Source organism: Pedobacter ghigonis (assembly GCF_903166585.1).
GTDB classification, from domain to species: domain Bacteria; phylum Bacteroidota; class Bacteroidia; order Sphingobacteriales; family Sphingobacteriaceae; genus Pedobacter; species Pedobacter ghigonis.
The window spans coordinates 1-57,671 of the sequence record NZ_CAESCM010000007.1 but is presented as its reverse complement, the minus strand read 5'-3'; the positions used below and the strand labels follow the sequence as shown (position 1 = coordinate 57,671).

The 57,671-nt window shown below is 42.4% G+C and carries 39 protein-coding genes and 1 tRNA gene (1 of these 40 running past the window's edge); 34 read left to right on the top strand and 6 right to left on the bottom strand.

Features of this window, described 5'->3' with window-relative positions; all coding sequences use genetic code 11:
- The 18 genes from HWV58_RS11815 to HWV58_RS11730 form a co-directional block, all read left to right on the top strand.
- On the top strand, positions 1-706 hold the final stretch of the coding sequence (locus tag HWV58_RS11815; RefSeq protein WP_175634296.1) for a RagB/SusD family nutrient uptake outer membrane protein. The gene continues 1,007 nt to the left of window position 1, outside the view; the window shows 706 of its 1,713 coding nt (coding positions 1,008-1,713); the start codon falls outside the window, past its left edge; it ends in the stop codon at positions 704-706.
- Positions 707-742: 36 nt separating this feature from the next.
- Positions 743-3,823: a SusC/RagA family TonB-linked outer membrane protein gene (locus HWV58_RS11810; RefSeq protein ID WP_175634295.1), complete on the top strand. Its 3,081-nt coding sequence runs from the start codon at positions 743-745 to the stop codon at positions 3,821-3,823.
- 67 nt (positions 3,824-3,890) lie between these two features.
- A complete protein-coding gene (locus tag HWV58_RS11805; RefSeq protein WP_175634294.1) occupies positions 3,891-5,609 on the top strand; it encodes a RagB/SusD family nutrient uptake outer membrane protein in 1,719 nt (572 codons plus the stop codon).
- A 102-nt stretch (positions 5,610-5,711) separates the two neighbouring features.
- Positions 5,712-7,541, top strand: coding sequence for a glycoside hydrolase family 2 protein (locus tag HWV58_RS11800; RefSeq protein ID WP_175634293.1), 1,830 nt, complete (start codon positions 5,712-5,714; stop codon positions 7,539-7,541).
- A 4-nt stretch (positions 7,542-7,545) separates the two neighbouring features.
- A complete protein-coding gene (locus tag HWV58_RS11795; protein WP_235972718.1) occupies positions 7,546-8,619 on the top strand; it encodes an endo-1,4-beta-xylanase in 1,074 nt (357 codons plus the stop codon).
- 12 nt (positions 8,620-8,631) lie between these two features.
- Entirely contained in the window at positions 8,632-10,854 is a 2,223-nt protein-coding gene (locus HWV58_RS11790; RefSeq protein ID WP_175634292.1) for a glycoside hydrolase family 3 N-terminal domain-containing protein, read from the top strand.
- 285 nt (positions 10,855-11,139) lie between these two features.
- Positions 11,140-11,394: a hypothetical protein gene (locus HWV58_RS11785; protein WP_175634291.1), complete on the top strand. Its 255-nt coding sequence runs from the start codon at positions 11,140-11,142 to the stop codon at positions 11,392-11,394.
- A gap of 190 nt (positions 11,395-11,584) precedes the next feature.
- The gene (locus HWV58_RS11780) at positions 11,585-14,227 is read left to right on the top strand and encodes a glycoside hydrolase family 2 TIM barrel-domain containing protein (RefSeq protein WP_175634290.1); all 2,643 of its coding nucleotides are present in this window, start codon (positions 11,585-11,587) and stop codon (positions 14,225-14,227) included.
- 12 nt (positions 14,228-14,239) lie between these two features.
- The gene (locus HWV58_RS11775; protein WP_175634289.1) at positions 14,240-15,415 is read left to right on the top strand and encodes a DUF5009 domain-containing protein; all 1,176 of its coding nucleotides are present in this window, start codon (positions 14,240-14,242) and stop codon (positions 15,413-15,415) included.
- Between the two features lie 12 nt (positions 15,416-15,427).
- Positions 15,428-17,887, top strand: a complete 2,460-nt coding sequence (locus HWV58_RS11770) for a glycoside hydrolase family 2 TIM barrel-domain containing protein (RefSeq protein ID WP_175634288.1) — start codon at positions 15,428-15,430, stop codon at positions 17,885-17,887.
- Between the two features lie 6 nt (positions 17,888-17,893).
- The gene (locus tag HWV58_RS11765; RefSeq protein ID WP_175634287.1) at positions 17,894-19,087 is read left to right on the top strand and encodes an alginate lyase family protein; all 1,194 of its coding nucleotides are present in this window, start codon (positions 17,894-17,896) and stop codon (positions 19,085-19,087) included.
- 7 nt (positions 19,088-19,094) lie between these two features.
- The gene (locus tag HWV58_RS11760; RefSeq protein ID WP_175634286.1) at positions 19,095-20,261 is read left to right on the top strand and encodes a glycoside hydrolase family 88 protein; all 1,167 of its coding nucleotides are present in this window, start codon (positions 19,095-19,097) and stop codon (positions 20,259-20,261) included.
- 4 nt (positions 20,262-20,265) lie between these two features.
- Positions 20,266-21,387, top strand: a complete 1,122-nt coding sequence (locus HWV58_RS11755) for a glycoside hydrolase family 18 protein (protein ID WP_175634285.1) — start codon at positions 20,266-20,268, stop codon at positions 21,385-21,387.
- A gap of 54 nt (positions 21,388-21,441) precedes the next feature.
- Positions 21,442-22,908, top strand: coding sequence for a glycoside hydrolase family 30 protein (locus HWV58_RS11750; RefSeq protein ID WP_175634284.1), 1,467 nt, complete (start codon positions 21,442-21,444; stop codon positions 22,906-22,908).
- A 17-nt stretch (positions 22,909-22,925) separates the two neighbouring features.
- A complete protein-coding gene (locus HWV58_RS11745) occupies positions 22,926-23,750 on the top strand; it encodes an SDR family oxidoreductase (protein WP_175634283.1) in 825 nt (274 codons plus the stop codon).
- Between the two features lie 46 nt (positions 23,751-23,796).
- Entirely contained in the window at positions 23,797-24,960 is a 1,164-nt protein-coding gene (uxuA, locus tag HWV58_RS11740; RefSeq protein WP_175634282.1) for a mannonate dehydratase, read from the top strand.
- A 271-nt stretch (positions 24,961-25,231) separates the two neighbouring features.
- Entirely contained in the window at positions 25,232-25,456 is a 225-nt protein-coding gene (locus tag HWV58_RS11735; RefSeq protein WP_175634281.1) for a hypothetical protein, read from the top strand.
- 199 nt (positions 25,457-25,655) lie between these two features.
- A tRNA-Arg gene (locus HWV58_RS11730) sits at positions 25,656-25,729 on the top strand.
- Between the two features lie 168 nt (positions 25,730-25,897).
- Here HWV58_RS11730 and HWV58_RS11725 read toward each other — a convergent pair.
- Positions 25,898-26,443 carry a hypothetical protein gene (locus HWV58_RS11725; RefSeq protein WP_175634280.1) on the bottom strand — a complete coding sequence of 182 codons (546 nt, stop codon included), beginning with the start codon at positions 26,441-26,443 and terminating at the stop codon, positions 25,898-25,900.
- A 258-nt stretch (positions 26,444-26,701) separates the two neighbouring features.
- A complete protein-coding gene (locus HWV58_RS11720) occupies positions 26,702-28,255 on the bottom strand; it encodes a thioredoxin-like domain-containing protein (RefSeq protein WP_175634279.1) in 1,554 nt (517 codons plus the stop codon).
- Positions 28,256-28,643: 388 nt separating this feature from the next.
- Between HWV58_RS11720 and HWV58_RS11715 the strand changes: the two genes are divergently transcribed.
- A complete protein-coding gene (locus tag HWV58_RS11715; RefSeq protein WP_217706985.1) occupies positions 28,644-29,339 on the top strand; it encodes a DUF92 domain-containing protein in 696 nt (231 codons plus the stop codon).
- A 136-nt stretch (positions 29,340-29,475) separates the two neighbouring features.
- Entirely contained in the window at positions 29,476-30,084 is a 609-nt protein-coding gene (locus tag HWV58_RS11710; protein WP_175634277.1) for a class I SAM-dependent methyltransferase, read from the top strand.
- An 87-nt stretch (positions 30,085-30,171) separates the two neighbouring features.
- On the opposite strand, the gene HWV58_RS11705 is transcribed toward HWV58_RS11710, so the two are convergent.
- On the bottom strand, positions 30,172-30,372 hold the full coding sequence (locus HWV58_RS11705; protein WP_175634276.1) for a hypothetical protein: 201 nt from the start codon (positions 30,370-30,372) through the stop codon (positions 30,172-30,174).
- A gap of 41 nt (positions 30,373-30,413) precedes the next feature.
- On the opposite strand from HWV58_RS11705, the gene HWV58_RS24505 reads away from it, so the two are divergent.
- The 11 genes from HWV58_RS24505 (at position 30,414) to HWV58_RS11650 (ending at position 48,859) form a co-directional block, all read left to right on the top strand.
- Positions 30,414-30,683: a RagB/SusD family nutrient uptake outer membrane protein gene (locus tag HWV58_RS24505; protein WP_175634275.1), complete on the top strand. Its 270-nt coding sequence runs from the start codon at positions 30,414-30,416 to the stop codon at positions 30,681-30,683.
- A 56-nt stretch (positions 30,684-30,739) separates the two neighbouring features.
- The gene (locus HWV58_RS11695) at positions 30,740-31,138 is read left to right on the top strand and encodes a RagB/SusD family nutrient uptake outer membrane protein (protein WP_394354240.1); all 399 of its coding nucleotides are present in this window, start codon (positions 30,740-30,742) and stop codon (positions 31,136-31,138) included.
- Positions 31,139-31,516: 378 nt separating this feature from the next.
- Positions 31,517-33,808 (top strand): hypothetical protein, encoded by a 2,292-nt coding sequence (locus tag HWV58_RS11690; RefSeq protein ID WP_175634274.1) that lies wholly within the window; start codon positions 31,517-31,519, stop codon positions 33,806-33,808.
- 68 nt (positions 33,809-33,876) lie between these two features.
- Entirely contained in the window at positions 33,877-36,567 is a 2,691-nt protein-coding gene (locus tag HWV58_RS11685; protein WP_175634273.1) for a glycoside hydrolase family 38 N-terminal domain-containing protein, read from the top strand.
- A 431-nt stretch (positions 36,568-36,998) separates the two neighbouring features.
- A complete protein-coding gene (locus HWV58_RS11680; protein WP_175634272.1) occupies positions 36,999-40,187 on the top strand; it encodes a SusC/RagA family TonB-linked outer membrane protein in 3,189 nt (1,062 codons plus the stop codon).
- A 27-nt stretch (positions 40,188-40,214) separates the two neighbouring features.
- A complete protein-coding gene (locus tag HWV58_RS11675) occupies positions 40,215-42,062 on the top strand; it encodes a RagB/SusD family nutrient uptake outer membrane protein (protein WP_175634271.1) in 1,848 nt (615 codons plus the stop codon).
- 185 nt (positions 42,063-42,247) lie between these two features.
- Complete coding sequence (locus HWV58_RS11670) at positions 42,248-44,599, top strand: hypothetical protein (RefSeq protein WP_175634270.1); 2,352 nt, start codon at positions 42,248-42,250, stop codon at positions 44,597-44,599.
- Positions 44,600-44,732: 133 nt separating this feature from the next.
- Entirely contained in the window at positions 44,733-45,626 is an 894-nt protein-coding gene (locus tag HWV58_RS11665) for an aldo/keto reductase (protein ID WP_175634269.1), read from the top strand.
- Positions 45,623-46,795: an enolase C-terminal domain-like protein gene (locus HWV58_RS11660; protein WP_175634268.1), complete on the top strand. Its 1,173-nt coding sequence runs from the start codon at positions 45,623-45,625 to the stop codon at positions 46,793-46,795. The genes HWV58_RS11665 and HWV58_RS11660 overlap by 4 nt, the downstream gene beginning before the upstream one ends.
- 14 nt (positions 46,796-46,809) lie before the next feature.
- Positions 46,810-48,369 (top strand): sodium:solute symporter family transporter, encoded by a 1,560-nt coding sequence (locus HWV58_RS11655; RefSeq protein WP_175634267.1) that lies wholly within the window; start codon positions 46,810-46,812, stop codon positions 48,367-48,369.
- Between the two features lie 10 nt (positions 48,370-48,379).
- Positions 48,380-48,859 (top strand): L-rhamnose mutarotase, encoded by a 480-nt coding sequence (locus tag HWV58_RS11650; protein WP_175634266.1) that lies wholly within the window; start codon positions 48,380-48,382, stop codon positions 48,857-48,859.
- Positions 48,860-48,879: 20 nt separating this feature from the next.
- On the opposite strand, the gene HWV58_RS11645 is transcribed toward HWV58_RS11650, so the two are convergent.
- A complete protein-coding gene (locus tag HWV58_RS11645; protein ID WP_175634265.1) occupies positions 48,880-49,740 on the bottom strand; it encodes an AraC family transcriptional regulator in 861 nt (286 codons plus the stop codon).
- 216 nt (positions 49,741-49,956) lie between these two features.
- Between HWV58_RS11645 and HWV58_RS11640 the strand changes: the two genes are divergently transcribed.
- The 3 genes from HWV58_RS11640 to HWV58_RS11630 all read left to right on the top strand — a co-directional run bounded on the left by HWV58_RS11640 (position 49,957) and on the right by HWV58_RS11630 (position 55,163).
- Positions 49,957-51,870 (top strand): glycoside hydrolase family 97 protein, encoded by a 1,914-nt coding sequence (locus HWV58_RS11640; protein ID WP_175634264.1) that lies wholly within the window; start codon positions 49,957-49,959, stop codon positions 51,868-51,870.
- Between the two features lie 398 nt (positions 51,871-52,268).
- Complete coding sequence (locus HWV58_RS11635; RefSeq protein WP_175634263.1) at positions 52,269-54,626, top strand: hypothetical protein; 2,358 nt, start codon at positions 52,269-52,271, stop codon at positions 54,624-54,626.
- A 243-nt stretch (positions 54,627-54,869) separates the two neighbouring features.
- Positions 54,870-55,163 carry a hypothetical protein gene (locus tag HWV58_RS11630; protein WP_175634262.1) on the top strand — a complete coding sequence of 98 codons (294 nt, stop codon included), beginning with the start codon at positions 54,870-54,872 and terminating at the stop codon, positions 55,161-55,163.
- A gap of 349 nt (positions 55,164-55,512) precedes the next feature.
- Here the strand turns inward: HWV58_RS11630 and HWV58_RS11625 are convergent, their stop codons facing one another.
- Positions 55,513-55,836 carry a hypothetical protein gene (locus HWV58_RS11625; protein ID WP_175634261.1) on the bottom strand — a complete coding sequence of 108 codons (324 nt, stop codon included), beginning with the start codon at positions 55,834-55,836 and terminating at the stop codon, positions 55,513-55,515.
- Positions 55,833-56,252 carry a hypothetical protein gene (locus tag HWV58_RS11620; RefSeq protein ID WP_175634260.1) on the bottom strand — a complete coding sequence of 140 codons (420 nt, stop codon included), beginning with the start codon at positions 56,250-56,252 and terminating at the stop codon, positions 55,833-55,835. Before HWV58_RS11620 ends, HWV58_RS11625 begins: the two co-directional genes overlap by 4 nt.
- Positions 56,253-57,671 lie beyond the last annotated feature (1,419 nt).

Below are 57,671 nucleotides of genomic sequence, written 5' to 3'. Positions count from 1 at the left end.
TACCGATCCAACTTCAGGTTACGATCCGCAGAAACCTTACGCCAACCGCGAGCCTCGTTTTTACGACAACATTATTTACAACGATCGCCCATGGCAGGGAAGGGCCATACAAATGTGGTCATCACCCGCAGGTGCACTCGATTACAGCACCACCATTACCTATACCGCTACGCGCTATTATTGCAAAAAATACTGGCCAGAGGTTTATCGTACCGTTGGTGGTAGCACAACCTTGCTTAACTACATTTATTTCCGTTATGCGGAAGTGTTGCTAAACTATGCCGAAGCACAAAATGAGGCGGAAGGCCCGGGCGATATCAACGGTTCGGTTTACGCACAGTTAATTGCCATCCGCAAACGTGGCGGAATACTGCCCGGAGCCGATAATCTTTACGGCCTAAAAGCCAACATGACCCAGGATGAAATGCGTACAGTGATCAGACACGAGCGTGCAATAGAACTGGCTTTCGAAGATCACCGCTGGTACGATATTATGCGCTGGAAAATTGGTGCTACCACCATTGGCGTTCCAATGAAAGGCATGGATGTGGTTAAACAAGCCAACGGAACTTTCACTTATACCCCATTTGTGCTGAGCCAGACTTTCCAAAAAACGTGGACTGAGAAACAAAATCTATATCCGATTCCAAGGGCAGAAATTTATAAAAGCAAAGGTGTATTAACACAAAATCCAGGTTGGGAATAGTGAGTTAATCAATGTAACGCTAAAAGATTATTGAAAATGAAATTATTAAGATCAAAATATAAATATATAGCCTGCCTGCTCTTTTTATGGGCCTGCGTGCTAAACGTTTACAGCCAAACGCCTGATGAACAGCTTACGGTTTCGGGGAGGGTAGTAGATCAGGATAAAAAGCCAATGGCCGGGGTAGCTATCTCTATCCAGGAAGATAAAACCAATAAATCGGTTATTACTGGTACCGACGGAAGTTTTACCCTTTCTACCTCTACCAGCGATGTAATTGTTTTTAAGTACGTAGGTTACCTGATGGTGCTTAAACCTGCTTCGGAGGTAAGCAAGGGCGATATAGTTTTAACCAAAGCACTTATCGATGCCGGCGATAACGACAATGTGTACATTCCGTTTGGTGTGAGGAAGAAAAGAGAGGTTACGGCCACCATTAGTACCATTACTACCGATGATCTGCCTCAGATTCCATCTTCATCATTAACCAATGTATTTACCGGCAGGCTACCGGGATTGGCCATTTATCCAAGTGGTTCGCAACAGCCTGGTTACGATGTATCGAGCTTTTTAATCCGTGGCCGCTCATCTTACAACAGCAACCAGGAACCTTTGGTACTGGTAGATGGTATTGAGCGCGATTTCAGATCGATGGATTTGGCCGAAATTGAAAGTGTAAGCGTATTAAAAGATGCCGCAACACTGGCCTGGTACGGTATGTACTCTGCCAATGGCGTAATTTATGTAAAAACAAAAAGAGGCAGCGCAACCTCTACCAGCGTTACTTTCGATGCGCAGGCAGGCTTACAGGCACCTTTACAAATTGCAGCGCCCTTAGATGCTTACAATTATGCGAGTTTATACAACGAAGCTTCCATTAACAGTGGCGGAGCAGCGGTTTACAGTCCTGCAGCTTTACAGGCTTATCAGGATGGCTCAGATCCCATTAAATATCCAAACAACAACTTTGTACGCGATTTCACTAAGCGTGTAGCGCCTACCCAGCGTTATGTAGCTACGGTTACCGGTGGTAATGCTTTTATTAAATATTATACTTTATTAAGTGCTTACCAGCAGGGAGGTTTTTACAAAGGTGGCCATAACGATACTTACGATGCCAATACCGATTTTAACCGCTATAATTTAAGGACCAACATCGATTTACACGTAAACAAGAACCTGGATGTAGCTTTAGATATCGGCGGACGGATTACCAACCTTACTTTCCCGAATGCAGGTACAGCAACCTTTTTTTCAACGGTTTACTCAACGCCAGCCAATGCTTTTCCGGTTATTAATACTAACGGATCGTATGGCGGAACTTCTATATTTTCTCAAAATAACCCTCAGGCCATGCTCGAGGCCAGGGGAGCCAGTACCGATCTGGTGCGCAATATGATGGCTACTTTAAGTGCCCGCCAAAAAATGGATGGCATATTAAAAGGCTTAACTGGTGAAGTTTTTTATGCTTATGATATCGCCGGATTATACCGCTCGGGTTTTAGCCAGCAGTATGCCACTTCTGAATTAAAAGCCGATGGAACCTATACTACTTATGGCACACCTGCCAAGGTAGATTATCAGCCCAATGCATTTTCGGGCAACATACGCAAAAGCGAATTTTGGGCAGGTTTCGATTATAACAGGACCTTCGGAAAGCACGATATTAAATTCAGTACCCGTGTTTCGAGGGCCAATTATGCCTCATTTGGCAGTTTGGATGTACGCCGCGAAGGATGGTCAAACCGCTTATCATACAATTATATCCAGCGCTATTTTATTGATTTAACCGCTTCTTACGCCGGTTCAGAAAATTTTGCGCCGGATTCGCGGTATGGGTTTTTCCCGGCCGCATCGGCGGGATGGATCATTTCTGACGAGGATTTTATGAAAAGCTCAACAAGTTTTCTCGATTTCTTAAAGATCAGGGGATCTTACGGATTGGTGGGTAACGATGCTATCGGATCGGCCAGAAGATTTGCTTATAACGATTTCTTTACCAGAAGTGCTGCAGGTTATACCTTTGGTACAGGTTTCGCCGGAGTAAGTGGTTCGGGTCAGCTGGCTTTGGCCAACCCTTTCTTAACCTGGGAGAAAGCCTATAAAACCAGTGTAGGTTTTGATGCCAAATTGTTTAAACAGGCTTTATCTATCAGTGCCGATTACTTTTACGAAGACCGGAAAGATTTAACCACGGCATCACTATTACCAAGTTTGCTGGGGCAATCGCTAATTTATGTTAACGAAGGCGAGGCATCGTACAAAGGTTTTGAAACCGGCATAAACTACAATAAAAAACTGGGTGGCGTAAACCTGAATGTGTTCGGCAATTTTACCTACAACACGAGTAAAATTCTGGCCATTAACGAAGGAGCAGGCTTGCCCGACTATCAGAAACAATTGGGACACCCCATTTCGAGCGTAATTTCTCCGGCGGCTACTGCCAACACGGGTGCAGGTTATGTAAGCATGATGCTCATTTCGGATGGTATCTTCCAAAACCAGGCACAGATTGATGCTTCCGCCAAACAGATTTTATCAAAAGATGTGAAACCCGGCGATATTAAATATGTAGATCAGAATGGTGATGGCGTAATTAACGACCTCGACCGTGTGAGAACCGATTTCAACTTCGTACCTAAAGCTTATTTTGGCTTTGGTGCCTCAGTTTCTTATGCCAATTTTGATGCAAACTTCTTGTTTCAGGGTACCAGTGGCCGTTCAATTACCATACAACAACTGGTAAATGCGGGTAATACTAATAATGGCTTTTTAAACCAGTTCAGTGTAGACCGCTGGACACCCGATAATCCGGGCGCTCCTTATCCGAGGTTACTGCTAACCGATCGTGGCAACAATACCGCTACTTCCGATTTCTGGATCAGATCAGGCGATTACATCAGGTTAAAAAATGTGGAGATCGGCTATTCGCTTTCGCCTTCATTTATCAAAAAGTTAAAAATCAGGCAGCTGCGTTTTTATGCAAGTGGTTTAAACCTGCTAACTTTCGATAAACTGGGCGATCTGCCAATCGATCCTGAATTGCCTGAATCGGGTTACAATTCATCTTATCCATACATGAAAATATATTCGTTCGGTGTGAATTTGAAATTTTAAACGATAAGACCGTGAAGTTTACCGGGATGTAAATACCGTTAAGCCTCACCTTTAAAAACTAAAAGAGATGAAAAAAAATATATTTTATTCAATCCTGATCCTTGCGGTAATCTGCGTGGCGGGATGTAAAAAAAGCGGGTTTCTTCAGGATGGCGAATTTAGTGGTGGTAACGACATTACACAGGCGCAGTTGTGGGCCAATCCCGATTATGCCCGTAATTTCCTGAACAATGTTTATGCATCACTTTCCGATCGTTACGATCTGGATGATGGAGCGTTACTGGCTTCGGCATCTGATGAGGCCGTTAACTCTAACCTAAACTCATCCGTAAACATTTTGAATAATGGTACCTGGAGTCCGGTTAAAACTTTCGATGATGTGTATTTTGCCATGTATTCGGGTATTCGCAAGGCCAATATGTTTCTCGAAAATATTGATGGGGCAGTAATCGTACCGGCCGACGAAACTTTTCCGTTAAACAATGCGGCAAACCAGGGAATGGCACCACAAATTGCCCGCTTAAAAGGTCAGGCTTATTTTTTACGTGCATTTTTCCAGTTCGAATTGCTTAAACGTTATGGCAGTTTTGCCATCGTAACGCGTACACTTACGGTAACCGACGATCTGGATTTACCGCGAAACTCTTTTGACGATTGTGTGAAACAGATTTCTGCCGATTGCGAAGAAGCCATTACGCGCCTGCCGCTATCTCCAACAGAATGGAATACACCTTTGCGCGGCAGGGCTACCCAAACCGCTGCAATGGCACTTAAAGCCAGGTTACTGCTGTATGCAGCTAGTCCCTTGTACAATCCGGGTGGCGATGTAGCCAAATGGCAGGCTGCTGCCGATGCTGCAAAGCGGATTATAGATACCGGTAAACATGGTATTTATACTTCTTACCCAAATATCTGGTTATGGAACAATGGTGCTTTCAATATCGAAACCATTTTTGCAACAGCAACCTTAAACACCAATACCATCGAACAGAATAATGCGCCGGTGAGCTACGATGCTGCCAATGGCCGTACAAATCCGACACAGGAATTGGTAGATGCCTTTGAAATGAAAACCACAGGCCGGATGATTACCGATGCGGCTTCCGGCTATTCGGCAACTGCGCCTTATACCAACCGCGATCCACGTTTAAATTTTGCCATTATGTACAATGGCTCAACTTTTAAAAGTAAAACAGTCGAAACCTTTGTAGGTGGTAAAGATGGTTTGGGCTTAAATGTAAATGCAACCAAAACCGGTTATTACCTGCGTAAATATTTAAGCGAAAGTGCATCATGGGCTGGAAACAGCGCTACAGTACGTCGCCCGTGGATTTTCTTCAGGTACGCAGAAGTGCTATTGAATTATGCCGAAGCGTTAAATGAGGCGCAGGGTACTGGTGCATTAACGCAGATTTTAACAAGCTTAAATGCAATCAGAAGCAGAACTGGTGTGGCTATGCCTGCTTTGCAAACGACCAATCCCGCTGCAAACGGTTATGTGGCACCAACCAAAGAAGAGTTGCGTAAACGTATCCGTAACGAGCGTAGGGTAGAGCTTTGTTTCGAAGAACAACGTTTTTACGACGTGCGGAGGTGGAAAGAAGGCGAGACCACATTTAACAAAGCTGTTACAGGAATGCGGATTACCCAGGTAGGACCAACCACCTTTACCTACACGCCATTTACGGTAGAAAACAGGGTTTTTACGGCTAAAAACTACTTATATCCGCTTTCACAAAACGAATTAAACAAGGCACCAAAGCTGGGACAGAACCCCGGTTATTAAAAAAAACTAGATTTTGCTCAAATTTAGGCGGACGGTGGAAACACCGTCCGTTAATTAATTGTTAGTTTTGGAACAATCAATTAATTAATAAAAACTTAAGTTATGCTAAAAAGAACCTATAGCGTATTTTTAATCTGCTTTTCGCTTCTTTCATCAGTTAGTTACGGTCAGGTTACCGCTATACAGAATATTCAGGCGCGTAAAATCCAGAGCCTGAATGGTAAATGGAACTATATTGTAGATCCTTATGAAAACGGTTACTACGATTACCGTCACGAACCGTTCGATCAGTCTAAGACCGGAACCGGAGGCTATTTTGATGATAAAGTGCAGAAAGATAAGTCAGAATTGATTGAGTATGATTTCGACCATTCGCCACAAATGAATGTTCCTGGCGACTGGAATTCGCAATCAGAAAAATTAGAGCTTTATGAGGGCAATGTTTGGTTACGCAAAAAGTTTGATGCAAAACCCGAAAAAGGAAAAAGATATTTTGTGTATTTCGGTGCGGTTAACTACGAGGCGCATGTGTACCTGAACGGTAAAAAGCTGGGCGTGCACAAAGGTGGTTTTACACCTTTTCAGTTCGATGTAACCAGCAATTTAAAAGCGGGCGAAAATTCTATCGTACTTAAAGTAGATAATATCCGCAAGCAAGACGAAATCCCAACCGTAAATACCGACTGGTGGAATTATGGGGGCATTACCCGCGATGTTTTCCTTGCCGAGTTTCCGGAGCATTTTATCAGCGATTATAAATTGCAGCTTGTTAAAGGCAATAATAACCTGTTAAATTTTACGGTGAAACTTGCCGATGCGACTTCAGGGCAGGAAGTTACATTGTCTATTCCGGAGCTTAAGTTAGAGAAGAAATACAAAACTGATGGTGAAGGGAAAATTGCCGATGAGTTTATCTGGAATAACCTGAACCTTTGGTCGCCCGAAACCCCTAAGGTTTACGCGGTAAACATTAAAACCGATAAAGAAGATATTAACGATAAAATTGGTTTCAGAACCATACAGGCGGATGGCGACAGCATTTTGTTAAACGGCAAATCTGTTTTCTTGAGAGGGATTTCGCTGCACGATGAAAACCCACTTCTGGCCGGCCGTTTACGTTCGGAAGGCGATATGCGCATGATGTTGCAGTGGGCAAAAGATATGAATTGCAACTATGTGCGTTTGGCACATTATCCGCATAACGAAGAAATGATTCGTTTGGCTGACGAGATGGGCTTATTGGTTTGGGCCGAGGTTCCGGTTTACTGGACCATCAGCTGGACTAACCCTGCCACTTATGCCAATGCCAAGCAACAATTAACCGATTTAATTGTACGCGATAAAAACCGCGCCAGTGTAATTGTTTGGTCGATAGGGAATGAAACACCGCTGAGTAGCGCCCGTTTGAGCTTTATGAGCAACCTGGCCGAAACTGCCCGCAATTTAGACGATACGCGTTTAGTTGCTGCAGCTTTGGAGGTACACCGCGAAGGAAACAACATTATTTTAAACGATCCGCTTGGCGAAAAAATAGACCTGGTAAGTTTTAACGAGTACGCCGGCTGGTACTGGGGAGGCAATCCTTCCGAAATTACCAAATACAATTTCGATATCAAGTACAAAAAACCGGTGGTGATTACCGAGTTTGGCGGCGATGCCTTAGGTGGTTTCCACGCCGATGAAAATACACGCTGGAGTGAAGAATACCAGGAAGCTTTATACAAAAACCAGATTACCCTGTTGAGCAAAATTGGCGCACTGCGTGGCATGACTCCCTGGATTTTAACCGACTTCCGCTCACCCAGAAGACAACACCCGATTTACCAGAATTTCTGGAACCGCAAAGGCTTAATTAGTGAAACCGGTAAGAAGAAGAAAGCCTTTTATGTACTAAAAGATTTTTACGGCCAAATGCAGGTCAAATACAAATAAAAAGATGAACAGATTTACGACAATTGGTTTTGCTACTAAAATGATGCTTTCGGCATCATTGTTAACCATTTCTTGTGCCAAGGGTACCAGTATCGATACTCCGGTGATCAAGGCAGAAGAAAGCTTGCAAAAAAAGATGCCCTTCCCGATAGGTGCAGCTTTGAATGTAAGTTTGTTAAAGAGCAATGCCAGTTATCGTAATCTGGTAATAAAAGAATTTAACAGCGTTACCGCCGAAAACGCAATGAAATTTGCTTCGGTTCATCCCGCTAAAGATACCTACACCTGGAGTGATGCCGATTACCTGGTTGATTTTGCCAGGGCCAATGGCAAGCGCGTACATGGCCATACCTTAAACTGGTACCAGTCTTTACCCGATTGGCTAAAGAATTTTCAGGGCAGCACAGCCGATTGGGAAAATATACTGAAAACCCATATCCAAACCGTTGTGGGGCATTTTAAAGGTAAGGTAGTTTCGTGGGATGTGGTGAACGAAGCGGTTAACGAAGATGGTACTTTGCGCAACACGATCTGGCTACAGAAACTGGGCGCAGATTATATCAGCAGGGCATTTCAGTATGCACATGAGGCAGATCCCGATGCCCTGCTATTTTACAATGATTACGGGCATGAGTACAGTTCAACTAAACGTACCGCCATATTAAATCTGGTTAACGGGTTAAAAAGCAAAGGCATTCCAATTGATGGAATTGGCTTGCAAATGCACACCAACGTAACCCAAACCGATGCTAATTTAACTGCCGCAATTGCAACTGCTGCGGCAACCGGGCTAAAAGTCCACATCTCTGAAGTTGATATCTCCCTAAATGCTGCCAATACACCTGGCGCAACTTATACTGTCGCCTTAGGTGAGCAACAGGCAGCCAAATATAAAACCATTGTTAAAGCTTATAATGCCATACCCAAAAATCAGCAGTTTGGCATTACCCAATGGAATGTTACTGATGGCGATAGCTGGATTCCACTGTTTTATAAACATGCCGACTGGCCCTTGCCCTTCGATGCACAATACCAGCGGAAAGCAGCTTACCAGGGGATTTTAGACGGCGTTAAATAGCAAATTACATCCATGAGAAAATATCTTTCACTGGCCTTAATTTTAGGCCTTTCTGTAACCACTGCGGGCGCACAGGATAAAAAAATAGAAAAGAAAATCGATTCGGTTTTAAAACTGATGACCTTAGAAGAGAAAATCGGGCAGTTGAACCAGTACACCGGCGATCGCGATGCTACCGGCCCGATTACCAATAATCCAAATAAATTAAAAGATATCCGCGATGGTAAACTGGGTTCCATGTTAAACGTACGTGGTGCCAAAGAAACCCGCGAAGTACAGGAAGTGGCGATGCAATCGCGCCTGAAGATCCCCTTGATTTTTGGTTTAGATGTGATTCATGGTTACCGCGTAACCTTTCCCATTCCCCTGGCCGAAGCCGCAAGCTGGGATTTAGCCGAAATGGAAAATGCTGCACGTGTTGCCGCCCGCGAAACCGCTGCCTCGGGAGTACACTGGACATTTGCACCCATGGTTGATATTGCACGCGATCCACGTTGGGGCAGGGTGATGGAAGGTGCCGGCGAAGATACTTACCTCGGCTCTAAAATTGCTTTTGCACGTGTAAAGGGCTTTCAGGGTAAAGGCTTAGGTCAACTGGATGCCATTATGGCCTGCGCCAAACATTTTGCCGCTTATGGTGCTGCCATTGCCGGTAGGGATTATAACACAGTCGACATGAGCGAACATACTTTATGGGAAACCTATCTGCCGCCATTTAAGGCTGCGGTTGATGCTGGTGCGGCTACTTTTATGAATGCTTTTAACACCCTGAACGGCATCCCGGCTACCGGAAACAGTTATTTACAGCGCGACATTTTGAAAGGCCAGTGGAAATACAATGGTTTTGTGGTGAGCGACTGGGGATCAATCGGCGAGATGATTGCCCATGGTTACGCCAAAGATAAAGAACAGGCAGCCGAACTGGCCATTAAAGCGGGTAGCGATATGGACATGGAAAGCAGGAGCTATTTGCCCAGTTTAGCCAAATTAGTGTCCGATAAAAAAGTTCCGCTCGCCTTGGTTGATGATGCCGTTAGGAGGATTTTGCGCAAGAAATTTGAACTCGGTTTGTTCGATGATCCTTATCGTTTTAGTAACGAGAGCCGTCAGGAAAAGGAATTAAACTCAGCAGAGAACAGAAAAGCTGCTTTAACCATGGCTCAAAAAAGCATGGTGCTGCTAAAAAACGATAACCAACTATTGCCCTTATCCAAAAGCTTAAAAAAGATTGCTGTAATTGGTCCGCTGGGCAAATCAGAAAAAGATATGCAGGGCTTTTGGTCAATTGCATGGGAAAAAGATAACCTGGTTTCCTTATACCAGGGTTTAAAAAATAAGGTGGGTAACCAAACCGAACTTTTGTACGCCAAAGGTTGCGAAGTGGCCGATTCGTCGAAAGCAGATTTTGCTGGGGCGGTTGAAGTGGCCAGGCAGGCTGATGTGGTAATTATGGCCGTTGGCGAAACTTTAGATATGAGCGGCGAGGCCAAAAGCAGGGCCAATATCCGTATTCCGGGCGTACAGGAAGATTTAATTAAAGCAGTTCAGGCTACCGGTAAGCCTGTAGTTGTACTGGTAATGGCCGGTCGCCCGCTAATTTTCAACTGGACAGCCGATCATGCTCCGGCTATTCTGTATACCTGGTGGCTGGGTAGCGAGGCCGGTAATGCCATGGCCAATGTGTTGTATGGCGATTACAATCCTTCGGGTAAATTACCGATGACTTTCCCACGTGACGAAGGCCAGATTCCATTGTATTATAATTATTTAAGCACAGGCAGGCCCGCTAAGAACGACAAAGATACGCGTTACCGCTCGGCTTATTTAGATATGCCTAACAGTCCGAAATTTGCATTTGGTTATGGCTTAAGCTATACCACTTTCGATTACAATGCTTTGGTACTGAATAAAACCCAGATGGGCATGAACGATAAAATCACCGTGAATTTTACTTTAAAAAATACAGGTAAGTACGCTGGCGAAGAAGTAGTTCAGCTGTATTTGCAGGATAAGTTTGCTTCAGTAGCGCGCCCTGTTAAAGAACTGAAAGATTTTCGGAAAGTGATGCTCAATGCAGGAGAAAGTAAAACCATCAGCTTTACGATTGATAAAGAGAAATTGTCTTTTTACAACCAGCAGTTAAAATGGGGTGCCGAGCCCGGCGATTTTAAACTGATGATTGGGACGGCTTCGAACAATATTAAGCTGGAGAAAGACTTTACGTTGACGGATTAGGGAGCGTTGATGTTACCAGCCACGGATGCACGGAGAAACGCGGAAAAGGTTGTGTGGATGGGATGGGACTTAGCTGGTCGGTGAAGACACCAACCAGTAGGGAAAAATACTTGGTGTGTCTTGTGCCTTTGTGGTTAAATGAAAATGGTTCGTGCGGACACGAACCATGGCATTCGAAAAAAGTATGGCCACGGATGCACGGAGAAACACGGAAGGGTTGTTTGGATAGGATGGACTCGGCTGGTTGGTGAGGACACCAACCAGTAGGGGAAGAAAATGGTTCGTGTGGACACAAACCATGGCGTTTGGAACAGTAACGGTTGCAGTTTTAACAATAACGGAGGCAGTTTGAATACTAACGGAAGCAATTTGAACAGTAACGGTGGTAGTTTTAACAGTAACGGTGACAGTTTTAACGCTAACGGTGGCATTTTGAACAGTAACGGAGGCATTTTGAACAGTAACGACGACAGTTTTAAGGCTAACGGCGGTGTTTTGAAGAGTAACGACGGTGTTTGGAACAGTAAGAATGGAACTTAGCTGGTCGGTGAGGACACCAACCAGTAGGGAAGATGTATACGGGGATCGTCATCTCGACTGTAGCGCAGCGAAATGGAGAGATCTATAAACAGATTTCTCGACTGCGTTGCACTTCGCTCGAAATGACGGATGCTATTAAAACGATGGCAAGGTTAAAAGCCTATCAATTAAATTATTGAAAATTAAACAAATGTTAAAAGCGAAATCACTTTTATTACTTATAGCCCTTATAACTGGCTTTCAGTGCCTGGCGCAGGATGCTGGCCGTAAAATTATTAGCCTGAACGATCAATGGGAATTCCATAAAGAAAACGGGCCAGCTGAAGCCATTACGCTTCCGCATACCTGGAACGATAAAGACGTTTTAGATGATGCTCCCGGTTATTACCGTGGTGTTGGCATTTACAAACGCAAGTTAAAACTCGATGAAAGTGCCAAAAATAAAGCAGTATATCTTGTTTTTAATGGTGTAGCGCAAGAAGCCGAAGTATTGGTTAACGGACAATCTGCAGCTAAACACATTGGTAGCTATACCCGTTTCATTGTGCCCATAAGCAGATTTTTAAACTATAAAGATGATGCAATCGAAGTGCGTGCTACTAACCGCTTCAACGAAGATATTCCACCATTAACTGCAGATTTTACCTTTTTCGGAGGTTTATACCGCAATGTTAACCTGTTAATTACCAATCCGGTTCATTTTTCACAAAAGGAAAATGGAAGTGCCGGGGTTTTTATTACCACGCCGCAGGTTTCGGCAGCTACAGCAAGTGTGCAGGTTAAAAGTTTTATCGATAACGGATCAGTGGCAACACAAAAAGTGCAGGTCATCAATACCATATTTGATGCAAACGGAAAGGTTGTGGTTAACCAAACGAGTACCATCAGTCTCAATAAAGGTGAAAACAAATGGCTTATACAAGATATTAAAGGCATTCAGAAGCCCGAGTTATGGTCGCCTGAAAACCCTTACCTGTACCGTGTAATCACAAAAATTATCGATACCAAAACGAAAGCTGTTATCGACCAGGTATCCAATCCGCTGGGTTTCCGCTGGTTTAAGTTCGATGCCGAGAAAGGATTTTTCTTAAACGATAAACCGGTTAAAATTATTGGTGCAAGCCGTCACCAGGATTACGAAAACAGGGGCAATGCCACGCCAGATGCTTTGCAGATCAGGGATATTGAATTACTGAAAGCCATGGGCGGTAACTTTTTGCGTGTAGCCCACTATCCGCAAGATCCACAGATTTTAGAAGCTTGCGATAGGTTGGGCATATTGGCTTCGGTCGAAATCCCCGTTGTAAATACCATCACCGAAAGCGAAGCTTTTACCCAGAACTGTTTGAACATGCAGACCGAAATGATTAAACAGAATTTTAATCATCCAAGCATTATCATTTGGGCTTATATGAATGAGATTTTGCTGCGTTTAAAGTTCTCAAACGATAAGCCCCGCCAGCAGGTTTATTTCGATCATGTGCGCGAGCTGGCACAAAAACTGGATAGCCTAACCCGTAAACTGGATCCATCGCGCCATACCATGCTGGTTAACCACGGGGCCTGGGATATTTACAATAAGGTTGGCCTGACTAAAATCCCAATGATTGTAGGCTGGAACCTGTATTCGGGCTGGTATTCTGGCGTTCCCGAAGATTTTGGTAAATTTTTAGACCGCCACCACAAAGAGCTACCCAATACGCCTTTTATGGTTACCGAATATGGGGCTGATGCCGATCCGAGAATCCGCTCATTTTCGCCCATCCGCTTCGATAAAAGTGTAGAATATGCAGTTAAGTTTAATCAGGTTTACCTCAATGCAATGCTAAGCCGTCCATTTGTAGCGGGTGGAATGGCCTGGAACCTGGCCGATTTTAATTCTGAAACCCGCGAGGAAACCATGCCGCACATCAATAATAAAGGTTTGCTTACCATTGGTCGAGAGGCAAAAGATACCTATTTGCTATACCAGGCTTATTTATCGGACAAACCCTATCTGAAAATTACTGCTGCACATTGGAAGGAAAGGACGGGTATGGCCGATTCGGCTACCTTAACCACCAGTACGCAGCCTGTACAGGTGGCTACAAACCTTAAATCGGCCGAACTTTTTTTAAACGACAAAAGCTTAGGCTTAAAAGAAGCAGCCGATCACATTATCGATTGGCAGGTGCCTTTTGTTAACGGTATTAACCAATTGCGGGTGGTTTCTGCTGAGCAGAGCGATCAGGCAGAAATATATTTCCAACTGCAACCTTTTAAATTTAATGCAGCCAATATTCCATTTAAAAATATCAATGTGCTGTTGGGATCCAAACGTTTTTACATCGATGAGAAGGAACATCAGCTTTGGATGCCCGATCAGCCTTATCAAGCCGGCGCATGGGGTTATGTAGGTGGCGAACCTTATAAAGGAACCAATAATCGCATTACTTATGGCAGCGACAAAAATATTTTAGGCAGCGATAACGACCCTGTTTACCAAACGCAACAGGTGGGTATCAGGCAGTTTAAGTTCGATGTTCCTGACGGTGAATACGAAGTAGCACTGCATTTTGCCGAACTGGTGGGCGGAGAAGCCAAAGAAGCCCTGGCTTATAACCTGGATAACAACCACAAAAAAGAAATAGAAGAGCAACGCATTTTCGGGGTTTCCATCAACGGTACACCTTTTATGCCGAAATTAAATCTGGCGCTCGATTTTGGTTACACCACTGCCGTAAAGAAAACCACCAGAATTACCGTGCAAAATGGTAAGGGAATCTCGGTTGATTTCAATGCCATTCAGGGTAAGCCGGTTTTAAATGCCATACAGCTTAGAAAAATATATTAATCGCTATATAAAATGAATCAGCTACCGCTCCGTATTTTATCGATCGACGTTTTAAGGGCCATCACCATGTTGCTGATGATCTTTGTAAACGATGTGGCCGGTGTATCGCACATTCCCGAATGGATAAAACATACTGATGCCAATGTGGATGGCATGGGCTTTTCTGACCTGATTTTTCCTGCCTTTCTGTTTATTGTAGGGCTCTCGTTGCCTTTTGCTTTGGCAAATCGCAAGAAAAAGGGTGATAACGCCTGGCAATTGATTGGTTACATTGCATTAAGATCGCTCGCGCTAATTGTAATGGGATTTTTCCATGTTAACCTGGAGAATTACGATCAGGCATCGGCCTTGTTGCCTTATCCGGTATATACATTATTGGTAACCTTAGCCTTTTTTCTTATCTGGTTAGATTATCCGGCCAATGTTTCAAAACCAAAAAAGTACAGCTTTATTGCTTTAGGCATTGTTTTGCTGGTAGTTATGGCCTGGCTTTACAAAGGAGGTAATGCCGAAGAACCACAAGGCTTAAAACCACATTGGTGGGGTATTTTGGGGATTATTGGCTGGGCTTACCTGGTTTCGGCCCTGGTGTTTTTATGGTGCGGCTCCAGCTTATTGGTTTTACTTTTCGCCTTCACCGTTTTTGCGGGCATTAATTTAACTACCCATTTGGGCCTGATGCACCTGCATATTCCAATCGTGGGCGATGCTTCTTCCATAACCTTAATGCTTGCTGGTGCTTTAGTATCGGCACTGTACAAGAAAACGACCAGCAAGGATAAACCATCCGATTTTTGGTTTTTAACCGCATTCTATGGCCTGTTAGCCTTCTGTTTCGGTATGTTTATCAGGCCTTACGCCGGTGGTATTTCTAAAATTTATGCTACTCCGGCCTGGGTATTCGTATGCATGGGGATCTCTATCCTCGTTTTTGAGCTGTTAATTTTTCTGGTTGATGTGAAAGGGAAGAAGGATTGGTTTAAATGGATTAAGCCCGCCGGAACCAGCACTTTAACCTGTTACCTCATTCCTTATGTATTGTATGCGGTGATGGGAATCATGCATTTCCACTATCCTCATTTCTTAAATGCTGGTGTTGGTGGCCTCATCAGGTCGGTTTTGATTTCCTTTTTGGTAATCGGTATCGTTGCATTTTTAGAAAAGAAAAAGTTGCGTTTAAAAGTTTAATTTTTAAAATAGATGTTAAAACAAATTAAGTATATAAGCCTGTTCATCCTCTTGTTATCCAGTAACTTATTGTTTGCACAGCAATCGGTTAGGTTAAACAATAACTGGGAGTTTTTAAAGCAAGATTTAGGTGGCGTTTGGGAAGCTGTGCGCCCGGTGGGTGCGGGTAACCCTGAGTCGGTTCCCTTGTGGCAGAAAGTAAGCCTGCCACATTGTGTAAATGCTGAGGATGCAGTAGATCCTGATGTGAATTATTATCAGGGACCTGCCTGGTACCGCACCAACCTGAAGATCGAAAACCCTTACCAAAACGGAAGGACCATATTGCATTTCGAAGGTGCCGGACAGAAAACCGAAGTATATGTGTACACTACAAAAGTAGCAGCGCATGTGGGTGGCTATGACGAATGGACGGTTGATATTACCGATGCAGTTGCGGCTTTCCAAAAAACAGAAGTATACCAAAAGCAGTTTAAAGGTAAAGTACCGGTTTCGGTACGGACCGATAATTCGAGAGATCTGGAAATGATTCCTTCCAATTTGTCTGACTTTAACGTTTACGGCGGCATTTATCGCTACCTTAATCTGGTTTACACGCCACCCTTATCGGTTGATAAAATGTTTGCCAAAGCCGAGGTTGATGCGGAGGGCAAATTGGGGAAATTGAGTGTTAAAGCGAGGTTTTATAATCCTGCTCATGTAGGAGGTGCAAGTATAAAATTTAGATTGGTTGCCCCGAATGGAAAAATTGTAACTGAAACGTATAAAAAGATCGAAATTTCGGATGATCTAAGACTTTGGGATGTAGAAATTAAAAAACCTTTTTTATGGAATACGGATAAACCCGCACAATATACCCTGCAATACGAAGTCGTTTCAACTACCGGAAATTACAAGGGCGAAGAGAAAATCGGATTCCGCAATATCGAATTTGTAGAAAAAGGCCCCTTCAAGCTAAACGGGCAACGTTTGCTGTTACGCGGTACCCACCGTCACGAAGATCATGCTGGTGTAGCTGCCGCCATGACAGAGGGTATGATCCGTGAGGAAATGCAAATGATGAAAGATATGGGCGTTAATTTTATTCGCCTGGGGCATTACCAGCAGTCGCGCATTGTTTTAAACCTCTGCGATAGTTTGGGCATCATGGTTTGGGAAGAAATTCCCTGGTGCCGTGGTGGCTTAGGTGGTGAAATTTACCAGCAGCAAGCCAAAAGAATGCTCACCAATATGGTAGAGCAGCATTATAACCATCCGGCTATTATTATCTGGGGCATGGGTAACGAAAACGATTGGCCCGGCGATTTCCCTGAGTTTGACAAAGAAAAAATCAGGACTTTTATGAAAGAACTGAATGACTTATCGCACAAACTGGATAAATCGCGCTATACCGCCATTCGCCGTTGCGATTTCTGTAGCGACATTGTGGATGTATATTCGCCTTCTATCTGGGCTGGCTGGTATCGTGGTGCCTATACCGATTATAAAAAAGCTTCGGAAGATGAATTTGCCAAAGTAAAGCGCTTTTTACATGTTGAATGGGGTGGCGATAGCCATGCATTACGCCATTCGGAAAACCCCGATAAAGCTTTAAGTAAAATTAAAACAGGAGGTGCAACCGATGAAAGGGCAGGCGATGCCTCGTTGTATGGTGGTGCAGCCCGTATTTCTAAAGATGGCGACTGGAGCGAATCGTACATCACCAATTTAATTGACTGGCATTTAAAAGAGCAGGAAAATATGCCCTGGTTAAGTGGTACCGCTTACTGGCCTTTTAAAGATTTTTCTACACCGGTTCGTCCCGATAATCCGGTGCCTTACATGAACCAGAAAGGGGTGGTAGAACGCGATTTTACTAAAAAAGAAGCTTACTATGTTTTTCAATCTTATTGGACAAGCCAGCCCATGGCACACATTTACGGACATAGCTGGCCGGTACGCTGGGGCGATGCAGGCGAAGAAAAAATGGTTAAAGTGTATTCGAACTGCGCCGAAGCCGAGATTTTCCTGAATGGCAAAAGCTTTGGAACCAAAAAGCGCAATAGTCAGGATTACCCTGCAGCCGGTCTGCGCTGGAACCTGCCATTTGTAAAAGGCGAGAACACCGTTAAAGTGATTGCCAAAAAAGGAAAGGAAACGGTAACTGACGAAATTAAGTTTAACTATCAAACCGAAAAGTGGACAAAGCCTGCTCAGCTCGAACTGAAAAAAATCGATCAGCAGGGCGATACCGCTACGGTAGAAGTGAAGCTTTTAGATAGCCAGAACATACTTTGTTTAGATGCCATAAACTGGATTAGTTTTGGTTTAACCGGAGATGGTAAATTGATTGACAATCAAGGCACTTCATCAGGTTCGCGTAAGGTGCAGGCCTACAATGGCAGGGCCATCATTAAGGTAAAGCTAAACAAAGGACAAAGCGTTGTTTCTGTTGCAGCTGAAGGTTTAAAAACAGTATTCACTACATTATAATTTACCATGAAAAGAATTATTTCCACTGTATTGCTGGCGGTTTGTTGCCTGGTGGTAACAGCTGCTAATCCGGCTGTTTGGCCAGTCCCACCAAAGGCCGGTAATTTAGAAAAAGAAGCTACGGTTTTATTAAAGAAGCAGATTCTGGCCGAAGCAGCCTGGGCGATGAAACAAGCCCCGGTTACCATTACCGACTCCTCATCGCCACGAAGTGCGGGCGGTAAGCACGATTTTTTCTCCGAAGCCGATTATTTCTGGCCCGACCCGAAAAACCCGGATGGACCATATATTAACCGGGATGGAATGACCAATCCTGATAATTTTGTGGCACACCGTAAGGCCATGATTCGCTTTAGCAAAGTAATTGGTGCACTGGCCTCGGCCTATAAAATTACCGGCAACGAAAAGTATGTGCAGCAAGCTGTTAAACATTTTCAGGCCTGGTTTATCAATTCAGCCACGCTGATGAATCCAAACCTGCTTTTTGCACAGGCTATAAAAGGCCGGTTTACCGGACGTAACTACGGCATTATCGATACCATTCATTTAATGGAAGTGGCGCAGGGTGCCCTGGTAATGGAAAAAGCCAAAGCATTTGATAAAGAAACCGCAAAGGGAGTGAAAAAATGGTTTAGCGCGTATACGTTGTGGCTAAACACCAGTAAGCCCGGTATTCAGGAGAAAACAGTAAAAAATAACCATGCCACTTGCTGGGCCATGCAGGTAGCTTCATTTGCAAAGCTTTGCGGTGATGAAAATATGCTCGATTCGTTGCGCAACAGCTACAAAACCATACTATTGCCAAACCAAATGGGAAACGATGGCAGCTTTCCACTCGAAACCGTGCGCACCAAACCTTATGGTTATTCTATCTTTAACCTCGATGCCATGACCATGCTTTGCCAGATCTTATCAACTCCGAAAGATAATCTCTGGAATTTTGAAACAGCAGATGGCAAATCCATTAAGAAAGGGATAACTTATTTATACCCGTTTATTGCCGATAAAAGCAAATGGACGCTAACGCCGGATGTAATGTACTGGGAGAACTGGCCTGTAGCACAACCCTTTCTGTTATTTGGCGCAGTGCAGTACAAACAGGCAAACTGGTATGCAGCCTGGGCAAAATTAGACCACCAACCTCAAGTAGAAGAAGTAATTAGAAATTTACCTATCCGTAACCCTTTAATCTGGTTATAATATGAACATGAAAATAACACTAACGGCATTGAGTATGCTGTTTATCACCGCAGTAAAGGCACAAAAAACTGATGTGAAAAAAGCATTTGCAGCGGCAGCAAAACAAACCGATGTACTGGTAAAAAACGTAGATTCGGCACGAAAAATAAAGCCGAATCTGGTTTCGCCGCGTACGGTAGAAAACGGTCAGTTTAAAATGGTGATTTCAAAAGACTGGACCAGTGGTTTCTTTCCGGCAGAGTTATGGTATTTTTATCAGTACACCAATGATAAGAAATGGCTCGATCTGGCCCGAAAATATACTGCAGACATTAAAAAAGAACAGTTTAATACAAGTACGCACGATTTGGGTTTCATGGTGTATTGTCCCTTTGGCAATGGCTACCGTTTAACCAACGATACAGCCTACCGTTCAGTAATTATCCAGGCGGCAAAATCGCTTTCTACCCGCTTTAATGTTAAATCGGGAGTATTAAAGTCATGGGATCATAGCGGTAGTAAATGGAAATTTCCGGTAATTATCGATAACATGATGAACCTGGAACTGTTGTTTGAAACCACCAGGTTAACCGGCGATTCGTCTTTCTATAAAATTGCGGTTTCGCATGCCAATACTACGATCAAAAACCATTTTCGCCCCGATTTTAGCTCTTACCACGTAATCGATTACGATACCTTAACGGGTAATGTACGCCAAAAAGTAACTGCACAAGGCTACGCAAACGAATCGGCCTGGGCCCGTGGGCAGGCCTGGGCATTGTACGGCTATACCATGTGTTACCGCGAAACTAAAAATAAGGCATATTTGGCTCAGGCTGATGGTGTTGCTGGATTTATCTTAAACAGTAAAATTACCCCAGCTGATGGCATTCCTTACTGGGATTATAACGATCCTAAAATTCCGGAGGTATCCAGAGATGCTTCTGCTGCGGCGATTACGGCTTCGGCACTTTACGAGCTGGCCAAATACAGTAAAAATGGTAAAAAATACAAAGCTGCTGCCGATAAAATTTTATACTCCTTAAGTACAAAATACACCAGTAAGATTGGCGATAACTATGGCTTTATTTTAGAGCACAGCACAGGCCACCGTCCGGCTAAATCAGAAATAGATGTGCCGATTAACTACGCCGATTATTATTACCTGGAAGCTTTATTAAGAAGTAAAAACTAAAAAGATGAGAACCTTAAAGCTATTCGTTTTTGCAATTGCGGTAACAGGCATATTATTGTCCATGCGTACCGATCGCGCACCTAAAAATAAGGTAGTTATTGGTTACGTTGGTGGCTATAAGGGCCTGGTCGATGTCAGTAAAATATCGGCAGAGAAACTCACGCACATTAATTATGCTTTTGTTGATGTAAAAAATAACCGCGCTTACTTGCACCGCGAAGCAACCGACACCACCAATCTGCAACAACTTAACCTGCTTAAACGTAGAAATCCGGCGCTTAAAATCCTGATTTCGATTGGAGGTTGGGCCTGGAGCGAAAATTTTTCGGATGCTGCCCTTAGCGATACTTCGCGCAAGGCTTTTGCAGCCAGTGCAGTTAAAATTATCGAAAAATATAAACTGGATGGGGTAGATGTTGATTGGGAATATCCGGCAATTGCAGGCGAAGAAGGGAATGTTTTCAGGCCGGAAGACAAACAGAATTTTACCTTATTGCTTAAAGAGTTGCGTTTAGAGCTGGATACCTTAGAAAAACAGGAACGTACCAAAAAGCTTTTAACCATAGCCGTTGGTGGCTTTACCAATTTCATCAACCATACCGAAATGGATAAAGCACAGCAATATCTTGATTTTGTGAACCTGATGACTTACGATTTTTACCACGGTCAATTAGCTGGTCACCATACCAATCTCTACAACTCTAAAACCCATCCGGCCGATAATTATGCAGATAAAACCTTTCGCGAATTTGTGGCAGCAGGAGTTCCGCCGGCAAAGCTGGTGATGGGTGTGGCGTTTTACAGTCGGGCATTTACACTTAAAAACAGCGCTACAAAAGGTTTAGGTGATAGTGTGTTAAGCGGCAGATATGGAAAGGGTTATACTTTTATTAAAGATAGTCTCATTAACCAGAAAGGTTTTACCAGATATTACGATAAAGAAGCTAAAGCGCCTTACCTCTATAATGCAGCTACACAAGAATACATGACCTATGATGATGAGCAATCGGTTAAGGAGAAGTGTGCCTATGTGCTAAAAAATGGTATGGGCGGCGTAATGTTCTGGGAGTATGATTCAGATTTGAATGGCTATTTGCTAAACCAGATCAATAAAACTTTAAAATAAAAAGAGGATTTAGGGCTATTTGGTATAACCTAAAATCACTAAATAACGATGAAGATGAAACAAAATTTAAGCATCCTGTTAATTTTGGCCACTGCATTTAATGTTGCAGCCCAAAACAAAAAAACAGTTAAACCGGCTGCCGTTTACAGTGTTGCAAATAAAAAAGTAACGGTTTACACCACTGCCGAAAAATCTGAATACCGGATCAGTAAAACTGAAACTTTAAGTTTTACCATCAATAAGCAACCCTTTGAAACAGAGCCATGTATTTTTGTCGATCCAACGGTGAAATATCAGTCGCTGGTAGGCATTGGCGGTGCCCTAACCGATGCATCAGCCGAAACATTTGCCAGGCTCTCTAAAAAGAATCAACAGGAACTGCTTACGGCCTATTATAATCCCGAGAAAGGGATTGGCTATACTTTGGCGCGTACCAATATTGCCAGTTGCGATTTTTCGAGCGGAAGCTATACTTATGTACAGGATAACGATAAAGACCTGAAAACCTTTAGTGTAGCGCACGATCAGGATTATAAAATTCCATTGATTAAACAGGCTATCGCTGCCTCAGGTGGTAAACTGCCTTTGTTTGTAAGTCCATGGTCGCCACCAGCCTGGATGAAAGACAATAACAGCTTAATTCAGGGCGGGCATTTACTGCCGGCTTACCGCCAAAGCTGGGCCAATCACTATGTAAAGTTTATAAAAACCTACGAGTCAATGGGTATTCCGATTTGGGGTTTAAGCGTGCAAAACGAGCCTATGGCCAAACAGCGCTGGGAATCGTGTGTGTTTACCGCCGAAGAAGAACGCGATTTTATCAAGAATTTTTTAGGTCCAACGCTTCAAAAATCCGGTTTGGCTTCAAAAAAACTTATTGCCTGGGATCATAACCGCGATCAGATTTTTCAACGTGCCAGCACCATTTTAAACGATAAAGATGCCGCCAAATATGTGTGGGGCATAGGGTTTCACTGGTACGAAACCTGGACAGGTAGTGGCATGCAGTTTGGCAATGTAAAACAAACCCATGATGCCTATCCCGATAAAGCCTTGATTTTTACCGAGGGTTGCAAAGAAAAATACGATGTAAACAAATTAGACGACTGGACCTTGGGCGAACGTTACGGTTACTCCATGATTAACGATTTTAATGCCGGAACAGCCGCCTGGACGGATTGGAATATCCTTTTAGACGAAAAGGGAGGGCCAAATCATGTGGGCAACTTCTGTTTTGCCCCGGTACACGCCGATACCAAAAATGATAAATTGATTTACACAAATGCCTACTATTATATGGGACATTTTTCTAAATTTATCCGCCCGGGAGCTAAACGAATTGGATCGGTATCAAGCCGCGATAAACTGCAAACCACTGCTTTCTTAAATACCGACGGAAAGCTGGTTGTAGTGGTTATGAATCAAACGGACGACAAATTAAAATACAGTTTATGGATTAAAGGCGAGGCTGCAACCACAACAAGTCTGCCGCACTCCATAACCACATTGGTAGTAGAATAAACTAAAAAACTAAACAAATGATGAAAGAAGTGGAAAGCCCCTTTTCCCTAAAAAACAAGGTTGTAGTCGTTACAGGTGCCACAGGTGTTTTGGGAGAGGCTTTTGTTAATGGATTGAACAATGCTGGTGCAAGCATTGTGGTGCTGGGCAGAAACGAAGAAATTGCCAAACTCAGGGCCGAAGAAGTAGTTAAGGCTGGCGGAAAGGCAATTTATATCATTGCCGATGTATTGAACGAGCAGGATTTGGCAGCAGCCAATACCCGGATTATCGAAACTTATGGCCGTATAGATGGCCTGGTAAATGCAGCTGGTGGCAATGTAGCCGAGGCTGTTATTCAGCCGGGCAGCGATGTTTTCGACCTGAATGTTACCGCTTTAAAACAAGCCTTCGATTTAAATTTGTTTGGTACCATTCTGCCAACCCAGGTTTTTGGTAAAGAAATTGCCAAAAACGGAGGTAGCATTGTTAATATTTCTTCGGTATCGGCTAACCAGGCACTTACCCGAGTTTTGGGCTATTCGCTGGCTAAATCATCAATAGAAAGTTATACCAAATGGATGGCTGTAGAGCTGGCCAACCGTTACGATGATAAAATCAGGATGAATGCCATTGTACCCGGCTTTTTTATCACTCACCAAAACAGGGCTTTATTAACCAATCCCGATGGATCTTTAACTGCAAGAGGGCAGGCCATTATTGCTAAAACACCTTTTAAAAGATTTGGTGCCCCCGAAGAACTCATTGGCGCGCTGGTGTATTTGCTTAGCGATGCTTCGAAATTTGTTAACGGCGAAAATATTAAGGTAGACGGTGGATTCAGTGCCTTTTCAGGCGTTTAAAAACCAAAAATCGGTGTAATCTTATAAATCAGTGTAATCATATATAATGAAAAAATTAGAACAAACCTGGCGTTGGTACGGACCAAACGATCCGGTTAGCTTACAGGACGTTAAACAGGCGGGTGCAACAGGGATTGTATCTGCATTGCATCACATTGCCCACGGCGAAGTATGGCCGCTTGAAGATATCAAAGCAAGAAAAGCTATTATTGAAGCGGCTGGCCTAACCTGGTCGGTAGTAGAAAGTGTACCCGTACACGAAGCCATTAAAACCCGTAGGGCAGATGCAGCGCAATACATCGAAAACTATAAAACCTCATTACGCAATTTATCCGCCTGCGGACTTAAGCTGGTATGTTACAATTTCATGCCGGTATTGGATTGGACCCGTACACAGTTAGATCTCGAAATGACCGATGGTTCTAAAGCCTTGTATTTTAACTGGATCGACCTGGCTATTTTCGATCTTTATATTTTAAAGCGCGAAGGTGCAGAATCAGATTATTCAGCCTCAATTTTAAAAAGGGCTGAGGATAAATACGCTACGCTAAATGAGCAGGAATTAGTTGATCTGCGCATCAATGTGTTAATGGGCATCCCGAACGAAAAGGAAATCGAACTCGAAACCTTGCGCGAAAGCATTAACGAGTATAAAGCGATTGGAACACAGGGATTAAAAGAGAATTTGAAGTTTTTCTTGTCGTCAATCGCTGAGGTATGTACCGAAGAAGGGATTAAAATGACGATCCATCCTGATGATCCGCCGTACCCGATTCTAGGTTTACCACGTATTGCAAGTACTTTAGCAGATTTTAACTACATCATAAAAGAAGTCGATCAGCCTTTTAACGGGGTTTGTTTCTGTACAGGTTCATTAGGCGCCGGTGTAGAAAATAATGCCCTCGAAATCTTTAATGCAGTTAAAGAGCGTGTTTATTTTGCGCATTTACGTAATGTTACCAAAGATGACGATGGTAGTTTCTATGAAGCCGATCATTTGGGGGGCGATGTAAACATGTACGAAATTATGAAAGCCCTGACGGAAGAAAATGCTACTCGTGAAAAGTCGATTCCTTTCCGTCCGGACCATGGGCACCAGATGCTCGATGATTTAGCGAAGGTTACCAATCCCGGTTATTCTGCCATAGGCAGGTTGAGGGGGCTGGCAGAGTTGAGAGGTTTGGAGATCGGGGTAACGGGGAATTATTAATCAACATCAAATAAAACAAATGCGCACAGAATTAATGGTGCGCATTTTTTGTTTTAACCATATAAGAAATATAAGTTTGAATATCTGATATGACTTATATGGTAAAAAAAAAGCTTTGAATATGCTAACACGACTTATATATTTTAACCATAGCAGAAATATAAGCTTGAATTTACTGATATGACTTATATGGTAAAAAAAAAACGCTTTAAATGTGCTAACATGATTTATATGGTAAACGTTATGGCCTGAAATTTGACTAACTTTGATTATGGAAAATAGCAACCCCCTTAAAACCATTTTAAAGCCCTCAGTCATTCATGATGATTTACCAGAGGTTAAAAAGCCTGAGCATTTGCGCAAGGTACCGTTAACACACGATGATGCTTTGCCAGAAAACCCTGAAAGGAATTATCACCACGATGATCCCGCTAGCTACGGTCACGACGAATTGAGACAGGCTGATGATGATATATGGAATGGGGAAGATGCCTAAACAGGTTTTTTAGCTGAAATAACGATATAAAAAAACGGTTTAATTTAGGTTAATAATATTTTTTAAGCGCCGAAGCTAAATTTAATTGCTTCTCTCTTAAATACTTATTTGAAAACTGAAAACCGCCTTCTAAATAGTTTAAAATATATTTTTACTTATTCAATAGAACTCCTATATTTGCAGCTCATTAAAAAAATGAGCCTCGGTAGCTCAGTTGGATAGAGCAACGGTTTTCTAAACCGTGGGTCAGGGGTTCGAATCCCTTCCGGGGTACATTTAAAGCTTTCAGTGAAAACTGGAAGCTTTTTTTATTTTAACCTATCTCTTTTTGTTTCGCATTTGGCGCGCAACTGGCGCGCGCTAGTTTGAAATTATTTAATTGACTCAAATGTAGATGAGGTAATCTTGGGAGGATACTTGATACATGTTTACAAGAACAATTTAAGGTAGACCTTTTTCAAATGCCCTTTTTGCATTATCATAATTCCGATACTTCTCATGATTAAGCCAGCTAATCATTGCCCCTTGGTTAATTAACGCATGATATGCTCGGTTTATATCAAATTCAGGGTTGAGTTCAAATTCCTCGTCATAAAAGCAAGTAGCCTCATTTACAACTTTGCCGTTAATCACCGTTAGATATAATTCATGCACAGTGATATCTGCGAAGTCTTCAAAATAGGTGAGTATAAATCTATCTGGATTAATTTCTTTTATTAAAGAAGCCAGGGATGAAAAGTCATAAGTAAATAGTTCTTCTTCATCGTCGCTGTATTTCTCCTGCACCGCAGAAGCAGTGTTTAATGCAGTAGACAAGTCATTACAACTAACGACGTGAGCAATAAAAACACTAAGAGAACTCCATTTTACATCATATCTATCAGGATCTAAGGGTATTACAAATGACCTGTTTTCCCTGAAGTGTACGATGTCAGCAGGTACTGCTACATTATCCAATACTATTAGTGCACAAATTAACTGAGCCATATCTTTATTTTATTAAATATAAACCATACCTCATGCATATCCAAAATTTAGTAATATGGTTGTGTCTATTTAAATATTGCGCATGACCCAAGCTTTCAGATCAACTAAGTCAAGACAATAACGGAATAAATAGCCTGTGTAGTGGCCACTTGGGCGTTTATGCCGGAATTTCTTGAAACGTGTTGAGGGGACAAGCTATAGCAGGACGAGGCACCTTATAAAAAATCAAGAGACTCAGCCAGATTAAAACACAAGCGGTCACTTCCAGTAACCAATGGGGAATTTCTCCGGAAAGTATTTTTGGAATTCGCTTTTCAGGTTGTGGGATTCAAAATTATCATCCTGGATTTTGCCCTCTGGGGTTACCAGTACATAACGGGGGATTCCATTGAACTTGAATAATTCTCTCAGCGCCAGATACTCATCAGCTGTGATTCTATGCGTATTAGACATCAGGTTCTTTTTAGTGTAATCCTCATAAAATGCCGCTCCTGTTCCCTCGCTATCTGTTACAAATACAAAGTCAAAATCAGGATTGTCCTTATATTTTTTGCGCAACTCCAGGCTGCTTTCTATTCCCGCACGACATGGGCCGCACCATTCCGCCCAAAAATCAACGATCAATACCTTCCCTTTACCTGGGTTGATGATTTTTTTGAATACCGCTGCTGCTTTTGTATCAGGTAGATCGTAAGCCACCTTTCCTAATTTATATTGGTCATACATTCGCCCCATCTCATCCAGCAGAAAGGGTTCTTGCAGGGTTTTTGATAAGTCAGCGGTTTGCTGGGCAAAACTTTTCTCTTTGTACTGGTAGAATCTAAAATCAGAGGTTAATGCGCGGAGTTTGGCAATGTCGTAAACCAAATTGGTCTTTTTGTTTTTACTTAGATAGGCTGAGTCCAGTTTCTGAAAGCCATTGGAGTTCTGGTTTTGATAAATAACCTTCCGTTCGAAGACAGGAGAAAACTCAAAGCGGTTTACAAACGTCGAAAAATCATTGGAAACTAACAGCAATTGATCATCCAAATCAATCTTACTTAAAAAATCGAAGTAGTTTGCAGGCATGGGCAACTTCAATATTTCGTTGTCCGGCGCTTGCTTCTGGTAATAGGCCCGGGACATTCCGTAATCAAATAAATAAACGGCATAAATCAGATCAACCTGGTTGGCTATCATCTTCCTTACCCTCTCCGGCGTTTGCTTTACTTGCATGACACTGTCTACCTTTTTTCTGGTACTTTCCCAATTGTGAAGCTGGGTTTGTTTGAAGTCATCGGGCCGCTTTGTTTTGCGGTACTCATTTAAATTGTTGTAGTCAGCCCTTGGCAGTTCAATGGCAGCTAATTGATCGTTGATTGCTTTATTTATACCCAGGTACGCTGTGCGCTTATCATCCACAATAATCCCTGTTGTAGTTCCGGGACTTGCATAAAATTTTATGCTTTGATTGTTAAAAAGTATATGGGAATATATAGGATGTATAGCTGTCATGCTGCATTCAAATCTCCCGTCCCCGTAAATCCTTACTGTATTTGGTAAATCTTCTCCAGTAATGTTATTTCCATGATAGATAATGCCACTGGCATATTTTGCGTTTTTATCATAGCCTTTTATGTAACCAACAATTTTGATAGAATCGCGCAGAAAGAAGCCTTTTTGGTTCGCTTTCTGTTTTTTAACTGCTGTTTTTTCAGTTAGCCATTTCTGGACATAGCCAGGAATCGAAGCATCGGCTTTAGATTGAACTGTGCTTTGTGCTTTGGTGGTGATTACCAAAAGGATGAATGAGAGCAGCTTAAGATATTTCATGAGTACGATTAATTTTTAAATGAATGTAGGGAATAATTATCTCATTTCCACAAATCTGGCACCATGAATAGGCTGCAAATTGCATATTTCAGGAAAAGGCTTGCCCTGGTTTTGCAGCTTAGTAATGAATCCGAAAGCGCACAACAGTTGCCGAAAACCCGCTTGAATGGTTCCGGTTATCTTGGTCTGAACTGATGCCAGGCACTGCGGTTATAATATGAGCTTCCTGATGGAAGTTCCGGTGCTGCAGGCCATAAGCCGGCTGGCATGATAGGCGGTGGGGGATATGAATTGTAAATGCTATTGGGTAAAGCCTCAATATTTTTCAGCTGCTTTTAGGTAAAAATAATTCAGATATATTTGTGTTATGTTCAACAGCGGCATCCTGATGCCTATTATCATTATTTCGGGTATGGCCTACAGCATACTGGCCAGAAAACTGACCATTGCTGCTGCTTTTACGGGTGCCATACTTGCACTTGTTATTTTTAATGCGGCAGGGTACACCGGGCTGGCAATGATGACCACTTTTTTTATCCTCGGTTCAGTCGCCACCTCATGGCAGCAGCATAAAAAGCAGGCTTTTGTTGTAAGAGCAGAAACGCTAAAAGGCCGCAGTGCTTTGCAGGTACTCGCCAATGCCGGGGCTGCAGCGATTGCGGGTTTGATAAGCCTGTGTTGTCCGAAGCTGGCTTATTTAGTACTTCCGACAATGGCGGCTGCTTTTGCCTCAGCTACCGCCGATACACTCTCCTCAGAGCTGGGAATGGTTTACGGAAAACGCTTTTTTAATGTTGTTTCTTTTAAGCCCGACAGCTGTGGAATGGATGGGGTAATTAGCCTGGAAGGAACTCTGATTGGTATTGTAGGCAGCTGTATCATAGCCGGTATTTATGCCTTGGGATGGGGCTGGAACAATAGCTTTTTCCTTATTGTATTTGCAGGGACAGTTGGTAACCTTACCGATTCTGTACTCGGGGCAGTTTTGGAGCGAAAAGGGAAAATCGGGAATGATGTGGTTAACTTTTTAAATACCGTGGCTGCAATGTTAGTGATGCTGTTGCTAGGCTGGGTTTTTCTTTAAGTTGCTTGCTGTTGTTTAGTTTTTTAAGTGTATATCTGATGTATACTCGAGATGGTATAACACATTAAAACCATAAAGAAATACTGATCCCGGTTAAGAGCGCTGCTGATCCTGAGAATATCCTTATTTTTGTTCAATGAAAGAAAACCTGCTCGAACAGTTTGGCCATATCGATATCTATTTATTTGATCAGCTTTTAAAAGGAACTTACAATGATTGTCGATCTATTCTGGATGCTGGATGTGGACAGGGGAGAAACATAGCTTATTTTCTGCGTTCAGGCCATGAGGTTTATGGTGTCGATTCTGCTGCTGTCAACATCGAAAAGATCAGACAGTTAGCCGCACCGTATGCTCACACTTCATCCGCAGAAAATTTCAGTGTCGGACTGGTCGAAAATCTACCCTTTGAAGATGAACGTTTTGACCTCGTAATTAGCAGTGCAGTACTTCATTTTGCAAACAATATTCAGCATTTCGAAGATATGCTAAACTCCATGTGGCGCGTAATACGCCCTGGAGGCTATCTGTTTTGTCGTTTAGCCTCCGATATCGGCATTGAAAAGCTGGTTCGCCCGCTAGGCAACGGGAAATATATCTTGCCCGATGAATCTGAACGTTTTCTGGTGAATCAGGAAATGCTGTTGCGATTTACTGCGAAACTTGCAGCCACCTTACATGAGCCAATTAAGACCACCAATGTACAGGATTTGCGCGCTATGACTACCTGGTGCTTACGCAAATAGGCCTGCTCCATGCTGTTTAAAATAACTGATATTCGGAGGCTGTGGAGAAAAACAGCAGACAAAATTACCGGGGTGCTATAGCTGCGGTTAACGGTTATCTTCTCCCAGGTACCCGCCGTTACAGTCCATACATGCATTGGCATAGACATCATATTCCTCGTAAGCTGCACCGGGTTTCCCGTACAAGGTGATAATCCTATCTATCCGGATGTGTTGGTTATGATCGAGCAGAATAAAGATTCCAGTGTCTGGATTGTCTATAATCTGGCTAATACTGCCTTCGGCCACATCTATTTCACCTGACTCATTAAAGTAAAATAGGTTTTGATTTGGGAAATGGAGGGGTAAACCCTTCGCAAAGCCTCGTCGATGCTTACGAAATGACTAACGGGAAAGCAATTGCAGATGCAGCAAGTGGCTATAATCCGCAAGCACCCTACACAGGCCGCGACCCGAGATTAGGTGCTACCATATTGTTTAATGGAGCAAGTTTTAAAGGTCGGCCGATAGAAACTTTTGACGGAGGTTTAGATGGACCCCAGAAAGTTAACGGATCATTAACGGCTTACTACATGAAAAAGCATGTAGATGGCAATTAAACCTCACTACCGGGCAAACCAGCCAGCACAATTATGTGTATTTCCGTTTGGCAGAAATGCTGTTAAATTACGCTGAAGCCAAAAATGAGGCAGAAGGCCCTGTTACAGATGTGTATACAGCAGTTAACAGGGTTAGGAGTAGGGTGGCCATGCCAAACCTGCCGGCAGGGCTGAGTCAAACGCAAATGCGCGAACGCATCAGAAACGAACGTCGCATTGAACTGGCTTTTGAAGGACACAGGTTTTGGGATACCAGAAGATGGAATACTGCCAAAGAACTATTTAACGGACCATTCTATGGTATGAAAGTAACCAAAACAGCAACCGGTTTTACCTATTTGCCTTACCAGGTTGAGAACAGGATTTTCAGGGAATATATGAACCTGTATCCCTTTCAGCAGCGCGAGCTGCTGGCTAATCCTAAGCTGATTCAGAATCCGGGCTGGAGCCGCTAATCGGCGCAAGATTTTTAGTAGTTGTTGATTGGAGAGGGGCCTCAGGTTTGGGCCCTTCTTTTTTTGCTTTTAGAGCAGGTTAAAAGTTATTTGTATTTAATTAAGCGCATAAAGAAAAATTTATTATGTTTGAATGTATGAACATATTGGCGTTGTGGAATGATGAATGTGCTGCACAACTCGTGAGGAAGCGATAAAGGAAAATACTTCCGGCAAAATGCATGCAAATAAAGCATCGGTAATAATTCAAATAATTGTAGTTTAAAGTGATTCATATTAAGATTTTTATTCATCCGGAAAATTTGATTCAGGCCATTTGACCTCAGTCAGCTTTAACCGGACAATAACAACCAAATGAAACCTTAATTAAATTAACTAATGTCATTACAGACCTGCAAAAAACTAAGGAATGCTGTGATCGTGTTCCTTGCATTCGCCAGCTTCTGGGGAAGCAACGTTTTCGGCCAAACAGCATTTTCTACTGATTATTTAAAAATCAGCATCGATCACAAAGGCTACATTACCAGCTTTAAGAACATCACCAAAAAGCCCAACCGCGAATTTAGCCCCGGCGATAAGCCATCGCCATTATTACGTTTATACAACAGTGCCCAAAATAAATATTTAGCGCCATCGAAAGCGGTTTACGCTGAAAGTAAAAAAACGCTGTCTTTGTATTACCCTAATGGTTCAGTCGCTACCGTGAAATTAGAACCAAAAGCAAAATATTTTAAGCTAACCTTATTGTCGCTTACCAATCGCAAAGGCATTGAGGCGATTGAATGGGGCCCGATACACACCAATATTACCAATCTTTTGGGCGAAATTATAGGTGTGGCACGCGATACGACTACCGCTGTAAATTATGCAATAGGTATGCTTGCCTTAAATGATAATACCCTTGGAGGAACGGCAGAAACGATTGGAGATGCTGCTCCTTTTCAATACATTATCCATACGCCCGATGCTAAACGTTTTCCCCTGCCTGCGAATCTGCATGAGGGACAGGTATTTTCGTTAGGAGGAAACGGCATTAGTGATGTGGCTTTTTATGCCCATAAAGAACCCTGGTACAGGATTATGTACGGAAATGCAGCAACGGTTGATAAACAGGGAATGATATCGCTGGCTTACCAATCGAGAGACAGAGGTACAGAGCGGGAGGTGAATTTTTCATTGATTCCAAATATGGAAGCCAATAAACCCAATCATTTACAGGTGCAGCCATTGCCAGGCGTAAACTATATCGGATCTTCAATAGCTTTATGGGGCAGTCCGGATAGTACGGCACTAATGGATGTAATTCAGAAAATAGTTTTAGCCGAAAAACTTCCCTATCCAACAATTAACGGGAAATGGGTAAAAGATCCTACAGCTTATATTCCAGATGTATTAACCAGCGGGGCTTTGTATGACAGTATTATTCCATACACCCGAAAGCTGGGTTTTAAAACAATAAGTTTATACGATCAGGGCTTTTTAAGGGCAAACCGTGGCAATAAAGGTTATCTGGATGGAAAGAATTTTGAGAAGAAACCATTGAAATTAACCAGTGGAAACCTATCTCACAAAGAGTTTTCGGCAATGGCAGCCAAATATGGCATAACAATAGGCCGAACGCCGATTACCAATTCACTGGCTCCCGGTACCATGGATGCCAGCCCTGTTCCAAGCGATAGTTTATGCTATCAGCAAAAACGTTTGCTGGTAAAAGCGATCAGCGCAACCGATACCATCATCCTGGTTAATGATCCAACCCATTTGGAAGAAGTAGCCAGCTGGGAAGGGCATTGTGCAAACCTGAATATGATTAAAATAGGCAAGGAACTTATTCATTACATGGGCGTATCTATCGAGAAACCTTACCGCCTTTTAAATGTAAAAAGAGGGTACTGGAACACAAAACCATCAAATCATGCAGGCAGAGATACCATTTATAAACTGCAGGTAACGGTTAATTATGGGTACGACGGCTTGATCCCGAATATTCAGCTGCAGGATGAAGTTGCACGTTATTTTGCTGATGTATGTGCCATTAATGGTTTGCAGTACTACGATTTTGACGGACAGGAGTTTTTGTTCAATAACGGTCATGGTTATTATTCTACTAAACGTTTCTTCCGTAAAATGTTCGAGCGGGCGGATGAATTAGGCGTTCCCTCAATACGCTTTACCGGTGCTACACTATCTGAAGGTTCGTGGCATTACCAAAGTATCTGGAATGTGGGTGGAGGCAAGAATCTATACGATGTAGATACCCGGGAGTGGGGCAGCACAACCAGTCAGGGAAAAGATTTACGCGACGTAACCTATGCCAACTTTTTTCCTGTGGGTATGGGCGGAAATTTCCCGATTAAAGCGGGTTCAAAGGTAGAAGATTATGAGCACGTACAAGCCATTTCGGTAGGCGTGGGCACAACTTATAGCCTTACCTTAAACCAGAAAGATGTTGAAAGTTGTCCGCAAAAAGAGGCCATATTTAAAACGATCAGAACCTGGGAAGAAGCCAGGGCTGCCAATGCTTTTCCGCGGTGGATAAAGAAGGAACTCGCAAATCCGGCGCTATCATTTCGCCTGGAAGGTATAGATGCAGATCACTGGAAATTATATAAGCTAAACAAAGATGGATCTGGTAAACAGTTCTTTGCCAATTTAACCAGAGATAAATAGTAGAAAATATTTTTGACCTTATGAATCTAAAGAAAAATAAGCTGACTATAAAATCTTTAATAAAACAGATGTTTAAGGCATCGGCAGTAAAAGGCATTTTTTCAGCTTTGCTGCTTTTTGGTTTCATACAAGCCACAGCACAAAATGCTCAGTTAGCAGATGCGGGCAAGAAAAAGACTGGCGTAACCGACATTTGGGTGGTGTTTAAAACACATTTTGATTTGGGTTTTACCGATTTACCCGAAAATGTATTTAAGCGTTACCGCGAAGAAATGATGGATAATGCTTTAAGTGCAATCGAAAAAAGTGAAAACGCACCAAAGGAAAAGCAATTTGCCTGGACCGTGTCGGGATGGCCGCTTCAGGCTCAGATATTAGGCCCGCAACAAACTCCCGAAAGGAAGACAAGAATTGAGAAAGCCATCAGAACGGGTAAACTGGTTGTACACGGACTTCCTTTTACCACGCATACCGAATCGTTAGATTATGAAGACCTGGTGAGGGGACTGGGCTTTTCTTCGGCTGTTGCACGCAAATATGGCTTGCCTTTACCCATCAGTGCTAAAATGACCGATGTACCCAGCCACTCATGGATATTGCCCACTTTACTGAAACAGGCAGGTATTCAGTTTTTGCAATTGGGATGTAACCCGGCAAGCCAGTATCCGCGTTTTCCTGAATTATTTTGGTGGGAAGGAGCAGATGGCTCTAAAGTATTGTGCAACTATACGGCCGATTACGGCTCCAGCATAAAGCCAACCCAAAACTGGCCCTGTAAAAATTATCTGGCCATGCAAATGACCGGCGATAACCACGGACCGCCTTCACAGCAGGAGATTGATAAACTTTTGGCCTATGCAGAAAAAGAACTGCCCGGCATTAAAATACATTTTGGTACGCTTGATGATTTTGCCAAAGCAGTTTTAGCGGAGAAAGTACAGTTGCCTACAGTTAAGGGCGATTGTCCGGATACCTGGATTCATGGCTTGCAGTCCAATCCCATTGAAACCAAAATTGCCCGAAATATCCGTCCAATGGAACCAGCACTGGATATGCTCAATACCCAATTGAAAAACTGGGGAATTCCTGTCGGATCTGTTTCCGGTAACCTCGCAAAAGCTTACGAACAAAGTTTATTGTATGCCGAGCATACCTGGGGCATGAATGCCGAATATGGCCCGCGTTATAGCTACGGCGATGCCTGGAAAAAATGGATGGAAGAAGCAGAAGCTGAACCGCTACCCGAAAATGGCAATTATGCAGCTTTAAAAAACAGTAATGCGCATAACACCGCTGTAGGGAGTAAACGTAAATGGCTGCGTTCTTACGAGGATAAGCGCCAGTACATCCGCAACACAAATGATCTGGTAAGCAGTGAGTTAAATAGTAAGCTTAACCTGCTTGCAGCAGCTGTTAATACCAAAGGGAAACGCGTTGTAGTCTATAATCCATTGCCATGGAAAAGATCGGGCATGATAGCAAATCCATGGGAAAAAGGCAAATACTTTTATGTAAAAGATGTGGCACCATCGGGATACAGCACCTATACCTTTGATCAACTAAAAGAAAGTGTAACCAGCAACGATGAGCAAACTACCCTTACAACTCCATATTTCAAAGTGGTGTTCGATTTAACTAAAGGAGGCATCAGTTCTTTAATTGAGCAATCAAGCGGTCGCGAACTGGTCGATAAAAAATCGAAATATGCGCTGGGGCAATTTTTGCACGAACGCTTTAGTGCCAATGAAGTTAACCAGTGGTTTAATGCCTATAGCCGCGTAAAGGATGGCTGGGGCTTAAACGATTTGGGTAAACCTGGTATGCCCGATGCTACACAGGTACCATATCTGGCCTTTACACCTCAAGCATGGAGCATTCAGGTTGAACACAGCACTGTAGCCGATGTAGCTACCCTAACCGCAGTAAGTACTGATGGTTATGCAAAGGGCTATACCCTTAAATTTACTTTTCCGCGCCAGGCCGGCTATGTAGATGTAGCCTGGAGTGTAGATGCTAAAACACCTGATAAGCAGGCTGAAGGAGGCTGGCTTTGTTTTCCGTTTAACGTTAAGCAACCTAACTTTACCCTTGGACGTTTGGGCGGACCTGTTAATCCGGCCAAAGATATCATTAAAGGCACTAACCGCTATTTGATGGCGGTAAATACCGGTGTTGCACTTACGCAAAACGATCAGTCGGGTGTTGCATTATCTTCGGTTGATGCTCCGCTGGTAAGTTTGGGCATGCCGGGTTTGTGGAAATATGATCTGGATTATGTGCCAACCCAACCTGCAGTATTTGTGAATTTATACAACAACATGTGGAACACCAACTTTGCTTTATGGCAGGGGGGTAGCTGGACGGAAAATGTACGCGTTTGGCCGCTTGGTAAAGGTTCGGAAACGGTAAGTAATCTCATTAAAAACGGCTGGGAAACCCGCTTACCGCTATTAACCGGGCTGGCAGACGGAGCCCCGGGTAAATTGCCATTAAATAAAAGCGGAATAGCTGTTTCGGAGCCAGGAGTTTTAATTACGGCTTTTGGCGAAAACCCGGATGGCAAAGGAACGGTTTTACGCCTTTGGGAACAAGCCGGAAAATCAGGGGCTTTAACCCTTACGCTACCCGGTAAACAATATGCAAAAGCAGTGCCGGTAAATCTTCGCGGCGAGGTGGTGGGTAAAGCCATCAGTATTGCAAATGGAAAGTTTAAGTGCAACATTAAAGCATTCGGACCGGCCAGTTTTATATTGCAGTAAAAGTTTATCACTTTTATTTTTTGCCACAGATGTGCAGCTGAACAAAGGCTGTAAATCTGTGGCTTTTTTATGTCTCGATTATCCCTGCGAAGTCAGCTATTGCGACCTGATTTTAAAGCAGATCTCAAAAATAATCAGCTGTCAATTCCTGATCGCTAAAAATTAGATTCCAATCTTTTATTATTTGTTTTTTACAGGCTTAACTTATTGTAGTTTAGGTTGTAATGCTGTGGTTGTTTATGTGTAAGTTGAATGCTACAGCTGCAGTTTGACAGCAAAAAAAGCATCAATAATTATCAAATCAATGGTGGTTTAGGGTTACAGATATCATCAATTTTACTAAGTCAAATAAATATTACCTAACCAAATTTTCTAGTAAACCTTTATGAACAAAAACTAACCTTAATCTTTAAACCAAACCAAATGAATTTATGTATACACAACTAAAATTATTATTAGTAAGCTTAAGTATAAGCTGTTTGATGCTGATATCGGTTCGCACACAGGCCCAGGAAATTATTGCTGTAAGCGGAAAAGTGCAAGACTCGAAAGACGGAACACCATTGCCGGGTGTTACCATAAAACCAGAAAAGGGTACCGGTGGTACCACCACAAATGATAACGGAAATTTTTCTATCAGCGTGCCACGGGGCAGTAAACTTGTTTTTTCGCTGGTAGGTTACACGGCTAAAACGGTAAATGCTACCGGAACCAGTATAACAGTTCAGCTGGATAACGCCCAAAACGATCTCGAAGAAGTAGTTGTGGTAGGTTATACCACGCAAAAAAAGGAACTACTTACAGGTTCTGTTGCTCAGATGAAAGTAACCCAATCTGATACTGAAATACCTACAACCTCGGTTGGTAATCTGTTGGCTGGTAGATTAGCAGGTGTATCAGTGAGCACAGCTAATGGACTTCCCGGCTCACAACCAAATATTAGAATCAGAACCTCAAGCTCATGGAACCCAGTGTCGGTTTTATATGTAATTGATGGAAAAATTTCAAGTCAGGGCGATTTTAATAACCTCAGTCCGAACGAGGTTGATAATGTTACCGTACTGAAAGATGCGGCCACTACAGCCGCCTATGGTTCGAGGGCTGCCGGTGGTGTAGTATTGGTAAATACTAAACGTGGTACTTCAGGTAAAGCTACCATCAGTTATTCGGTAAACAGTGGTAAAGATGTGCGCGGTAAAAACATGGATTTAACCAGTGCATTAGAGTGGGGCTCAATCCATGCAGGTATCTGGGGTATGGGCGTAGGTGGTCCTGCAGGTAGCCCATGGACTCAAACAGCTTATGATTATTTCGCCAACAATGATTTTGGAGGTGGAAAGGGATACGGATTCGATTTACTTAAAGATGTATATCGTGATCCGTTTACCACGACACATAATTTAAGCGCATCAGGAGGCTCAGATAAAGTTAAATATTTTATAGGCGCCTCTTACGTAAAGCAACAAACCTTTATCAAGAACACAGACTTAAAAAAATATAACGTTAGGGCTAATATTACAGCTGATTTAAATAAAGATTTTTCTGTTTTTGCAGGTTTATCACTAAACGATAACTTAACCTATGCACCTACTGGTGATCTGGGAGGAGATACTTACCCTAAATTGTTATTATGGCAACCCTATATGCCATCGTACACCCGAAGTGGCTTGCCTGTAGATTATTTTTGGATCTCCAATAAATCAGGTGAAGCAGATGGTTTAGCGGGGTACAGTAACGGTGAAACGATTAAGCCAACTGTGAATCTAAGTGCAACTTATAAAGTTCCTTTTGTAACCGGATTGAGTGCTAAAGCAAGCTTTATTAAGTCATTTTCTAATTTTCAAAATAAACAATTTACAAAGCCATTTACCTACTATCAACTAAAACAGATCGAACCAATTATTTGGGATCTGGATAATATTGTTGGTTCAAGATTAACAGCACATACACCAAGATTGGAACAATTTGCTTCTTGGAGTAAGGAAGAACAACTGAATTTTCAATTATCCTATGATAGAAGCTTTGGTAAGCACCGTGTTAATGGAACATTGGTGTACGAAGGTTACGAAACCAGAGAAGCGGGGGTGGATGCGGCAATTAATGGTTTTCCGCTTTACACTACTGATCAGTGGTGGGCGGCTACAGGTGGCTCAGGTTTAGTTAATGGAAGCCCAACAAAATCTGTTAGCAATAGCTATGGTATAGATCGGACTGTAGGTCGCAGATCGTGGATCGGTCAATTCTCTTACGACTATGCCGGTAAATATATTGCCAACGTGGCCTATCGTTACGATGGCTCTATGAACTTTGCTCCTGATAAACGATGGGGTTTCTTTCCATCGGCTTCAGTAGGCTGGATTTTATCTAAAGAAAAATTCTTAAGCAATGCGAAGTGGATAGATATGTTGAAGATAAGGGCATCAGTAGGACGTACAGGTAACGATGTTTATGACGAAAACGGAGATGGCGTTATTGATCAAAATGATAGGGTAGCTTATAGATGGCAGGATTCTTATCGATCAGGAGCTAGTGCCTTCTATGGTGATACACCAGGTTTATATCCTGGAATCCAATATTCAGGCCTATCGAACCCTTTTTATACCTGGGAAAAGCACTTGAATAAAAACATTGGTGTAGATTTCACTTTCCTTAAAAACTTTAATGCAACATTCGAGTATTGGAGCGATTACACTACCGACATTTTGGGCGGAAGAATCCAGACTACACCTCCAACCTTTAGTCTTTCACTTCCTCCAGTAAATTACGGTAAGGTAAAAGGACAGGGTATTGATTTTAGTTTAGGTTACAATAATAAATTCGGGCAGGTAAACTTTAACGCTGGTATTGTTGCTTCGTATGGTTATGCCCGCTATATAGAAAGAGACGTAAACATTACTTATGATTATCAAAATATCTTAGGCGAAGGCAGGGCTACTAGTATGGTGGTTGGTTATGAGGTCGACCATATGATCCGTACACAAGGCGATCTGGATGCCTGGAATGCAGCCAATCCTAACTATAAGTTTAATGGAAGAGCAGTGCAGTTAGGTCAATTTGTTTACAAAGATTTGGGCAGTAAAAATGGTATGGGCGTACCTGATGGGGTAATCGATGATAACGATATAGCGGTTCTTAAAAAAAGGAACAATCCGGTAGTTATGGGGCTTAACCTGGGGGTAGAATGGAAAGGGATAAGTATTAATGCCAATTTTAACGGCGCATTTAACTATGTAAAATCATTTAATGATTTAGGTCAGGGTGTAGAATGGAACAGGATGTGGCAGGCATGGTACGATCAAGCCTGGACTCCTCAAACACCTGATGCCTGGTTGCCTAAGCGTTTCAGCGCAAACGATGATGCCAGAACTGTGAATTTAAGCGGCAGTAATTTTTGGCTTGCAGATGCAAGTTTCCTACGCTTAAAGAATTTAAATGTGGGCTACGTAATTCCACAAAAGTTATATAAAAAGTATGTGAGTAGCATCAAGATATATGGATCAGGTTCTAATTTATTTATCATCAGTAAATTCAATCGTAAATATTATGATCCTGAAATGAATAGTGGTACAGCATTCCCGATTGTTAAGTCATACAATTTTGGATGTACAGTTACTTTTTAATGATTATTAATGTAAAAGAAATGAATTATGAAATTTAGTAATAAATATAAATTAATCGTTTTTGCCTTACTGGCCTTAGGTGGCTGCAAAAAGGGCTTAGACTATGAAAATACTGCTGTTATTAATCCCGATAATGTTTGGACTAATACCAATATGATCAAAGCCTATTTGAATGACGTGCATGGGGGGAGTATGCCTGGATGGCCGTTGGGTAGTGGGGCTAGTTCAGATGAGGGACTAAATGGAAGTGGTGTTAATTTGGGAAATTACCAGCAAGGTGTGATTACAGCCGCAACTAATTTTACAAACCTTAACTATACCTATATCGATAAAACGAATTATTTCCTTGATCAGGTAGAAAAGGTTTCTCCAAATATTCTGGCCGAACCTCTAAGAAGTCAGCTAATTGGACAAGCTAAATTTTGGCGTGCCTGGACGTATTGGGGAATGGTAAGCCAGGTAGGAGGAGTGCCCTTAATTCTGCATACACAAGATGCGACTAACCCTTCAACATTAAAAGTACCACGGAGTAAAACTTCGGAGTGTGTAGCACAGATTATTAAAGATCTGGATGATGCAGCGCAATTACTGCCTGCAACTTTTACCGGCGAAGATTATGGAAGAATTACCCGAGTAGCAGCTTTGGGGTTAAAAGGAAGGATATTAATGTGGTATGCAAGCCCTTTGTTTAATCCTACCAATGATCAAACCAGATGGCAAGCTGCCTATGCAGCTACCAAAGCTGCCGTTGATGCTGCCAATGCCGCAGGTTACGGGTTGTTTGCTAATTACCGTTTAATCTGGTATTCAGCAAATAAAGAACAAATAATGGTTAATCAGTATTATTACCAAGATCATTACATGAACTTCGCACCAATAAGGCCGTTACCTTTTACCAATGGTTCTACCAATAACGATCAACCCCTTTTGCAATTGTTACTGGCTTATCCTAAAAAGGATGGTAGTACCATGCAGTTCGATAAAAACCAATTGTCTGACCCAGCTTATAATGCCCAGTTTTTAAATGATTTCTATACTAACCGCGATAGCCGTTTTTATGCTACTATTTTTTGCGGAGGCACAGTGTATCCAACACCTGATGTGAATACCATTGGCATGACGGCGCCAAGATCGCGTTCTTACTGGAATGCCTGGACCTGGAAAACCGGATCAACGCCCAATGCTGTACTTACGCATAGAGATGGTTCGTTTCAGAATATTTCTCCAATCATTCAGAATGGCGATGAAAATGCGGTTACAGGTTTTTTCCAACGTAAAGGATTGGATACCCTTTTAGATAGAAATCAGTTAGTTGGTGTGGCTACTGGGTCGAAGAGTTACTGGTCGCCAATGCGTTATGCTGAATTGCTAATGAATTTAAGTGAGTGTGCTAATGAAACAAATAAACCGGCAGAGGCACTCAATGCTATCTATCAAATCCGTCAGCGAGCAGGTATAAATGTGGGTATTGGAAATTATGGTGTCACGGCAGCATCTCAAACAGATATTCGAACCGCAATAATGAATGAACGCCAGGTAGAATTTGCTTTTGAAGGGTTCAGATTTAATGATTTGAGAAGATGGAAACGCTTCGATATTTTAAATAATCAGGTTTATAGGCATGGTTTGCTTTTAATGCTTAAGCAAGGTGCAACACTTCCGGCTAATACAGATAATATTATGACAGCTTCTGTACGGACAAATTTTATGGCTGTATATGTCGATAATCTGGATCGGAACGCAACCATAAACCAGAAATATAACCTGGATTTAAATCACTGGTTTAATGCATTGAACCCTGCGCAAATTTCAATTGAACCTGATATGTTACCGCAAAATAAAGAATGGGGTGGAACCTTCGATCCGCTTCAATAAAGACTCAATTAGTTAGGAATAATTAGTTATGATTAGTTTGTTTTAAAAAGGAGGGGGGCGAGCCCCCTCTTTTGGGTAGGAGCCCTTCAATGTAAAATAAATTAACACAGGGGATTGAAACAAAATACTTTCTGAAAAACAACAAAAAACCTCGAAATTAACAACAGGCAAAAGTTTAAAAAGAGATGAAGATTATAAAAAGGTATAAACAGCTCGGTTGTTTATTATTGGCTACAGCATTTATACAATTGCCGGTGTTTGGGCAATTAAATAACGAAGCAGAAACACAAGGTTTACTTAAAATGTTAAGTGGCAGCATGCGCTTGAGTGTGCAGCAATATTCGGGTACAAACCTGCTGAGCGAACAACAGTTTAGGCAAAATTCACTTCAGTACAATGGTGCAAACTGGCAATTGAAAGTACAAACCGCAAAAGTTGCTGGCGCACCCGAAGCCATTGATGTAACCACCCGTTTTATGCTGGAAAAAGGAGCCGCAACTTCAACGGCAGTATCAGCTTCATTCGATTTTAGTAAATGGAGCCGCGATAATTACGTCTTGGTGCCCGCAAGTGTTTATAATGGCAACCGTTATCATGCTATTGGCAATTCGTACAATCCGGCTTACCCAGCCGAAATGTACTATAATCCTAATGTGCCTTTAACCATTTCTAATAACCCACGGCTGGCCATCGAAAAAGGTAAAGCATCACGTATTGAGCTGCAAAGTACCAGTACAGCCACTCCTGCGATGTGTTTTTACTCGCAATCAGCAAAAAAGGGTTTTATTGTACTTACGGGGCAGCAATCGGCTTTTGGTAATAACGGATTGAGCATTAGCGAAAATGCAGCGCAGGATAGTTGTAGCTTTAGCATAACTACGCCTGCCATGCGTAAACTGGCGGCTGGTTTTGGCGATTACCATGCAAGTGGCGATAAAGCACCCGATTGGAAAAGTGGTGATGCGCTTAGCCTCAGTTTCAGGATTTATGTTTTTACCGCCAACAGCATTCCCGATTTGCTGACCAAATTTATGAAGGTGCGCAAAGCATTTACCGGCCCCAACCAGCCGCGCAATCAATTACCAATGAGCAAGGAACTGGAAATGGCAAGAACCATTTGCAGCAACAACTTTATTACGGTGCCTGCCGGAAGTTATTATACGCCCGAGAACGGTAACGATTTTCAACTGGGATGGGTGAGCGGGATGATCAATACTTACCCCATGCTGGCCATGAACAATGAAAAGGAACGGAACCGGGTGGCTGCAGAGCTCGATTTTGTGATGAACAAATTGCAGGGCAAAAGCGGCTACTTTTATGGTGGTATAACCGCTGAAGGGGAAATCCGTCCCGAAGAAATGAATGCAGCTTATCCTGAAATACAGGCCATGGTGCGTAAAAACGGCGACGTGCTGCTGTGGTTAATGAAACATTTAATGCTGTTCAAAGCGCAGGGCTATGGCCATATGATTAAACCTGAGTGGGAACAGGGAGCGCAGAAATTAGCAGCCGCATTTACCAATACCTGGAAAAAAGATGGGCAGTTCGGACAGTTTATTACCCCCGAAAACGGTAAAATAGCCATTTACAATTCAACCGCAGGTGCCATTGTTCCTGCCGGTTTAGCTATGGCTTCGGCTTACTTTAAACAGCCTGACTGGCTGGCGGTGGCTAAAGCTTCAGCTAACTATTATTATAACCGCGATGTGGTTAAACAAGGTCTAACCGGTGGTGCTTGTGGCGATATTTCGATGGATTCGGATAGTGAAACCGCATTTGGCTTTATGGAATCGTTAATGGCACTATACTATTACACCGGCGATAAAAGCTGGTTAGACAAAGCTGAAGTGCAGGCTGCACTTTGTGCCACCTGGGCCATATCTTACGACCCTGTTTTTCCAGCAAAAAGTCAGATCGGGCAATTGAAATGTAATATGGCCGGGGCAATCTGGGCCAGCATTCAGAACAAGCACGCTGCGCCGGGTATTTGTACCTCTTCTGCTGATTATCTGTTTAAACTTTTTCGGGCAACAGGGAACCCTTTGTATGCCGACCTGATTCGCGATATGCAGCATGCGCATGCAGAAGCCGTTAACGTACCTCCTCATCACCTTACCACCAATAATTTAACCGGCTCAAGCATGGAACGCATTCAGCCCAGTGATGCGGAAGGAAAAGGCAGTATTGGCAATTTTATCAATACCCGTAACTCGTGGACCGAAACCAATGGCATGCTCATGGCCTTAGAGCTACCCGGTATTTACCTGCAAACCGATAAAAAGAAGTTATATGTGTTCGATCATATTACCGCCAACATTATAAAACAGGATGCTAAAGGCACGGTGCTGCAATTAAAAAATGAAACCATCCACGATGCCAGTGTTACCCTATTTGCCGAAACCAGCGTTACTGCAACGCAACCTTTGGGCTATAACAATTTTAGCAAATGGCCTAAAGCAGCGGTAAAAGCAGGTGAGACGGTAAAAGTAAGGCTTGGGAAAAGCGGAGAAGTTACTGTTTTGGGTGGCAGTGAGTAAAACAGTAAAAGAAATTAAAGAATCAATAAAGCATTGGTAATAGTCAAAATTGCAATAGTTATTTGTGCACAGAAAAAATATTTTTGTTCGTATAGGTAAAGCGTAAATTAGAGAGATGCAATCATCAAAATATTTGTCAAAGTGTGTTTTAGGCACTGCCGCCTTAGGTGGTATATGGGGACCGGTCGATAAGAAAGAATCGGTCAGTGCCATATTATTGGCGCTCGAATATGGTATGGAAGCCATTGATACCGCGCCTGCTTATGCTGATGCAGAAGAAATTGTAGGTGCAGCCCTAAAGCAATGGAAAGGAAAGCTGCCACGCATCAATACTAAGGTGGGGCGCTTAAAATGCTACGCTACCGACGAAGGGATTTATGATTATTCCCCTTCCCGAATGGAAATAAGCGTATACGAAAGTTTGGCTACGCTGGGTGTTGAAGCAATTGATGTTTTGTTTTTACACGATCCTGCCGCGATTGCACAGCACGATGATTTAGCGGCTATTTTTAAGCAGATGCAAAAGTTTAAACAAGATGGCCTGGCCAAAAAAATTGGTATCGGCGGCAATGTACCCGATTGGTTTAAGCAGTACGATTTTGCATCCGTATTTGATGTGGTGATGGAGTTTAACCGTTTAGATGCCTGTTACAACGATGCGCTGAATACCAGTATGCCTTATTATCAGGCCAACAACATCGAATTCTATTCGGCCAGCCCTTTACATATGGGCTTGCTGGGCAATAAATATCAGCAATTTGTAGATACGCCACCCGTTTGGATGGATAAAGAAAGTATCGAAAAAGCCAAACAGATCAAAACGATTGCCGATAAGTATAATCTGCCGCTGTCTACCCTGGCACACCGGTTTATCCTTAGCATACCAGAAGATTTTAAAATGGTAATTGGCCCGGGTAATTCCGAGCAATTGTTAAAAACCTTATTTGATATCCAGGGAGGGGCTTTGCCTGAACAGGTTTTTAAAGAAATAATGAATTTGAACACAATCTTAAATGAAACACGATGAACGCTATCGATAACGAAATATTCCATATTCACTCAGTTCAGGTCAGGCGCTTAGCCCCTGTACAGGCCATTACCCCCTTTCAGGATGCAACGATGGGCCCTTTCGGTACATTTAGTTTATCGATAATCACCCTGACGGATGAAGATGGAAATATAGGCGAAGCACCCGTTTTTAGTGCTTATACGCACCTGCTCGAGGTATGTATGCTGCCTATTTTATTTCACAGCCGCAATATTCCCTATAAAGAACTCCATCAAAAACTATACTGGTCTATTCGCAATGAGGGTTTTAGGGGAACTGCAGCTTCTATTTTAGGGCAGATTGATTTAGCCCTGTATGATTTGGCTGCACGCCGAAATGGAAAACCTTTGCACCGCTATTTAAATGCCGGTAAAGACGATGTGCTGATGTATTGCAGCGGTGGAGGCACCAACTATTCCTATCAGGAACTTGAAAAGGAGATCGAGTATTTCCTGAAATGCGGTACCGATTGTATCAAAATGAAGGTCGGGAAGAATTTCGGTACAGCCATGCAGGAAGATATTGAGCGGGTTAAGCATGTACGTAATATCATTGGCGATGATATTAAACTGGCGGTTGATGCCAATCAGATCTGGAATGTTGATCAGGCCCTGCAGTTCATTAGCGGGGTAGAAGCTCAAAATATCGAATGGTTCGAAGAGCCTGTACATTCAGCTTCAATAACCGATATTGCCTTGTTATGCGAAAAATCAGTCATTCCCATTTCTTTTGGCGAATCGGAACGGAGTGCAAAGGTTTTTCCGGCTTTAAAAAATGCAGGGGTGAAACATTTGCAACCTACGCCTTATTACCTGAGTAGTATCGGGGAGTGGATGGAGGTCCGCGATTTAGCCGTCGGGGCCGGGCTCGATTTCTCATCCGGAAGTTATTCTTTATTTACAGCCGGTATTTTGGCTGCTGCTCCCGAAAATTTCAGGGTAGAATACCTGTACACCCTAATGCATGGACTGGAAACCTATTTTTCGGTGCGTCCTAAGTTAGAAAACGGAAGGTTTGTTTTACCAGATATTGAAGGGCTGCCCGTTAGGATTGATTGGGATTACTGGAACCGTAAAGGTAAAATAGACATGAATAAAACCTGGACTGCCGAAAAATCGAATTCCTATAGTCCAATTGTTTTACTTTAATTGCCTGCAGGTATATGGATGTTTCATTAGCCCTTATTGATTATGTTGTGCTGCTTGGCTACCTCATGATGTTGCTTTTTGTGGCTTTCTACCTCGGCCAGAAAAAGAAAAACGCCACAGATATTTTTTTAGGAGGCCGAAGCCTTACCTGGTGGCAAATCGGCTTTTCGCTATTCAGTGCCAATGCAGGCCCGATGATGCTGATCGGCTTTGCCAGTATTGGTTTTACAAAAGGAGTTGTAGGAAGTAATTTCGAGTGGCTGGCCTGGATTTTCCTGCTGCTGCTGGCCATGGTTTTTGTACCGCATTACCTCACCACCAAAGTAAGTACCATGCCGCAGTTTCTGATGGTGCGGTACGGAAAACGGTCGTATAACTTCCTAACCATTTACAGCCTGGTATCTATCATGGTTGTTTGGCTGGGAAGCGGTTTGTATGCCGGAGGTTTGTTAATCTCGCAGATCTTTAACTGGCCTTTGTTTAAGGCGATGGTACTGGTGGCCATTATTGCAACCAGTTTTACCACCCTGGGCGGACTTAAAGCTGTGGTTAGAACGGGGGTGTTCCAGTCCATCATCATCATTATATCTTCTATTGTGCTCACGGTACTTGCCATAAACAAGATCGGAGGCATATCACAACTGGTAAATGCAACCCCGTCTTCATACTGGCATTTATTCCAACCGGCTAAAGATCCCGAATATTCGTGGGTGGCCATTGTTTTAGGCTATCCGGTAGTGGCTATTTATTATTGGTGCACCGATCAAACCATTGTACAGAAAGTACTGGCTGCAAAAGATATTAAAGAAGGTCAGTATGGTGCGGTTTTTATTTCGGTGCTGAAAATTATTATGCCCTTCATTTTTATATTTCCGGGCATCATGTGTTTTGTTTTGTATAAAGATATTGCCAAACCCGATAATGCTTACATTACCCTGGTTAAGCAGTTAATGCCTCCTGGTTTAATGGGTTTGTGTATTGCAGCCTTGATTGCAGCATTAATCGATACCATTTCGTCGGGTTTAAATTCGTTCAGTACCGTATTTACTTTAGATGTGGTGAACCAGTATAAAAAGCTTAGCGAAAAACAAAACCGGCTGGTTGGCCGACTGGTAACTGTTCTGGCTGCAGTTATGGCTTTGCTTATTGCCACGCTATATTCCTATTCGGGCAAGGGCTTTTTCGATTTAAGCCAGGGTTTGGTATCCATTCTGGCACCGCCACTTTCTGTTGTTTTCTTAATGGGAGTACTTTGGAAAAAGGCCAATAACAAAGCCGCCGAAGCGGTATTATATGGCGGTGGTCTTCTTTGCATTGTACTGGGCCTTTGTCATATCCTCAACTATCCATACAAAGGCTACTGGCCACATTTTTTGCTGTTATCCTTTTATATCTTTTTAGCCTTATCGGTTATCATGGTGTTGGTTTCGCTTTTTACCAAAAATACACACGAGCATCCGCTATTGTCTATTGCCGAAACCAACAGGCAGTTTAAATATAAATCAACCCGGGTTTGGGTATTATGGGCTATTCTCGCGGTTGTAATGATAGGCATTTACATTATCTTTAATTAAAAACGATCTGATGATTAAACAATTTCCGAATACATTGATTTCCAGTAATACAACCTTTTTGAAGGCTAATTTTCGCCGCCTGCTGCTTGCCGGCTTTTTGTTTTGTATGGCAATGCAGGGATGCCAGAAGGCGGCCGAGCAAACGAAAAACAAGGAACTGGTTTTCGTAGTTAACCTGGTCGATGATGAAAAAAAGGTTCAGGAATACCTGAATTACCATAAAAAAATCTGGCCCGAAGTAGAAGCTGGTTTTAAAAAGGCAGGCTATAAGAAAATTACGCTTTACCGTTTCAATAAATCGATAGTGATGATCGTTACTGTGCCCGAAAATGCCGATTTAAACCGCATGGGGCAGGTAGCAGAATCGTACAGCGAAAAGTGTAAAGCCTGGAATGCGCTTATGAGTAAGTACCAGGTTGGCGTTACAGGCGTTGCCCCGGGACAAAAATGGGCCCAAACCGAAGAGATCTATTCTTTTATTAATCCCTAAGCTGATTAGGGATTAATCATTTAATCTGCATACTCTTTTACAAACGACCTGGGCGACTGACCTTTAATTTCTTTAAAGTGTTTGTTAAAGTTCGACAGATTATTGTGACCGCTGTTGTAGCAGGCCTCGCTTACATTGCAGGTGCCTTCAATGAGTAGTTTGGCGGCAAAGCCAATCCGTACCTCCTTAATAAAATCGAGTAGGGTTCGGTTCGTTTTAGCTTTAAAGAAGCGGCAAAAAGCAGCCGGATTCATATTTACTAAGCTCGCTACATGCGAAAGTGAAATCGTTTCTTTGAAATTTTTGAAAATGTAATCGTAAATCAGGTTGATTTTATCCGCATCGGCAGAGTTATCGACGATGTTAAAACCCGGGGTTGCCAAGATAGAATACTCGCCCGATTGCGCCAATACATCGAGCAAATGCAACATTAGGGAGGCCCGGTGCAGCCCCTTGGTAATCAGCATTTCCTGCAACAGGTTTTTTGCTGTTTCTAAGGTATTGCCGGTAAAACGGATTCCTTTAGAAGCATTGTGAAACAACTCCTTTAAATGGCGGGCTTCGGGTTTATCCAGTAAATCCTTACCTAAAAAATCAGGAAAAAAATGAACTACAGTAACACGGGGTTGCTGGTAGCTGTTTACACTTCCATAATATTGCCAGCAATGTGGCAGATAGCCGCCCATCAATATTAAATCAGATCCTTTAAAATCTCCGGTATGGTCTCCAATAAATCGTTTGCCTTCACAATTTTCAATCAGTGCAATTTCAAAGTTGAGGTGGCACTTCATGTGCGTGTACTTGATCAATTCAAGTGGCTCAGTGCGAATGGTGAATGATTGGTTAGGTGGAAAGTTAAAGTTCTCGTATCTGTATTCCATAAAATGTATTTCTACCGCTTAAATATCACCATTTTAGCTGAAATACGCAAGCATATTTATGATTATATTACGGTGTTTAGTTGAAATTTTATTTGACTAGTTTAACGTTTAGTGCAGGTTTTAAGTATGCTTTTTTAATTTATTTAAAATAATGTTTTGTTCGATCAATGTTTTTTTAGTGTATATAAATAGTTGTTTCATTAGTGAAAATAAACCATGAAAAAATTAATTCCCATAGTGTTATTTATCTTCCTGTCGTTAATTGTAAAGGCCAGGGAAATCAAAATTTTAAGTCCCGATAAGCAGATCGAATTAACCTTAAGTACAGGTACTGCCGATAAACCTGGGTTAACTTATAGGGTTAATTTTAAAGGGCAGGTCGTACTTGCTGCTTCACCTATGGGTTTTGAATTTGAGCATCAACTGCCTTTATCCAATCACCTTCAGCTGGTTTTGGCTAAAGAAAAATTAATTAATACCAGCTGGAAACCTGTTTATGGCGAACGGGATAGCTATCGGGATCATTACCGCGCGGTTACCATTCAATTAAAAGAAACAACTAAGCCTTTTCGCTCTTTTTCTATCGATTGCCGCGTGTACAATGAAGGACTGGCTTTCAGGTATAACATCAATACTAACAAGCCTTTAACCATTACCCGCGAGCTTACCGGCTTTCAGTTTACCGAAGATCACCCATCCTGGATTGCTCAGCACTCGCAGGCAAGCTACGTAGCAGGGAAGGTTAGTAAAACTATGAATGAAACGGAGCGGCCTTATGTAATTAGAACGCGTCCCGGTTGTTTTGTGGCTTTGGGCGAGGCCGCTTTAACCGATTATACACAGATGAGGTTTAGCCGTGCTGCTACCGACAGCTTATTACTACTGGCTGCGCTCAAAGGAAAAGTAGTTTTTGATCGAAGTTTTTCTACTCCATGGCGTTATGTAATGATTGCCGGTTCTGAAGCTAAACTGTTGGAAAATAATTATTTATTATTAAACTTAAATAAGCCGAATGCTATAAAAGATGTATCGTGGATAAAACCCGGTAAGGTAATTCGCGAGGTTACTTTAACCACTACCGGAGGCAAAGCCTGTATCGATTTTGCCGCTAAGCATAAGCTCAGCTATGTAGAGTTTGATGCTGGCTGGTACGGGCACGAATACGATAACGCGGCCAGCGCATTGGCTGTTAATGTCGATACTTCCAGATCTCCTGGACCTTTAAACCTGCACGAAATTATTGATTATGGAAAGCAGAAGGGCGTAGGTATTATACTCTACGTTAACCAAAGGGCGCTGTCAAAACAACTCGATACCATTCTTCCTTTGTACAAATCATGGGGCGTAAAAGGCATCAAGTATGGTTTTGTGAATGTAAGCTCGCAAGCGCATATTACCTGGCTGCACGAAGCCATCCGAAAGGCTGCAGCTCATCAGCTGATGCTCGATATTCACGACGATTACCGCCCAACCGGTTACTCGCGTACTTATCCCAATTTAATAACCCAGGAGGGGGTGAGGGGCGATGAAGAAAGCCCCGATAACAGGCAGGCCTTAATTACCATATTTACGCGTATGCTGGCCGGCGCTGCCGATGCTACCAATTGTTATTTCGCCCCGAGGGTAGACCAAATGGGCTCACATGCTTCGCAAATGGCTAAAGCCATCTGTATTTATAGTCCCTGGCAGTTTGTGTATTGGTACGATCGGCCTGCTGGTTCGCCCTTGGGTAAAGGCGGAGCAGGGACCAATATTTCGGCGGCAAAAGCAACAGTGCCGGTAATCACAGAAATTCCAGATCTGGCCTTTTACGATGATTTACCAACCGTATGGGATGATACCCGTGTGCTCAATGGCAAAATTGGCGCTTATGCAACCATTGCCCGAAGGAGTGGCAATAACTGGTATGTAGGTACTTTAACAGATGAGGCCAGGAAGTTCAGTTTAGCTTTCAGTTTTTTAAAAAAGAATGTAAAATATGAAGCCACAATTTATGCCGACGATGCCAGCCTGCAAACAGATACTAAAATCCTGATCAGACGGATGAAAGTAGATTCGGCAACTGTTTTAGATATTGATTTAAAGAACAAAAATGGTGCGGCCATAGTTATTAAAGCCTTAAACAAGTAGAACGATTTTAAACTCAAGGCCGATAGGATTTTATATCATCAAAAAAGCATCGGTAAAAGTCAAAATTTGAGGAGTTTTTAAAGAGCGCTGTTTCTAATTTAGGCCAGACAAATCATCCCTTATTCGCTCTTGGATTAAGCATACAAGCTCTTCCCGGCCATTTGGTTGGGAGGAGTTTTTGGTAAATAATGCAGGTATTCTAAAACCTATTGTAAAAAAATAGAACGCCAGAATTAAAGGTAAATGCTGTCCAATTTTAGGGTATTACAAGTATGCGGCTGCAAATAAAACATCGGTATTGGTCAATTTACCATCAGTTTTGAGGGCTGTAAATTGGCTAATTTAGCAGTGATGTGATCATCGATCATCATTTTAATAAACCACACACAAACAAATTCATGAAAAAAACACTATTGATTAATTTTGTACTGCTGCTCCATTTTCTGAGTAGCCGGGCACAGTCTACACAACTAAAAACCGAGGATCTTGCCCTGAACATTTCCCCTTCAGGACAAATTACCACCCTGTTAAACCCTAAAACCGGCAAGAACTATCTGGCTGGCGGAGTAAAGGCATCCTTATTACAAATTCAAACCGGCCAGCAGTGGGAGGAACCAACGCAAGCTGCATTTAATGGTAAATCGGGCACCCTTACGCTGACTTTTGCAGGTTCGAAAATTACTGCCGATGTTAAAATTATCCAGAAGAAAAGCCACCTGGTTTTTGAATTGATACGTTTAAGTGCAAAAGATAAAGTAAACGCAGTGATTTGGGGACCCTATCCAACCCTAATTGGTAAAACCATTGGCGAAGTGGTTGGTGTAGTGCGCGATGGAAGTTATGCCATTGGACTTCAAACTTTAAATGTAAAAACGCTGGGCGGTGTGCTTAATAATGCAGAAGGAGCCGATTATTCAAGAGGTTCGGTAGCGGTAAGTCAGCCTTATGGCAGTAGTTTGCAGGCCTTTAGTCTCGATCGCTCACAAGACAGGATACATACCGTATGGAACCAATATCCAAATATGCCGGTTAAGGCAATTGCAAACGAAACCACTGTAGGTTCGAAAATTGCACTTTTTGGAGCGCCTGAAAATGAGGTATTAACGCGTATTGGTGCAATCGAACTTGCCGAAGGCTTGCCACACCCCTTAATTAATGGCGTTTGGCACAAACAGTCGCCCGAAACCGGAAGAGCCTACATGATTTCTGATTTCGACGAAAGCAATATCGATTCTATGTTGAACTATACGCAGCAGGCAGGACTAATGTCGCTCTACCAGGAGGGACCCTTTCAATCGTGGGGACATTTTATTTTAAACCCAACCGCCTTTCCACATGGCAACGCAGGTATGAAAGTTTGTGTAGATAAGGCATCGAAAAAAGGCATCCGTATTGGCGTACACACCCTTAGTAATTTTGTGAACACCAACGATCCTTATGTTACACCAGTGCCCGACAAGCGGCTTGCTTTAACCGGTAGCTCCATCTTAACCGAAGAAATAGCACCAACAGCTACCGAAATTACAGTCGAATCCAACGAGTATTTTAAAAATATAAAGCCAAGTACACTACACGCAGTGCTTATCGGCGATGAAATTATCCGTTTCCGCGAAGTAACGGCTACCGCTCCTTATAAATTACTCGATTGCCAGCGTGGGGCTTATGGCACCAAAGCCCTTGCACATGCCAAAGGAACAGCGATTGGGATGATGATGGATTATCCTTACAATACACTCTTTACCAATTTTAACCTTCAACAGGAAATTGCCGGTAATTTAGGTCGCTTCTTTAACGAAACAGGCATTTCGCAAATGGATTTCGACGGACACGAAGGTTGTTTATCGGCCGGGGAAGGTGATTATGGTATGCAGGCTTTTGCCGAGAAGGTTTTTAAAGATACCAAACACACTTTGGTTAACGGTACCAGCAGATCTAGTCACTACTACTGGCACATTTGCCATTACTGGAACTGGGGTGAGCCCTGGTACGGCGGATTTCGCGAGTCGCAGGGCGATTACAGGTTAGAAAATCAGCCTTTTCTCGAAAGAAATTATATGCCAAACATGCTGGGATGGTTTTTACTATCCTCTACAACCACCGCTGAGGATATAGAATGGATGATGGCCCGGGCTGCCGGTTATCATGCAGGTTTTGCTTTGGTTGCGCGTTATAAAAACCTGCAAAAGAATCCAAATACGAGTCAGTTACTCGCACTCATTAAACTTTGGCAGGAAGCTTACAAAAAGAACATTTTTAGTGCCGACCAGCTTAGCCGCTTAAAAAATCCTGAAAACGATTTCCATCTCGAACAACATAGCCAGGGCTGGAAACTGTATCCATTTAAAAAAATAAAGTTTGAACATGCCAAGCAGCTACTACAGCCGGGGCAACCTACCTTTTCAGAGTGGCAATTTACCAACAGCAATGCAGAGCAGCCTTTAAACTTTACGCTTACATTTACCGGCAAAGAAGGCGTGATCAGCAATCCGTGGTTAGAGCTGGATGGTTACTTTAAGTTGGAACTACCCGGCGAATTTGAAGCCGGAAACTCTATTGTATGCAATGGTACAACAGTTAAGGTTTACAACAGCAAAGGCGGTTTTAAAAAAGAAATTACTTTAAAACAGCCTGTTCCAGCCTTAAAAACCGGTAAACACACCATCAAATTTGATTGTGGATTTACTGAAGAGAGCGAAATCATCAACAGGTTTATCATTAAAACCATAAGCAGTCCGGAGGTTATAGCAGCCAAATAACTGTTTGTTAATATGATTGTTATCGCAGTTTAATTTAAGTAAGTGATGAATGACTGAACTTGCACAGGTGGGGTAGTAAATAGCGCGCTTGTGCAAGGTTCATTAAGAAAGCTATGGGTATGGCAAACTAGCATGCTTAATTTAAGTTATATTTGAAACCAGGTTAAACACAATTGAGTAGCAGGACGCAAAAACCTTTAACTACAATGAACATTTTCGAATCACGATATTACATGATTGCTCATGAGAAGTATAGCAGAATTTAAAAAGACTTTAACAAACGATTTTCCGGATGCTGCGCTTTCTGCTCAGGTTAAGGCATTGTGGTATGATGGAAAAGGAGCATGGGATAAAGCCCACAACCTCGTCGATCACCTCAGTGATCAGGAGTCAGCACATGTTCATGCCTACCTGCATCGCAAAGAAGGTGATGAATTTAATGCAGGTTACTGGTACAGGAAAGCAGCACAGCCCTTTCCTTCGCAAAGCCTCGATCAGGAATGGGAAGAATTGGTTTTGAAGTTTCTACCTCACTAGCGCAGGTCCTAGCGGACAGGGTTGCGGTTTGGTCGACTTGTACTTATAATATCCGAATTGGTTTTAATGAAGTACATTCAGTCCGTTACGCAGGTTATGGGTGCTAAGACTTGCGTCAGAGTGGGCTTTAATAATTTTGTTACAGGCTTACTTAAAATGGTTCGCTGGTTTCCGGAGTTTTATAATTAACATAATTACCCATGTTACGTTCAAGATCATCGATATGACTATGACTAACCTTGAAATATTAGGGTCAGCGTCATTAACAAACATAAGTATTCCAACACTTGACAAGGTGAACGCTGCAATAACAATATAAAGTATCTTTTTCATAGTAAGTTTATTTTAGTTAATCTTGGAATATACCGCAAGGACGTGGGCCTATACCTCCACTGGTACATACAGCAGTTGCCGAAGCTAGAAATAGTGCTTTGCAGGCAACATTAAAGCTGCAGCCAATATCGCAGACAAAGTCGGCAGCGCATTTATCATTTGTTTCTTTATATACACGATTAATACAAGCATAGCAACCTTCCATTTGAGCTGGCCCATTTGGATCTACAAGCATCAATTTCTCACGTTGTCCGCCACTAATCTTAACGTTTACATCACCGAGATTCTTATCATTAACAAAGCCAATATATTTTTTGTTCTTATATTCCTGAATATTCAAACAGTCCCTCTCAAATCACTAACAATCATTTTATCATATGAAGTTGCGCTATCGTTGGTATGTTCAATACCTAAAGGAAGATAACTATCGGAATTGATAAAATGATATAAAAATAATGCCTTTTCAGGATTGTTTTTATACAAAATTTTATAAAATTCCAGCGTATCTGTTTCGTTTACCTTTGATAAAGTCACTGTTGAAAGGTCTAATTCCGTTATTGCATTAAGATAAGCCTTTAGAGATTTACTTTTAATAACATCAGGTAAACTTTGGACTTTTGTTTCGCTTTTAAGTGTAAAGCGTTCAAGTTTTGAATTATCAACAATTTCATTCTTTTTACAAGCATAAAATAATGATAAAGTTAGAGATCCCAACACAAAAGCGTAAAGGATCATTTTTAGAGTTTTGGTTTTCATAGTTTTTGAAAGGATTAATTTAAATATTCACAATTATAATAATCAAATAACTGTAATTTTTTGGTTACTAATTTTTTTACACCAAATCGAAACCTGATTGTGTATATATTAATTGTTTTATGATTTTAATGTCTTTTTTTACACGAAACCCAATACGTTTATTAATCCTCTCTAGCGCAAGTCTTAGTAGGTAGAACATTGCTGCTTCCTGACTTGTGCTTTTAGGATCGGAATTGGTTTTAATGAAGTACTTTCAGTGCGTTGGAGCTAAGACTTGTACCTGAGCCTTAATTTTTGTATATTAGGTTAAACAAAAGCAATAATATCCCATTTTAGTTAATCTGATTAAAAATCCATAAAACATCACAACACCCCACCTTTATTCCGCATTTACTCCACGTTAAGGCCACCTTTTAGCCAGGCTTGCGCTATACCTGCTTAACCCTATGTTTAGTCCTGCTTTAGTTAAACATCGGTAAAAGCTTAGTGCTGTTGCCTCCCGCCCATACCACAGGTTTAGCTAGCTTTCGGTCGGTGGGTTAAGAATGGCCGGAGAAAAGGTTAAGAAACGATGGAGTAGATACCCACTTAAGCCCAGCACCCTGCTACTCGTTAGTCGGGATTTGTAATCTAATCGTATTTGGGTTAGTTCCCTCAGATTACGCAGATTTAATTATTATCATTTCGTCATTGCGAACCGAAGGGTTGCTGGTGGCGCAGCGTGAAGCAATCTATTAAGGAGATGCCTCGCTGCGCTCAGCACGACAGATCCGGTAGAAGAACCGTCATTGCGAACCGAAGGGTTGCTGGTGGGGTAGCGTGAAGCAATCTACTAAGGAGATGCTTCGCTGCGCTCAGCACGACAGATCCGGTAGAAGAATCGTCATCTCGATCCGATAGCTATCGGATGAAGCGCAGCGAAATGGAGAGATCTTTAAATAGATTTCTCGACTAGGTTGCACTCCGCTCGAAATGACGACACTGGAGTGGCTGTCCCTAATATTGATTTTTATGAAATAAATTAACCCTCAGCATTACAGGCTCCGCTAGTTATTTCCCACAGATTACGCTGAATACGCAGACTGGATTATTATTGCGAACCGAAGGGTGGCTGGTGGGGTAGCGTGAAGCAATCTATAAAGAGCTGCTTCGCTGCGCTCAGCATAACAGATCCGGTAGAAGAATCGTCCTTTAGATTTGTTTTGATATATTCTTATTTAAGAAAGACTACTATTTATTTACTTAAATTAAATATCAGATTACCTAAAGCGGTAGCGGCACATTACTATGTTGTCAAGGTTTTTATGCCTAAGAGATGATGCAATCCGCTACCGTTTTTTCCCTTAGTGACCAGATAACAATTAGGGTAATACCCATTATTAAGGACTAGGATCGATGGGGTAAAATTTAGGTAACTAT

What these genes read in the sequence shown, in the direction of transcription:
- HWV58_RS11710 (WP_175634277.1), top strand. Translation starts at nt 29,476, where the DNA reads ATGAAAGAAAACCTGCTCGAACAGTTTGGCCATATCGATATCTATTTA.
- HWV58_RS11790 (WP_175634292.1), top strand. Translation starts at nt 8,632, where the DNA reads ATGAGAAAATATCTTTCACTGGCCTTAATTTTAGGCCTTTCTGTAACC.
- HWV58_RS11650 (WP_175634266.1), top strand. Translation starts at nt 48,380, where the DNA reads ATGATTAAACAATTTCCGAATACATTGATTTCCAGTAATACAACCTTT.
- HWV58_RS11715 (WP_217706985.1), top strand. Translation starts at nt 28,644, where the DNA reads ATGCCTATTATCATTATTTCGGGTATGGCCTACAGCATACTGGCCAGA.
- HWV58_RS11750 (WP_175634284.1), top strand. Translation starts at nt 21,442, where the DNA reads ATGAAACAAAATTTAAGCATCCTGTTAATTTTGGCCACTGCATTTAAT.
- HWV58_RS11770 (WP_175634288.1), top strand. Translation starts at nt 15,428, where the DNA reads ATGTTAAAACAAATTAAGTATATAAGCCTGTTCATCCTCTTGTTATCC.
- HWV58_RS11805 (WP_175634294.1), top strand. Translation starts at nt 3,891, where the DNA reads ATGAAAAAAAATATATTTTATTCAATCCTGATCCTTGCGGTAATCTGC.
- HWV58_RS11725 (WP_175634280.1), bottom strand. Translation starts at nt 26,443, where the DNA reads ATGGCTCAGTTAATTTGTGCACTAATAGTATTGGATAATGTAGCAGTA.
- HWV58_RS11795 (WP_235972718.1), top strand. Translation starts at nt 7,546, where the DNA reads ATGAACAGATTTACGACAATTGGTTTTGCTACTAAAATGATGCTTTCG.
- HWV58_RS11660 (WP_175634268.1), top strand. Translation starts at nt 45,623, where the DNA reads ATGAACGCTATCGATAACGAAATATTCCATATTCACTCAGTTCAGGTC.
- HWV58_RS11655 (WP_175634267.1), top strand. Translation starts at nt 46,810, where the DNA reads ATGGATGTTTCATTAGCCCTTATTGATTATGTTGTGCTGCTTGGCTAC.
- HWV58_RS11630 (WP_175634262.1), top strand. Translation starts at nt 54,870, where the DNA reads ATGAGAAGTATAGCAGAATTTAAAAAGACTTTAACAAACGATTTTCCG.
- HWV58_RS11755 (WP_175634285.1), top strand. Translation starts at nt 20,266, where the DNA reads ATGAGAACCTTAAAGCTATTCGTTTTTGCAATTGCGGTAACAGGCATA.
- HWV58_RS11690 (WP_175634274.1), top strand. Translation starts at nt 31,517, where the DNA reads ATGTCATTACAGACCTGCAAAAAACTAAGGAATGCTGTGATCGTGTTC.
- HWV58_RS11745 (WP_175634283.1), top strand. Translation starts at nt 22,926, where the DNA reads ATGATGAAAGAAGTGGAAAGCCCCTTTTCCCTAAAAAACAAGGTTGTA.
- uxuA (WP_175634282.1), top strand. Translation starts at nt 23,797, where the DNA reads ATGAAAAAATTAGAACAAACCTGGCGTTGGTACGGACCAAACGATCCG.
- HWV58_RS11720 (WP_175634279.1), bottom strand. Translation starts at nt 28,255, where the DNA reads ATGAAATATCTTAAGCTGCTCTCATTCATCCTTTTGGTAATCACCACC.
- HWV58_RS11775 (WP_175634289.1), top strand. Translation starts at nt 14,240, where the DNA reads ATGAATCAGCTACCGCTCCGTATTTTATCGATCGACGTTTTAAGGGCC.
- HWV58_RS11800 (WP_175634293.1), top strand. Translation starts at nt 5,712, where the DNA reads ATGCTAAAAAGAACCTATAGCGTATTTTTAATCTGCTTTTCGCTTCTT.
- HWV58_RS11670 (WP_175634270.1), top strand. Translation starts at nt 42,248, where the DNA reads ATGAAGATTATAAAAAGGTATAAACAGCTCGGTTGTTTATTATTGGCT.
- HWV58_RS11765 (WP_175634287.1), top strand. Translation starts at nt 17,894, where the DNA reads ATGAAAAGAATTATTTCCACTGTATTGCTGGCGGTTTGTTGCCTGGTG.
- HWV58_RS11695 (WP_394354240.1), top strand. Translation starts at nt 30,740, where the DNA reads ATGCTGTTAAATTACGCTGAAGCCAAAAATGAGGCAGAAGGCCCTGTT.
- HWV58_RS11760 (WP_175634286.1), top strand. Translation starts at nt 19,095, where the DNA reads ATGAAAATAACACTAACGGCATTGAGTATGCTGTTTATCACCGCAGTA.
- HWV58_RS11640 (WP_175634264.1), top strand. Translation starts at nt 49,957, where the DNA reads ATGAAAAAATTAATTCCCATAGTGTTATTTATCTTCCTGTCGTTAATT.
- HWV58_RS11645 (WP_175634265.1), bottom strand. Translation starts at nt 49,740, where the DNA reads ATGGAATACAGATACGAGAACTTTAACTTTCCACCTAACCAATCATTC.
- HWV58_RS11780 (WP_175634290.1), top strand. Translation starts at nt 11,585, where the DNA reads ATGTTAAAAGCGAAATCACTTTTATTACTTATAGCCCTTATAACTGGC.
- HWV58_RS11635 (WP_175634263.1), top strand. Translation starts at nt 52,269, where the DNA reads ATGAAAAAAACACTATTGATTAATTTTGTACTGCTGCTCCATTTTCTG.
- HWV58_RS11620 (WP_175634260.1), bottom strand. Translation starts at nt 56,252, where the DNA reads ATGAAAACCAAAACTCTAAAAATGATCCTTTACGCTTTTGTGTTGGGA.
- HWV58_RS11675 (WP_175634271.1), top strand. Translation starts at nt 40,215, where the DNA reads ATGAAATTTAGTAATAAATATAAATTAATCGTTTTTGCCTTACTGGCC.
- HWV58_RS11680 (WP_175634272.1), top strand. Translation starts at nt 36,999, where the DNA reads ATGTATACACAACTAAAATTATTATTAGTAAGCTTAAGTATAAGCTGT.
- HWV58_RS11735 (WP_175634281.1), top strand. Translation starts at nt 25,232, where the DNA reads ATGGAAAATAGCAACCCCCTTAAAACCATTTTAAAGCCCTCAGTCATT.
- HWV58_RS11685 (WP_175634273.1), top strand. Translation starts at nt 33,877, where the DNA reads ATGTTTAAGGCATCGGCAGTAAAAGGCATTTTTTCAGCTTTGCTGCTT.
- HWV58_RS11810 (WP_175634295.1), top strand. Translation starts at nt 743, where the DNA reads ATGAAATTATTAAGATCAAAATATAAATATATAGCCTGCCTGCTCTTT.